43 protein-coding genes (1 of these 43 running past the window's edge) are annotated in these 53318 nt (G+C 58.6%); 26 read left to right on the top strand and 17 right to left on the bottom strand.

Annotation, left to right across the window (positions count from 1 at the left end):
• Window positions 1-89: 89 nt before the first annotated feature.
• Together rpsU and J4D99_RS12170 are read right to left on the bottom strand one after the other, a co-directional pair.
• A complete protein-coding gene (gene rpsU, locus J4D99_RS12175; protein WP_144846743.1) occupies window positions 90-284 on the bottom strand; it encodes a 30S ribosomal protein S21 in 195 nt (64 codons plus the stop codon).
• 188 nt (window positions 285-472) lie between these two features.
• Window positions 473-1621 carry an acyl-CoA dehydrogenase family protein gene (locus J4D99_RS12170; RefSeq protein WP_208131983.1) on the bottom strand — a complete coding sequence of 383 codons (1149 nt, stop codon included), beginning with the start codon at window positions 1619-1621 and terminating at the stop codon, window positions 473-475.
• A 223-nt stretch (window positions 1622-1844) separates the two neighbouring features.
• Between J4D99_RS12170 and J4D99_RS12165 the strand changes: the two genes are divergently transcribed.
• The 6 genes from J4D99_RS12165 to J4D99_RS12140 all read left to right on the top strand — a co-directional run bounded on the left by J4D99_RS12165 (window position 1845) and on the right by J4D99_RS12140 (window position 9662).
• A complete protein-coding gene (locus J4D99_RS12165) occupies window positions 1845-2780 on the top strand; it encodes a polysaccharide biosynthesis/export family protein (RefSeq protein ID WP_208131982.1) in 936 nt (311 codons plus the stop codon).
• Between the two features lie 35 nt (window positions 2781-2815).
• A complete protein-coding gene (locus J4D99_RS12160) occupies window positions 2816-5326 on the top strand; it encodes a polysaccharide biosynthesis tyrosine autokinase (protein WP_208131981.1) in 2511 nt (836 codons plus the stop codon).
• Window positions 5327-5333: 7 nt separating this feature from the next.
• A complete protein-coding gene (locus J4D99_RS12155; RefSeq protein ID WP_236018635.1) occupies window positions 5334-6110 on the top strand; it encodes a tyrosine-protein phosphatase in 777 nt (258 codons plus the stop codon).
• A 54-nt stretch (window positions 6111-6164) separates the two neighbouring features.
• Complete coding sequence (locus tag J4D99_RS12150) at window positions 6165-7190, top strand: NAD-dependent epimerase/dehydratase family protein (RefSeq protein ID WP_208131980.1); 1026 nt, start codon at window positions 6165-6167, stop codon at window positions 7188-7190.
• Window positions 7191-7319: 129 nt separating this feature from the next.
• Window positions 7320-8717: a tetratricopeptide repeat protein gene (locus J4D99_RS12145; protein WP_208131979.1), complete on the top strand. Its 1398-nt coding sequence runs from the start codon at window positions 7320-7322 to the stop codon at window positions 8715-8717.
• Window positions 8718-8831: 114 nt separating this feature from the next.
• Entirely contained in the window at window positions 8832-9662 is an 831-nt protein-coding gene (locus J4D99_RS12140; protein WP_208131978.1) for a phosphosulfolactate synthase, read from the top strand.
• 74 nt (window positions 9663-9736) lie between these two features.
• Here the strand turns inward: J4D99_RS12140 and J4D99_RS12135 are convergent, their stop codons facing one another.
• Window positions 9737-12571: a T9SS type A sorting domain-containing protein gene (locus J4D99_RS12135; protein ID WP_208131977.1), complete on the bottom strand. Its 2835-nt coding sequence runs from the start codon at window positions 12569-12571 to the stop codon at window positions 9737-9739.
• Window positions 12572-12961: 390 nt separating this feature from the next.
• Complete coding sequence (locus J4D99_RS12130; protein WP_208131976.1) at window positions 12962-13885, bottom strand: bestrophin family protein; 924 nt, start codon at window positions 13883-13885, stop codon at window positions 12962-12964.
• Window positions 13886-14001: 116 nt separating this feature from the next.
• Here J4D99_RS12130 and J4D99_RS12125 point away from each other — a divergent pair, with 116 nt between their 5' ends.
• Window positions 14002-14667: a DedA family protein gene (locus J4D99_RS12125; protein WP_208131975.1), complete on the top strand. Its 666-nt coding sequence runs from the start codon at window positions 14002-14004 to the stop codon at window positions 14665-14667.
• 32 nt (window positions 14668-14699) lie between these two features.
• A complete protein-coding gene (locus tag J4D99_RS12120; protein WP_208131974.1) occupies window positions 14700-15446 on the top strand; it encodes a shikimate dehydrogenase family protein in 747 nt (248 codons plus the stop codon).
• 103 nt (window positions 15447-15549) lie between these two features.
• Here the strand turns inward: J4D99_RS12120 and wrbA are convergent, their stop codons facing one another.
• Complete coding sequence (wrbA, locus tag J4D99_RS12115) at window positions 15550-16164, bottom strand: NAD(P)H:quinone oxidoreductase (protein ID WP_208131973.1); 615 nt, start codon at window positions 16162-16164, stop codon at window positions 15550-15552.
• Window positions 16165-16466: 302 nt separating this feature from the next.
• On the opposite strand from wrbA, the gene J4D99_RS12110 reads away from it, so the two are divergent.
• The 4 genes from J4D99_RS12110 (at window position 16467) to uvrB (ending at window position 21443) form a co-directional block, all read left to right on the top strand.
• Complete coding sequence (locus tag J4D99_RS12110; protein WP_208131972.1) at window positions 16467-17096, top strand: RNA polymerase sigma factor; 630 nt, start codon at window positions 16467-16469, stop codon at window positions 17094-17096.
• Between the two features lie 16 nt (window positions 17097-17112).
• The gene (locus tag J4D99_RS12105; RefSeq protein ID WP_208131971.1) at window positions 17113-18741 is read left to right on the top strand and encodes a hypothetical protein; all 1629 of its coding nucleotides are present in this window, start codon (window positions 17113-17115) and stop codon (window positions 18739-18741) included.
• Between the two features lie 208 nt (window positions 18742-18949).
• Window positions 18950-19321, top strand: a complete 372-nt coding sequence (locus tag J4D99_RS12100; protein WP_208131970.1) for a DUF6970 domain-containing protein — start codon at window positions 18950-18952, stop codon at window positions 19319-19321.
• Window positions 19322-19397: 76 nt separating this feature from the next.
• Window positions 19398-21443, top strand: a complete 2046-nt coding sequence (gene uvrB, locus J4D99_RS12095) for an excinuclease ABC subunit UvrB (RefSeq protein WP_208131969.1) — start codon at window positions 19398-19400, stop codon at window positions 21441-21443.
• Window positions 21444-21569: 126 nt separating this feature from the next.
• On the opposite strand, the gene J4D99_RS12090 is transcribed toward uvrB, so the two are convergent.
• The gene (locus tag J4D99_RS12090) at window positions 21570-21800 is read right to left on the bottom strand and encodes a hypothetical protein (RefSeq protein ID WP_208131968.1); all 231 of its coding nucleotides are present in this window, start codon (window positions 21798-21800) and stop codon (window positions 21570-21572) included.
• 157 nt (window positions 21801-21957) lie between these two features.
• The gene (locus J4D99_RS12085) at window positions 21958-22443 is read right to left on the bottom strand and encodes a hypothetical protein (RefSeq protein ID WP_208131967.1); all 486 of its coding nucleotides are present in this window, start codon (window positions 22441-22443) and stop codon (window positions 21958-21960) included.
• Window positions 22444-22673: 230 nt separating this feature from the next.
• Between J4D99_RS12085 and J4D99_RS12080 the strand changes: the two genes are divergently transcribed.
• Window positions 22674-24989 (top strand): patatin-like phospholipase family protein, encoded by a 2316-nt coding sequence (locus J4D99_RS12080; protein WP_208131966.1) that lies wholly within the window; start codon window positions 22674-22676, stop codon window positions 24987-24989.
• Window positions 24990-24992: 3 nt separating this feature from the next.
• On the opposite strand, the gene J4D99_RS12075 is transcribed toward J4D99_RS12080, so the two are convergent.
• Both J4D99_RS12075 and J4D99_RS12070 read right to left on the bottom strand, forming a co-directional pair.
• Window positions 24993-26015 (bottom strand): glycoside hydrolase family 43 protein, encoded by a 1023-nt coding sequence (locus J4D99_RS12075; protein ID WP_208131965.1) that lies wholly within the window; start codon window positions 26013-26015, stop codon window positions 24993-24995.
• Window positions 26012-26737 carry an alpha/beta fold hydrolase gene (locus J4D99_RS12070; protein ID WP_208131964.1) on the bottom strand — a complete coding sequence of 242 codons (726 nt, stop codon included), beginning with the start codon at window positions 26735-26737 and terminating at the stop codon, window positions 26012-26014. The genes J4D99_RS12075 and J4D99_RS12070 overlap by 4 nt, the downstream gene beginning before the upstream one ends.
• Window positions 26738-27001: 264 nt before the next feature.
• On the opposite strand from J4D99_RS12070, the gene J4D99_RS12065 reads away from it, so the two are divergent.
• The 3 genes from J4D99_RS12065 to nth all read left to right on the top strand — a co-directional run bounded on the left by J4D99_RS12065 (window position 27002) and on the right by nth (window position 28607).
• On the top strand, window positions 27002-27637 hold the full coding sequence (locus J4D99_RS12065) for an RNA polymerase sigma factor (protein WP_208131963.1): 636 nt from the start codon (window positions 27002-27004) through the stop codon (window positions 27635-27637).
• Entirely contained in the window at window positions 27615-27800 is a 186-nt protein-coding gene (locus J4D99_RS12060) for a hypothetical protein (RefSeq protein ID WP_208131962.1), read from the top strand. The genes J4D99_RS12065 and J4D99_RS12060 overlap by 23 nt, the downstream gene beginning before the upstream one ends.
• 114 nt (window positions 27801-27914) lie before the next feature.
• Window positions 27915-28607, top strand: coding sequence for an endonuclease III (gene nth / locus J4D99_RS12055; RefSeq protein WP_208131961.1), 693 nt, complete (start codon window positions 27915-27917; stop codon window positions 28605-28607).
• Here the strand turns inward: nth and J4D99_RS12050 are convergent.
• Complete coding sequence (locus tag J4D99_RS12050) at window positions 28538-29755, bottom strand: alpha/beta hydrolase-fold protein (protein WP_208131960.1); 1218 nt, start codon at window positions 29753-29755, stop codon at window positions 28538-28540. The two genes, nth and J4D99_RS12050, sit on opposite strands and share 70 nt — an antisense overlap.
• Before the next feature lie 240 nt (window positions 29756-29995).
• Between J4D99_RS12050 and J4D99_RS12045 the strand changes: the two genes are divergently transcribed.
• The 5 genes from J4D99_RS12045 to J4D99_RS12025 are packed head-to-tail and all read left to right on the top strand — an operon-like array spanning window position 29996 to window position 38419.
• Window positions 29996-30742 (top strand): cupredoxin domain-containing protein, encoded by a 747-nt coding sequence (locus tag J4D99_RS12045; protein WP_208131959.1) that lies wholly within the window; start codon window positions 29996-29998, stop codon window positions 30740-30742.
• 39 nt (window positions 30743-30781) lie between these two features.
• Window positions 30782-33559 (top strand): TonB-dependent receptor, encoded by a 2778-nt coding sequence (locus J4D99_RS12040; protein ID WP_208131958.1) that lies wholly within the window; start codon window positions 30782-30784, stop codon window positions 33557-33559.
• On the top strand, window positions 33559-34758 hold the full coding sequence (locus J4D99_RS12035; RefSeq protein ID WP_208131957.1) for a DUF4249 domain-containing protein: 1200 nt from the start codon (window positions 33559-33561) through the stop codon (window positions 34756-34758). Before J4D99_RS12040 ends, J4D99_RS12035 begins: the two co-directional genes overlap by 1 nt.
• A gap of 4 nt (window positions 34759-34762) precedes the next feature.
• Window positions 34763-35971 carry a DUF4249 domain-containing protein gene (locus J4D99_RS12030; RefSeq protein ID WP_208131956.1) on the top strand — a complete coding sequence of 403 codons (1209 nt, stop codon included), beginning with the start codon at window positions 34763-34765 and terminating at the stop codon, window positions 35969-35971.
• Window positions 35972-35995: 24 nt separating this feature from the next.
• Window positions 35996-38419 carry an MG2 domain-containing protein gene (locus J4D99_RS12025; RefSeq protein ID WP_208131955.1) on the top strand — a complete coding sequence of 808 codons (2424 nt, stop codon included), beginning with the start codon at window positions 35996-35998 and terminating at the stop codon, window positions 38417-38419.
• A gap of 1 nt (window position 38420) precedes the next feature.
• Here the strand turns inward: J4D99_RS12025 and J4D99_RS12020 are convergent, their stop codons facing one another.
• Both J4D99_RS12020 and glgP read right to left on the bottom strand, forming a co-directional pair.
• Window positions 38421-39083 (bottom strand): SOS response-associated peptidase, encoded by a 663-nt coding sequence (locus J4D99_RS12020; protein WP_208131954.1) that lies wholly within the window; start codon window positions 39081-39083, stop codon window positions 38421-38423.
• A gap of 160 nt (window positions 39084-39243) precedes the next feature.
• The gene (gene glgP, locus J4D99_RS12015; protein ID WP_208131953.1) at window positions 39244-40890 is read right to left on the bottom strand and encodes an alpha-glucan family phosphorylase; all 1647 of its coding nucleotides are present in this window, start codon (window positions 40888-40890) and stop codon (window positions 39244-39246) included.
• A 237-nt stretch (window positions 40891-41127) separates the two neighbouring features.
• On the opposite strand from glgP, the gene J4D99_RS12010 reads away from it, so the two are divergent.
• From J4D99_RS12010 to J4D99_RS12000, 3 genes are all read left to right on the top strand, one after another.
• Complete coding sequence (locus J4D99_RS12010) at window positions 41128-43008, top strand: alpha-amylase family glycosyl hydrolase (RefSeq protein ID WP_208131952.1); 1881 nt, start codon at window positions 41128-41130, stop codon at window positions 43006-43008.
• 77 nt (window positions 43009-43085) lie between these two features.
• Window positions 43086-44882 (top strand): alpha-amylase family glycosyl hydrolase, encoded by a 1797-nt coding sequence (locus J4D99_RS12005; protein WP_208131951.1) that lies wholly within the window; start codon window positions 43086-43088, stop codon window positions 44880-44882.
• Window positions 44883-44952: 70 nt separating this feature from the next.
• The gene (locus J4D99_RS12000) at window positions 44953-46371 is read left to right on the top strand and encodes an MFS transporter (RefSeq protein ID WP_236018634.1); all 1419 of its coding nucleotides are present in this window, start codon (window positions 44953-44955) and stop codon (window positions 46369-46371) included.
• Window positions 46372-46424: 53 nt separating this feature from the next.
• Here J4D99_RS12000 and J4D99_RS11995 read toward each other — a convergent pair whose 3' ends face one another.
• The 3 genes from J4D99_RS11995 to ruvX form a co-directional block, all read right to left on the bottom strand.
• Entirely contained in the window at window positions 46425-47435 is a 1011-nt protein-coding gene (locus tag J4D99_RS11995) for a zinc dependent phospholipase C family protein (RefSeq protein WP_236018633.1), read from the bottom strand.
• 102 nt (window positions 47436-47537) lie between these two features.
• Complete coding sequence (def, locus tag J4D99_RS11990) at window positions 47538-48164, bottom strand: peptide deformylase (RefSeq protein WP_208131950.1); 627 nt, start codon at window positions 48162-48164, stop codon at window positions 47538-47540.
• Window positions 48164-48595, bottom strand: coding sequence for a Holliday junction resolvase RuvX (gene ruvX, locus J4D99_RS11985; protein WP_208131949.1), 432 nt, complete (start codon window positions 48593-48595; stop codon window positions 48164-48166). Before ruvX ends, def begins: the two co-directional genes overlap by 1 nt.
• 255 nt (window positions 48596-48850) lie before the next feature.
• Between ruvX and J4D99_RS11980 the strand changes: the two genes are divergently transcribed.
• A complete protein-coding gene (locus tag J4D99_RS11980) occupies window positions 48851-50533 on the top strand; it encodes a S41 family peptidase (RefSeq protein ID WP_208131948.1) in 1683 nt (560 codons plus the stop codon).
• Between the two features lie 59 nt (window positions 50534-50592).
• Here J4D99_RS11980 and J4D99_RS11975 read toward each other — a convergent pair whose 3' ends face one another.
• Both J4D99_RS11975 and J4D99_RS11970 read right to left on the bottom strand, forming a co-directional pair.
• A complete protein-coding gene (locus J4D99_RS11975; RefSeq protein WP_208131947.1) occupies window positions 50593-51318 on the bottom strand; it encodes a hypothetical protein in 726 nt (241 codons plus the stop codon).
• Between the two features lie 79 nt (window positions 51319-51397).
• Window positions 51398-52957, bottom strand: a complete 1560-nt coding sequence (locus J4D99_RS11970; RefSeq protein WP_208131946.1) for a hydroxymethylglutaryl-CoA reductase — start codon at window positions 52955-52957, stop codon at window positions 51398-51400.
• 331 nt (window positions 52958-53288) lie between these two features.
• On the opposite strand from J4D99_RS11970, the gene J4D99_RS11965 reads away from it, so the two are divergent.
• Window positions 53289-53318: the 5' portion of a phytanoyl-CoA dioxygenase family protein gene (locus J4D99_RS11965; RefSeq protein WP_208131945.1), read on the top strand. 786 nt of this gene lie beyond the right edge of the window; only the first 30 of its 816 coding nucleotides appear in the window; its start codon is at window positions 53289-53291; its stop codon lies off the right edge, out of view.

Raw genomic sequence — 53318 nt, 5'->3', positions numbered from 1 at the left:
TAGCCTGCCCATAAGCACTAAGCCCCGCTAGACTACACGTGTAGTCTAGCGGGGCTTAGTGCTTATGGGCAGGCTAGCCGCCGAACGGTCTATTCGTTCTCGGTGCCGTAGGTAGCCAGCTTGTAAACGGCTTTCTGCTTCAGCTTGCGCTTGGTGATGCTCGGCTTCTGGAAGAACGTGCGGCGGCGCAGCTCTTTCAGCACGCCGGTGCGCTCGAATTTCTTTTTGAAGCGCTTCAGCGCACGGTCAACGGTTTCGTTGTCTTTGATTTGAACGATAATCATATCGGGGAGTGAGAATGCTTTCGCGACGGGAAGCCGAGTAAATCGGGCCGCAAAGATAAGAACGGATTACGCGGATTCAAACTACCAACACATATTTTGTGGATGATTAGACCTCAACCCGTTAGCCAATAGCTAACGACCCGGCTGCACCAGCCTCAAAATACGCCTGCTTCTGTGCAAACAGGCACTTATTTCAGCAAGGCGCGCGCGATAACCAGCTTCTGAATTTCGCTCGTGCCCTCGCCAATGGTGCAGAGCTTGGCATCGCGGTAATATTTCTCGGCCGGATAATCCTTGGTATAGCCATAGCCGCCAAAGATTTGCACGCCTTCATTGGCCACGCGCACGCTCACTTCGGAGGCATAGAGCTTCGCTATGGCCGATTCAAGGTTTACGTTCTCGCCGCGGTCCTTCATGGCAGCGGCGCGGTAGGTAAGCAGGCTAGCGGCCTCAATCTCGGTAGCCATATCGGCCAGCTTGAAGGCGATGCCCTGAAAATTGCTGATGGGCTGGTTGAACTGCTGACGCTCCTTGCTGTACTGCAAGGCCGCCTCATAGGCACCCTGCGCAATGCCCAGGCTCAGGGCCGCAATGCTGATGCGGCCGCCGTCGAGCACCTTCAGGCTTTGCACAAAGCCCTCGCCTACCTGACCAATAACATTCTCGACCGGCACGCGGCAATCGGTAAAAATCATTTCAGTGGTTTCGGATGCCCGCATACCCAGCTTGTCCTCCTTGCGGCCGCCAGCAAAGCCCGGCGTACCGCGCTCCACAATGAATGCCGTCATGCCGTGCGAGTCGCCGACTTCACCGGTACGGGCAATTACCACGGCCACGTCGCCGCTTTTGCCGTGGGTGATGAAGTTTTTGGCGCCGTTCAGCACGTAGTACTCGCCGCTAGGGTCGAGTACGGCGGTGGTGCGCATGTTGCCCGCGTCGGAGCCAGTGTTGGGCTCGGTGAGCCCCCAGGCGCCCAGCCACTCGCCCGAGGCCAGGCGGGGCAGGTATTTATGCTTCTGCTCTTCGGAGGCGTGCTGCAGAATATGGCCAGTACAAAGCGAGTTGTGCGCCGCCATGCTCAGGCCAATGCTGCCGTCTATTTTCGCCAGTTCAGCAATGGCCGTCACGTACTCCTGGTAGCCGAAGCCTGAACCACCGTACTGCTGCGGCACGAGCACGCCCATCAGGCCAAGTTCGCCGAGTTGGCGAAACAGGTCGCGCGGAAACTCTTGAGTATTATCCCAGCGCATCATATGAGGCTTGATGTGCTGCTGGCCAAAGTCGCGCACCATTTGCGCTATCATGGCTTGATTTTCGGTTGCTACGGTAGCTTCCATGAAAATAAAATGGGTGGGTAGGGGAAGAGAGAAAGAGCGTCGGGGTATCCCGGACTACAAAAATACGATTTTGAAACCCTTAAACCTGCTAACTAAATATCGGCTTGATAACCGGATTTTTGAAAGCCTAACGTAATAGAGTTACTTTTGAGGCATTTTTTACCTTTCGGGGTTGTTAGCCAGCACCTCTGGGCTGGCGCCCCCGGGTTGAACAATTTATCTTTTGGCCCTTCTCTCCTTGCTTTCGTCCAGCCCATTACGACGCTTTTGGCTACTTGCCTTGCCGCTGCTCGGCCTGCTTTCTTCGTGCGCTACTAGCCGATACTACAATCAGCGCACGATGTTCCAGCTCACGAAAGGCCCTGGTGGTGTAGTGGACACGGCCAAGCTGCGGCGGGCTGTCAATCGTACTGCTCGAAACTACACCATTCACCCCAACGACCTACTCAACGTTCAGGTTTACACTAATAAGGGGGAGAAAATTATTGACCCCAACGGAGATTTAAAATTTGGTGCCGGTGGCATCGGTACGGGTAGCAGCGTAGCTGCGCCAGCTAATGGTGGAGGTGGAGCCAATACCCGGGGCGGTGGAGCTACCTCAATTCCAAGTAGCACCCAATACTTGGTGCAAGCCGACGGCACAGTACGCCTGCCGTTAGTAGACCGGGTGTACCTGCAAGGTCTAAGCTTGATACAAACTGATAGCGTACTAATGATACGCTACAGCGAATTTTATAAACAGCCTTTCGTTAAAACCGCTGTCACCAACAACCGGGTTATTATTCTAGGGGCACCAGGAGGACAGGTCGTCAACCTAGCCAATGACAATATGAACCTGCTGGAAGTATTGGCCCTAGCGGGCGGCCCCGATGGTGGAGCCGTAGGTGGCAGCACGGGCATTGCGCGCAACGGTGGTCGCATCAACAATATTCGCATCATCCGGGGCGATTTGAAAAACCCGCAAGTACAATTTATTAATTTAAGCACGTTAGAAGGGATGCGGCGAGGTAATTTGCAGGTGGAGCCGAATGATATCATATACATTCAACCAGTGCGGCGTCCCTTCCTGGATGCCTTGGTTGATGCCGGGCCAGCCCTAAGCTTGAGCGCTACTTTTTTAAGTGCAGTCAATATTATTTTTATCCTATTTAGACAATAAGCTAACCGGTCAGCTCAGTTAACCTAGCATTGATTATGGCAATAAGTGAAAACGCGGAGTTAGAGGAGCTTATCCGGCGAACGACTACGGGAGCAGATTCTCTCCCACCCACAGGTAGCAACGCAAGTGAAGAAGATTCGGATGGTGGCGGCAGCTTCGACATAGGCACCCTAGTGCTAGTAGCCCGCAAGAGCTTACCATGGGCACTACTACTTTTGCTACTGGGCCTAACCGGCTCATGGGTGTACCTACGCTATACCAAACCGGTATATAAAGCCACGTCGGTGCTTAAGATTGATGAGCGTAGCGATGCCAGCACCATCGGGCTAGGGGCCGCCGCCGGAGGAGCCGCCGTTGAAGCTAGCCGCAGTGCTACGCAACTGGCTGGTGAGGTAGAACTGATTAAATCCGGGCTTACCTACAAGAAACTTAAAGAAGCTATTCCTTTAGACATTAACTACTACACGCAAGGAACTGTGCTGGAGACTGAATTATTCGGCACCTCCCCCTTCCGAGTAAAATATACTATTAGCGACCAGGCGTATTACAACCGGAAATTCAATGTCACCTATACCAGTGCTAACACTTACCAACTCACCGTAGTATTAGGTAGTGAGGCACTGGGGGGAACTTATAAAATAGGCCAGTTGGTCAAGTTACCGGGTATTCAATTGCAACTACTGCCTACAGCTTCCCAAACCGTCGGTCTTTCTGATGCAGAATATCATTTCATCTTACTCGACGACAATACTATTAATGGGTATCTGGATAAAAATCTTACGACAGAAATACTAAATGCGAATGCTAATACAATCCAGATTTCCTTTCAGGACTACAACCGCCTGAAAGCTCAACGACTGGTAAACGCGCTCGACAGTGTGTACCGCGATGCTAAAGTAGCTCGCAAACAAGAATCTACGGAGAAAGCATTGGCTTATCTCGACCAGCAACTCCGAGAAACAGGTGACAGTTTGGCTAAAGCGGAGGACAATCTCAAACGCTTTGTACAACTCAACGGTACTTGGGATGCCAAAGGTGAGCTAAGTACTATTACAGAGAGAATTGCTGATATCACCAAGCAACGCGAAGAGCTCGAGCAAAAGCTAGTGCTGCTCAATGATATAGAGAGGCTGGCAAGGCAGGAGCGCCTGACCCCGAATGATGATTTGACGGTGGCGCAGGCTGTTCCAAGCCTAGCGATTATAAACGACCCTACCCTTTCGCGCCAGCTAGAAGAATTAAATAGCTTGCAACAGGATCTAAGGCGAGTGCGGCGCTCATCGCAAGATGTCACAGAAGCTGTTCAGCAGCGGCTAGCCCAGGTTAATTTTGCCCAAGGTGCGCTGCAACGCCAGATACAGCAGGCCCAAACGCAGCTACGTAGTGCTATTGCCTTACTGAATAATCAACAAGGTCAATTGACGGGTGCACTACAAGCTTTACCTGGCAAGGAAACTGAATTGGAGCGCTTGAAGCGGCCGCTGGAGCTTTATAGCGCCACCTACCAAAACCTTCTGGAAAAGAAGGTAGAGTACAATATTCAGAACGCTGGCACTACGGCCGATTTTCAGATTTTGTCACCTGCCTATGCGCCTGATGCGCCAATATCACCAGTCAGAACCCTAGTTTATGCTATTGGGGCTGCGGGGGGATTACTATTGAGCTTAGGCTTAATTGGTGCGCGGTATCTCATGCACAATACTATCACGAGCGTAAGTGAGTTGGAGCGCAACAGCAAAGCTTCTGTACTTGGCATCATTCCGACTTATGAGAAAGAGCGGTTAAGTGTATCGCGTATGGTGGTTGATAAAAATCCTAAGTCATCCGTTTCAGAAGCTATTCGTTCTATTCGAACGAACTTGGATTTTATCAGCCCGTCGAATAAAAAAAGACTTATTTCAGTCACTTCAACGATTTCGGGTGAAGGCAAAACGTTTGTCACTGTCAACTTAGGTGGCATTATTGCCCTGTCGGGACAGCGCGTAATCATCCTCGACCTAGATATGCGGAAGCCGAAAGTTAACTTAGCCTTCGATGCGGAGAATGTGCGTGGTATTAGCACTATTCTCATCGACCGGCATAAGGTAAGCGAATGCATCCAACACACAAGCATCGATTCGTTGGACTTCATCTCGGCCGGGCCTACTCCTCCCAATCCATCAGAGTTGATTCTGCATCCGCGCTTCGACCAAATGCTGGAGGAGTTATACCACACTTATGATGTTATTCTGATTGATACACCACCAGTGGGCCTAGTAACGGACGGCATCCTCATCATGCGAAAAGCCGATGTTCCGATTTACATTGTACGGGCTAATTACTCGCGTAAAACTTTCCTTAAGAATATGAACCGGCTCATGCGCAACAACCAGTTTACGCGCATGTGCACCATTCTAAATGATGCTAAGGCAGAGGGTTCGTATGGCTACGGGTATGGGTACGGGTATGGTTACGGTTACGGTTATGGCAGCTATGGCATGGGGTATTACGAAGAGCCTGCTAAGAAGCCTACTATAGGAGAGCGTATTAAGGGACTCTTTAGTTAATCAGTTTATGGCAGGCTTTTGGCAGCGGTTAATAGACAATAAGGCAGCCGCAAGTCAGCAGCTAACTATGCCTTTGGCTAACTTAGTAGCCGATATGCATTCGCATCTATTACCAGGCCTAGACGATGGAGCGGAAACTATTGCGCATAGCCTCGACCTCTTGCGTGAGCTTCGTAGCCTGGGCTTTACCAAGCTGGTGATGACGCCTCATATCATGGGCGATTTTTATAAAAACACCCCAGACGGTATACGTAGTGCGCTAGCATCCTTACGCACGGCGGCGGCCGAGGCGGGCCTAGCCGATGTAGCCTTGGAATGCGCCGCAGAGTACTACCTGGATGAATGGCTAAGCCATAAGCTGGCCGATGCCAGCACTGAGCTGCTGACCTTCGGAGGAGAACAGCGCTATTTGCTCATTGAAACCTCTTATCTCAATGAGCCGCTGAACCTTAGCGGCACTATTTTTAATTTAAAGGCGGCGGGTTACCAACCGGTGCTGGCTCATCCTGAGCGCTACGTCTATTTTTATCACCGCTTTGCCGAAATTGAGAAGTTGCGCCAAGAGCAAGGAGTTCTTTTGCAGCTTAACCTCAACTCGCTGGCCGGCTACTACTCGCCGGCTGCGCGCCATGTGGCAGAGAAGATGATTGATGCTGGACTAGTCGATTTTGTGGGTACGGATACCCACCACTTGCGTCACACAACTGCCTTGGCTGATAAGACAGTGAAATCCGCTTACTTTCGCAAGCTAATGGCATTACCGCTCCTCAATAAGACGCTCTGAGCACCCAGATTGACGCGGCAAGCGTAGTCAGAAACTACGCGTTTTTTCGAAGCTATGGTTTTTGTAACGGGCGGTACGGGGCTCATCGGCTCTTTTGTTCTGCAGGCCCTCCGGGCCCGGCAGTTGCCCGTGCGGGCTCTTTACCGGGGCGCTACCCCGCCAGCCGGGACACCGGCTGGCATTGAGTGGGTGCAGGGCGACCTCGCCGACAGCCTACTGCTGGAAAATGCGCTCACCCCAGAGGTCACGCACGTGCTGCACTGTGCGGGGCTAGTATCCTACGCGCCCCAAGATGAAGATGCGTTACTACAGGTAAATGCTGAAGGCACTGCTACCATCGTAGATGCTTGCTTGCTGCATCCAGGAATCCGCCTTGGTTATGTATCGTCAGTGGCAGCGCTAGGGCAACCGCCAGCTGACCCGGCAGGTACGGCCAATACGATGCCGCGCCTGCTCGACGAAACGGCTACCTGGGACCTAGGTGCTAGCCATACGGCCTACGCCACGAGCAAGTACTTGGCCGAGTTGGAGGTGTGGCGGGGTATAGCGGAGGGCCTCGACGCTGTTATTGTCAATCCTTCGATAGTGCTGGGGCCCGGCGACTGGCACCGCAGCAGCACCCGCCTGCTGCGCTACGCTTACGACGAACACCGCTTCTATACGCAGGGGCAGCTCAATTTCGTGGACGTGCGCGATGTGACGGCCCACTTAGTGCGCCTGACCTTAGACTTGCCCGAATTGCTGCCCGCCCGCTATATCCTTAATGGGGGCCTTTACCCGCTGGGGTCTTTTTTGACTGAGATGGCCCTAGCTATGGGCCGGCGGCCACCTACGCTAGCCGTGCCCGACTGGGCCGCCGAGATTATCTGGCGGTTGGAGCATGGCCGCGCTTTAATTACGGGTGCCCGGCCGCTCATCACCCGCGATACGGCGCGGGCCGGCCGACAGCCTGTCTGCTACGATGCCCGCAAAGCCGAGCGCGCTACCGGGTTGCCTTTTCGCCCCCTAGCCGAAACCATCGCATGGCTTGCGGAAGCCACTAAAACGAACCTCGCCGCCCCCCCTACGGTTGTATCTTAGCGAATAACGGATAGCATACTGCGTTCTGGACTGGCTAGGCTACCCCGGCCGCCATGCTTGGCTTCTGGCACTAGATTGGCAGCCTTCCAGGCGCGACACCATTCGTCCTACTTCGTGACTTTTATGCGCATGAACGAACCATTTGATGACCCGCGAGCTGCCCAGGACACTGTGCGCCGCTACGAGCGGATGCTGGCTCACGATGAGGCAGTATTCTTTGATTTAGAAGAGTTTGAAGTAATTATTGACCACTACGTTACCAGCGCAGCTTTCGACAAAGCGCAGCAGGCTTGTGAGGCTGCGCTTAGCCAGTACCCCTTCTCTACTGAGCTGCTTATCGACCGTGCCCAAATAGCTGCCATGCGCGGTGACTATGCCGAGGCCGAACGCCAGATTGCCAATGTGGCCAGCCTCGACCCCGATAATGCCGATGTGGCCGTGACGCGGGGCATTATTGCCACGCAGCGCGGCTCCTTTGAAGAAGCAGTGCGCTATTTTCAGGCAGCACTAGAACATAACCCCGACCGCGAGGATATTCACTTCAACCTGGGGCTAGCCTATCAAAGCTGGCAAAAATATAAGAGCGCGGCGCGCCATTATAAGCACAGCCTGCGCCTGCATCCTGATAATGAAACTACGGTGCAGGAGCTTCTCAATTGCCTGGAAGTCACTAGCCGGCTACCCGAGCACGAAGAGTTCTTTCAGCGCTTTACCGACGATGACCCGTACTCGGCAGTAGCTTGGTACAACCTGGGGCAGTATTACTACCGCTTGGAGAAATACGAACAGGCGGTAGCAGCCTTCGATTATGCCATCGTAATTGAGGCCGATTTTTATGATGCACACCATTGGCTTGCCGACACGTACGTGTGCCAGCAGCAGTATCAGCGTGCCATCACTGAGTTTGAGCTCAGCTATCCGCCTAATGAGCCTACCGATGAGGCATTGTGCAACATCGGCGAGTGCTACGAGAAGCTGCGTGATTGGGAGCAAGCCCGGCTCTATTATCGTAAAGCACTCGAAGTCAATCCCAATATGGATGAGGCCTGGTTTGGGCAAGGTGTGCTGCTACAAGAGCAGGAGCGCCCCTTCGAAGCCTTGCATTTCTTCCGCAAAGCGGTGCAGTTGTATGCCGAAAGCGGCGAATACTGGGCTGCGCTCGGTGCCGCCGAAAACCAGGTGGGCAACGTGGTGAGCGCGCTGGAGGCCTATGAAAAGGCCACCGAAGTGGCTCCCGAAGATGCCACCGGCTGGGTTAGCTGGAGTGCCATATTGTATGAGCAAGGCAATTATGAAGAAGCCGTAGAGCTGCTCCAGCACGCTGTGGAGCTGCACCCGCACGAAGCGCATTTTCACTACATGCTCTGTGCCTATCTGTTAGCTGCTGGCCGCTTACGCGAAGCATATCTTGAACTCGAAACTGCCCTTACGCTTAACTACGACCAACACTCATTGCTATTTGACTATTTTCCCGAGCTGGAAAAGCAGCCTGCCTTGCAGCGGCTTATTGAGCAGTTTCGCAAGTAGACCAGGCCTGCCGCAGCCACTGCAGCTTTCTAAGTTAATTTTGTACCTGTCCGCTCAATGAGCGGACAGGTTTTTTTGTTCTCTTTTGGCGGGCTAGCGCCTGCTTTACCACGCATGAATTATTCGCTTTCTCAGCTCCCCGAACGAACCCAAAAGCCTCGTGAGCAAGGCTTTACCATGATGATGGACAAGGGTTTGAGCCTACGTGAGGTCGAAGACTTTCTCGAAGTAGGGGCACCCTACACCGACATTGTAAAACTGGGGTGGGCAACTTCCTTTGTGGTACCCAATCTGAAGCGTAAGATAGAAATCTACCGCGAAGCCGGAATTCCGGTGTACCTGGGTGGCACACTCTTCGAGGCCTTCATTATCCGCAATCAGTTTGAGGACTATCGCCGCTTGCTGGACACTTTTGGCTTGGAGTATGCGGAAGTATCGGATGGCAGCATCGACCTCAACCACGACCGCAAGTGCGAGTTTATCCGCGAGCTCAGCAAGTCGGTGAAGGTACTTAGTGAGGTTGGCTCGAAGGATGCCGAAAAGATTATTCCACCTTACAAATGGATTTCGCAGATGCAAGCCGAACTGGAAGCAGGTGCCGTAAAGGTTATTGGAGAGGCGCGCGAAGGTGGCAACGTGGGACTGTTTCGCAGCACTGGTGAAGTACGCTCGGGGCTAGTTGAGGAGATTTTGACCAAAATTCCGTCAGAGCGCATTATTTGGGAAGCTCCTCAGAAAGCCCAGCAGGTATGGTTCATTAAGCTGCTGGGAGCCAACGTAAACCTGGGTAATATTGCCCCTAATGAAATTGTAAGTCTCGAAACCATTCGCCTGGGCTTGCGGGGCGATACCTTCTCCCACTTCCTGGATATGGACGCTGTAGACCCCATGTTCCGCCCCGAAGCTAAGACCGGCAAGCCAGGCACATCGATGCCGCGCGGCTAGTCTGCAGTAGTACCTCCCTAGCAAAAAGGGCTGACTCTTGCGAGTCAGCCCTTTTTGCTAGGGAGCAGCTAGGGTTAGCGTTTTTGCAAACGGGTCGTTTTTACTTCCCCCGAAGGCATAGTCACTTTCACCATATAGATGCCAGCGCTTAGCTCGCTGCTGCCAGGTACGGCCACTTCAGTAACTCCAGCTACCGTAGTGATATCGCGACTGACGATGGTGCGGCCAGTGAGGTCCATCACTTGCAGGTGGCCTAGGCCCGCTACCGGCGACTGCACTACGAGTGTAGGTTGGTCGGCCGAAGTAGAGGGGTTCGGATAAACGTTGATGGCGACTGCCCCAGCAGAAGCGGTGGCAAAGCTCACGGCCCGCACCGGCGAGTACGACTCCTTACCATCTAGGTCTACCTGGCGCAGACGGTAGTAGCGCACACCCGACTTATTAGCTTCAATATCCGTGTAGCTGTACGTCTGGTAAGCGGTGCTATTGTTCGAGTAGCTGTTAACGAAGGCTAGCTTGCGGAACGTCCTCGCATCGCTCGATACCTGCACTTCAAAGCCAGCATTGTTGGTTTCGTCGGCAGTTGCCCAGGTCACTAGGGTATTATTACCCTGGCGCTTGGCATCGAAAGCTACCAGCTTAACAGGCAGCGGGTTGTTTTGGTCGCCCAGAGTAAAGGTCGCGAACGTCGTTATCCCGTTTTTCGTCAGCACGTTAGCGACAGTATCGATACTGTTCCGGCCAAGGTTGGTGAAGGTATTACCGCTGTTAACCGAGCGAAACAGAACGAGATTAGACTCATCTATCTTAATGTTGCCGCCCGAGCCCAGGTTCTGCGTTTCTCTGTTCAGATAATGAAAAGTCATATCAGCGTTCAACCCCCCGGTGGTAGCGCCAGGGCTACCAGGGCGTACCCCGAATATCCGACGAATACCGCTGGTGTTTGACACTGGATTATAAGCCTCTGCAGTGTTACGCGTTATTTCCACTGTACCAGGGTTACCTCCGGCCAGAGGGGCACCATTTGGGTCATTATAAGAAGTAGGATGCCACAGAAGAGTCATACCTATGTTACCATAAGTATACAATTCTCCTAAAGTAGTACCTCCCCGGTTAGTGCGCACAAAACCTAATAGGTAGTGTGCATCGGTTTCACCAATCAATTGCGCACCGTCGTTATTATTGGTAGGGTCACGGTCAGCAAGTATAACTTGAGAAGCCGCAGTACGGGTGATGTCTGTTACCAACAGGCCACCTTTGAAAGTAATTGACTGCTTGACAGTGATTAAGCCAACCACATACTTCACTCCGGAGCCACTTACTACAACTTGTGCAAAGTCACCGTTGCTAATGTTTTGGTTAGCGCCCGCAAAATTGAGGGTAGTATACTCCCGCTGAATAAAGCTCAGCTGTGGGTTATTAAAATTGCCGTATACATCAAGCTCACCAGCTTGCAAACGCAGAATCGAACGGTCGCTCTGGGTATTGCCTTCCATTGTCAGGTCACGAGCTAGTGCAGGACCGCTGTTGGTATTATCAACGGGATTTGTGCGAACGCCAGTGTAATTTGGATTGTACTGCGCAGTATAAGAAATACCAGCGTTAATATTAGGGTAAAGTCCTGTATTACCGGTGCCTAGGTTTCGAATAGTTGCATTAGTACCAGCAGTGGGCACCCCGTTAGTCCAGTTGGCAGCATTAAACCAGTCGTCATTTATGCCGCCAACCCACACAGTGGAGGGAATAGGCGTACCGGTTACCGTAAAGGTGGCTGAATAATAAGAGCCGTTGTTGTTATCGACCTGAGTAAAGGTAGTTGTGTTATTTGGGTTTGAAGAGTTCGTACCGCTAGCCTGATAGAAGATATCCAGCGAGTAGCTGCCGGTATTAGGCAACCCTTGAATCAGGTTGATATTAGCGGAGTTGGTTGAGAAGGTCTTAGCGCCATTACTGTTCGAAGTCAGGGGCAAATTAATGAAGCTAAAAGAGCCACCAGCCGTACCAACCTGACGCACACGGTAGTAAAGTGTCACGTTGGTAATCGTGTTTGCACCAGACTCCGTGGTGTTGGCCGCACCACCATTCAACAACAGTATGCCCGTGTTTACATCATAAGATGTGCCCAGGTTAGCGCCCTGGTAGGGGTTAGGGGTAGGTGGTGAGACGTTATATACACTATTAGCACCCCCATTTGGAGCGATATACACATAAGTGCCTACCAGAGTCGGAGCAGGAGGAGCCGTGAGAGTGAACTGTGCCCTGTAATAACCGGCAGGGTCCTGCTGGGTTGTTCCGTCAGATTTATTGATAACAAAATAAATCTCAATATTATACGTACCGCCAGTAGTAAGCCCAGCCAGCAAATTCATATTTGAGGTGGCCGAGAAGTTGTGCGTAGGAGGGCTAGTAATGCCGTTATAGGTACCCCCATCAGTCATAGCTACTGAGTTAAAGGGATAAGTAGTATTTGAGACATTCGTAGCGCTGGTAGGATATACCCGATAGTATAGTTGAGCCCCCGTGACCGTAACTGCACCTCTACCAGTACCGTCCTCTGCAACTAGAGAGGTACCAACCAAGGTAAGGCTGCTAGTCCCATTCAGGTCGTATGTACCAATACTGGGAGCCAGCTTAACAACAGTGCCGTCAGTGGCAACTTGCCCAAGCTGTACATAATTGTTATAAGGGGTATCACCTGCAAAATAAGAACCCCGGTAGTTAGCTACCTGAGCACTAGAGGTACCCGAGGGCTGCTGATTCAAGGAGATGGAGTTATCATCTACAGCTTGAGCTAGTGCTGACTGCGAAAAGCCAAAGATGGCCAGCAAAAACAGCAGGGGCGCAAAAGCCTGCCGAAGACGCGATTGCCCGCCGCGCAACCGCTCTCGATTAAGTGTAATAGTACTCATGTTGTCAAAATGTTAGGGGTAGATGACGAAGGAAATTGTCGCGCTAAGACGATTGTCGCCTTATACGGGGGTTTGAAAAAAGGCGCTATTTTTTTGGAAAAAAATTAAAAATGCATTATTCGACGAACACACTTAGCACTGCAAATGAGCTTATTAAGCTATCTGCGCACTCAACAAAAAGCAGGTTTGAAGGGGTGAACGAAGCAGTGCTGCCACACAGGGCGCCTTGCTTTTTGAGCCCCGGGTTGCTTTCAACTCCAGGGCGCACAACTGACAACCCAACGACAGTTAGCCGGCCGGGGTTACAGGAGGCATCTTACGCGGATAGAGCGTGATGGATAAAGCCTGGCTACGACCAGGAAATCCAGTTAGAGGGGGCTAGCTGTGTTGCTAATGCACCACACTATACGGTGGGGTAGCCAGCGCCTTCTTTTTGTCGGATAATTCAACCCGAAGTACATCGTGCACACTGACACGTATTCGATTAGAGAGCTGCGTTATAGGTAAGTCGTTGGAATCCAACCCAAAAGGGTTTTCTATCTCTTCACCTATCATTTCCAACCCCAGCAAGGCATAGGCACCAAACATAGTAATGGGAATCATAAAGTATCCAGAGGTAGACAAAAGTACGAATGGCATAACCCCGATAAAAGTCAAAATGTATGCTTTTATGAAAAAAGTGTACGAAAACGGGATAGGAGTTGCCTTAATGCGCTCACAGGTACCACTTACCGACATCATTGTCAGGAAGTGCGGCTTGAAGGTGAGTAGGTGGGTATCGCGGATAATCTCGACCTGGCGCAGCTGCTCTACACTTTCCTGCAGCACGGAGATAAGGGCAATCGCCACGTTCTCAGCCGTGCGCAGGCGCTCCATAATGTCGGGGGTCGACTCCATTTGCTCGAACTTCATTTCGCCGCGCAATGAGCCTTTGAGGGCGAAAGGGAAGTTGGAGATAAGCGCCGCGAAGTAGCGTCGGCTAGCGGTGGCGTCGCGGGGTAGCACTGCATTGAACTCGCTGGCTAGGCCCCGGCACTGCGATATCAGCTCCCCCCATACCCGACGCCCTTCGTAATAACGGTCATAGGCAGTATTGGTCCGGAATACGAGCAGGAGGCTAAGCAAAATACCCAGAAAGGAAAAGTACTCACGGCTGATATTCAGCATGTGGTGATGGTACTCGAGCCCCCAGATAGCGATAGCGGCTCCGTAGATGCCGACCAGGCTGACGCGCACCAGCAATTGGCGAATAACGGCAGACGTGTGAAAGTGCCGGAGCGCCTGCCACCAGTCACCTCCTTTGTACACAATCATGGCTAGTAGATTTTTTCTGGGTCTTTATAACGGGAGGGCCGTGCTTCGCGTTGGGGCCGTGCTTGGCAATCTTCATACCAGCCTTGCGTTACTTTGCTGCTTCACTAGTCTTTCCTATGGAGCTACTCAAGCATTTTTTCGACCTCATCCTGCACCTCGACAAGACGCTTGTAAACGTGGTGCACGATTACGGCAACCTCACGTATCTCATTCTGTTTCTGATAATTTTCACTGAAACCGGGGTTATCGTTTTTCCTTTTCTGCCGGGCGATTCGCTGCTGTTTGTGGCCGGTACCCTAGCGGCGCAGCCTAGCCCCGAAACGGGCCATCCGCTACTCAACATTCTTTACTTGATTCCGCTACTGATAGCGGCGGCCTTTATCGGCGATAACGTTAACTACGCTATTGGAGATTATCTGGGGCCGCGGGTTTTCCGCGAAGACTTTCGCTTTTTGAAGCGCAAGTACCTGGAACAAACGCAGGCCTACTATGCCAAGCATGGCGGCAAGACTATCATTATGGCGCGCTTCGTACCGATTGTGCGCACGTTTGCGCCCTTCGTGGCGGGGGTAGGCACGATGACGTATCGCCACTTTGCCTCGTTCAGCATTGTGGGCGCCGTGCTGTGGGTCATTTCGCTTACGCTACTGGGCTATTTACTAGGCTCTAATGAGTGGGTCAAAACCCATTACAACCTGGTAATCTACGGCATTGTGCTGTTTTCAATTATCCCGCCGCTTGTGCAGTTTCTGAAGGGTAAGCTGCAGGGCAATCGGGCCTAGCAGTAAAAACCCGGGCATTTTCGCACTCAACTATGCGTGTTTTTGGGCTACTGGGCCGTTCGCTGGCTCATTCGTTTTCGCAGGCTTATTTCACAAAGAAATTTGAGCAGCTCGGCCTTACCGATTGTCGCTACGAGTTATTTGAGCTAGCCGAGGCGAGCGACCTGCCCGCGCTACTGGCTCGCCAGCCCTACCTGGCGGGGCTGAACGTAACGATTCCGTATAAAGAAAAAATCTGGCCCTACCTCACGCGGGTGGCACCATCGGCGGCCGTGGTAGGCGCAGTCAATGTCATTGAGTTTTTGGCCGATGGCGGGCTAGTGGGGCACAATACAGATTACCTCGGCTTTCGCGAGTCGCTGCGAACGTTTTACCCGCTTGATGCGCCTAATCGTCGGGCACTGGTGCTAGGCACCGGCGGAGCCGCCAAGGCTGTGGCCGTGGCGCTGCAAGAACTAGCTATTCCCTATCAGTTTGTTTCGCGCGGGCCGCAAGGTCCCACGCTCACCTATGAGGAATTGACCCCTAGCGTGCTGGCAAGCCACTCGCTTATTGTGAATACTACGCCGCTAGGCACCTATCCGGCCGTGGGCAATTGCCCACCCCTGCCCTACTCGGCCCTCACGCCTCACCACTATTTATTCGACCTGATTTATAACCCGCGTGAAACGCTGTTTCTACAGCGGGGCCTAGCCGCTGGCTGCCACATCCAGAACGGCTACGAGATGCTGGCACTGCAAGCTGAGGCCGCGTGGGCTATCTGGACGGCCGGCAGCTAGGGGACCCTTAAGCAACAAAGAGGCCCGGGTGTACAAAGCTTACGCTTTCGTACGCCCGGGCCTCTTTGGTCTGGCTTGGCAGCTTCAGCAAGCCGGCTATGCGCTATTTGGCAGCTAGCTTGCTGGCTATCTGAGCGGTGTGCCGCCCCTGAAAGCGGGCGCCCTCCAGCTCATTGGCGCTGGGCTGGCGCTCGCCCTGGCCCCCGGCCACGGTGCTGGCACCGTAGGGCGTGCCCCCGGTTACCTCCCCGTGCCCCATCTGGCCCTGCCAGGCATAGGGCAGGCCCACGATTACAAAGCCGTGGTGCAGCAGCTCGGTATGGAAAGCACGCAGCGTTTCTTCCTGGCCGCCATGCTGAGTAGCGGTGCTCACAAAGGCGCCGCCTACTTTACCTACCAGGGCACCAGTGGCCCACAGGCCACCAGTGCTATCCATAAAGGCCTGCATCTGGCCGCAGAGGTTGCCGTAGCGGGTAGGCGTACCAAAGATGATGGCATCGTAGTCGGCCAGCTCGCCGGGGGTGGCCACGGGCACGTGGGCAAAGGCCTGCTGGGCACCGGTAGCCCCGGTTTTATCCAGAATTTCCTGGGGCAGGGTTTCGGGCACGCGCTTCACTACTACTTCGTTGCCAGCCACTTCGCGGGCACCTTCGGCAATGGCTTCGGCAAGCTTCCATACGTGGCCGTAGGTCGAGTAAAATAGGATGAGGGTTTTCATGGGGTTTTAGGAAAAGAAAAAGTAGTACTGCTATAAAGCTGAAACGGCGTTTTTGGTACGGATGCACCAGCGGCCGGGCGCGTCAAAGTGCTATACAAGCAAGCCAGCCAACAAGTTATCAGGACCATACACCTACTTTATCGATTATTTGCGCAACGGATGCAACGGTTTACGGCTCAAATGCTTCTTCCGTACGATGAGTAGCCGCACTAGTTTGCGGCTGCTCATGGGGGTATCTTTCGTTCGCAGTCAGCAGCGTATATGTTACAACTAGTTTATTCCGGTTCGGACCGGCTTGACTCATGAGCGCTGCTGCTTGGCCCGCGCTGGCCATCGGCTTGGCAAAGCCCGCGGATAGCGCGCTCACGGTGAGCCGCTCGACCCCTAGCGCTGCCCTCAGCGAAGAGGAACTGATAGCGGGCTGCCTGCGCGGTAGCCAAACCGCGCAAAAGCAGCTTTATGAGCGCTATTCGGCCCGCATGATGGCCGTGTGCCTACGCTATGCCCAAACCACCTTTGAGGCCGAAGACGTGCTGCAGGAAGGCTTCGTGACGGTGTTTCGGACGCTGGCGGGCTTTCGGCGCGAGTGTCCCCTCGAATTCTGGATTCGGCGCATCATGGTAAATGCGGCGCTGCGCCAGCACCGCCGCAACGCCCCGCTGGTGGCCGTGAGCGATGGCGACTACCCTGAGACGCTGGCTAGCGAAGAATTTACGTTTAGTAACTACGCCTACGGCGAGCTGCTCGCCGTAGTGCAGGAACTGGCCCCGCGCTACCGGCTGGTGTTCAACCTCTACGCCATCGAAGGCTACACGCACAAGGAAATCGGCGAGATGCTAGACATTTCGGAGGGCACCAGCAAATCGCAGTACTCGCGGGCTCGGGTAGTGCTTCAAACCAAGCTAGCCCGCTTACAACCACCTGCTAAATAAGCTATTCCTCTTACTTATGAATCCCTCCACCCCTCCCAAGGGAAGCCTTGAAGAGTTATTTCGCCATCACTTGCTGGAAAGCGAGGCGGCGGCCGTGCGCCCACGCCCGCAGGTGTGGGAGCAGGTCGATAACAGCCTGCTGCTAGCCCAAAACGAGAAGTACCGCCGCCGGCTGCTAGCTTATCGCTGGGCGATAGCAGCTAGCCTATTGTTGGCCTCGCTGGCCGGGGGCGGCTGGTGGCGCAGCCAGTACCATGCGGCGGGGGCACCCTCGCTGGCGCATGCTACCACGCAGCCCAGGCAGGCTACCGTGCCGGCCGGCGCCACATCTACTGCTTCATTCTCTACTCCTAACGCATCTGCTATCGACCAAACTGCTACGCTTTCGGCTTCAGCCTCTTCTATTGCTACCACCACTGCTGCAACCTCGGCCGGCCGCCGGCCGGGTGCCGCGCCTGCGGCCAGCTACGTGGCGCACGCGCTCCGTACTGTCCGCAGCCGGGCACGCGGCGGGCTAGCGGTAGCCTTAGCTCAACCGCAAACAACTGGTGCTGGCCAGGCGGCAAGCGCGAATGTCCCTGGCATAGCCCTGGCTGCTACGGCCCGCACTGTCATTCCCGTTCGTGCGGGACAGGTGAGCTCAGGGCAGCCGTCGGGCTTGCTGCCTGCGCAGGATGCGCTGGCTTTGGCTGGTACCGCAAGCGCTTCCACCGCTGCTATAAACGAAGAAGCTAATCTTGCCACAGCTACTACGGCTGCAACTAGCGAATCTGCATTGGCTGCTCGCTGGGCCAGCCTGGCGGCGCCCACGGCGGCCGGGCTGCCTGCCAGCCTGCCCGAAGTAGCCGTAGCCCCCGGCCCGCCGCTGGAGTTGGCCCGCCGCTGGCAGTATGGGCTCACGTATGCGGCCAGTGCTTACCAGCCCAACATCGACTGGACCAAGCCAGCACTCCCAACTTATAACACGGCGCTAGGGGCTAACTCGGCCAGCCTTACCCACTCGGCGGCAGTCGAATACCGCGACAACCTACGGCCGGGCCTGGGCCAGCGCCTGAGCCTGTGGGCCACCCACCGCCTCGGCAATGGCCGCTGGAGCCTGCGCACCGGCCTCGAAGTGGCCCAGAACACGGCTACTTCAGCCAGCTCGATGGCCTTCGTGGGCGAGCCGGTGGCCGATGTGAGCTACACGCAGGCCGGCTTCGCCTACTCGCCGGCTAGCGCCAGCAGCGCCCGCCACTTGCAGCGCACTTCTTACCGCTACCGCTCGGTGAGCGTGCCCGCCGAGGTGCGCTATTCCAACCCGCTCAAAACAGGCTTCTCCTTTTACGGCCGGGTCGGGGCCTTCGTATCGGCGCTGCTCAATGTGCGCAGTGAGGTAGATGGCAACCCCGAGGCAGCCCGCACCTACACGCTGCAGTCGGCCAGCACGCCCTACCGGCCCTATTCGGGCGGGCTGCGCGGCGGCATGGGCATGCAGTATCGGCCGGCCGGCCACCAGTGGTCGCTCAATTTTGGACCGGTGGCCGAGCTGGGCATCCTGAGCCTCAATGCTGACCCTAGCCAGGATTTTTGGGGCCAGCAGCGGCCCTACAGCTTCGGCCTCGAAGCCGGCATGGAGCTTGGGCGGGGGTTTAAACTCCAGTAGCCCTTAAGGTCTGCTATCACCACACGCTCACCGTCCTTTTCCACGCTCATGTCGCTTCTTCTAAGATTAGTGCTGGTAGTACTGGCAGGCGCATTGCTGCTGGGTGCCCGGCAAGCTACGCAGCAGCTTACTCATACCGCCAGCATGAGGCTAGCCAAGTAACCACCTGCTAGGGCAGCTTTCTTTTAACTTTTCAGCGCGCTTCCCGATGAGAAAGCTACGGTACCTATTGCTACTAAGCCTGCCGCTGGTGGCTTTTCAATGCGGCAAAAAGGAAGCAGCTACTCCCACCGCTCCCTGCCCGGGCAATCCGGACGCGCTAGCCCGCAAAATTGCCGAGCTGCAAGCCAAACCCAAAGGCAACCCAGCCTACGCTATCTGGGCCTACACCTGGAACGGCCAGCAGGTGTACCTGGCCTCCGACCAAACGTGCTGCGACCAGTATCTCACGCTTTACGACGCGTGCTTTAACCCGCTGTGCGCCCCTAGCGGCGGCATTTCGGGTAAAGGCGACGGGCGCTGCCCCGACTTTTACCAGCAGGCCACCAACCAGCAGTTGGTGTGGCGCGACCCGCGCTAGCCTTTTTTGGCAACTGCAGAAACCTCAGCCGGTGGTTTGGGGTTAAGGAGGTTGGCCCATTTTTGCCCGCCTTTGCATGTCGACTTACCAGCTTACTTCTGAATTTAAACCCACCGGCGACCAGCCAACGGCCATTGCCCAGCTCGTGCAGGGCGTGAATGCGGGCGAGCCGGCCCAGGTGCTGCTAGGGGCCACCGGCACGGGCAAAACCTTCACGATGGCCAACGTGATTGCCGAAACCGGCAAGCCGGCCCTCGTGCTGTGCCACAACAAGACCCTGGCCGCCCAGCTCTACGGCGAGTTTAAGGCGTTCTTTCCCCAGAATGCGGTCGAGTACTACATCAGCTACTACGACTACTATCAGCCCGAGGCGTACATTGCCAGCTCGGACGTCTTCATTGAGAAGGACTTAGCTATCAACGAAGAGATTGAGAAGTTGCGGCTGCATTGCACCTCTACCCTACTCAGTGGGCGGCGCGATGTGGTGGTGGTGGCATCGGTGTCGTGCATCTACGGCATCGGCAACCCCGAGGAGTTTGGCAAAAACGTCATTTTCCTGGCGCCCGGCCTGCGGTACTCGCGCAATAACCTGCTCTACCAGTTTGTGCAGATTCTGTACTCGCGCACCGAAGTAGAGTTTACCAGGGGTTCGTTTCGGGTGAAAGGCGACACGGTGGACGTGTTTCCGGCCTACGCCGATTTTGCCTACCGCATCTATTTCTTCGGCGATGAGATTGAGGCCATTCAGAAGATTGACCCGGCCAGCGGCAAAAAGCTGAGCGACGAGAAGAACATGACGCTGTACCCGGCCAACCTCTTCGTGACGGGCAAGGAAACGCTGAACACCGCCATCAAGGAAATCCAGGATGACATGGTGCAGCAACACAAGTACTTCGAGAAGGAAGGCCGCGATGTGGAAGCCAAGCGCATTCAGGAGCGCACCGAGTTTGACCTGGAGATGATACGGGAGCTAGGGTACTGCTCGGGCATTGAGAACTATTCGCGCTACTTCGACCGGCGCGAGCCAGGCTCGCGGCCGTTCTGCCTGCTCGACTACTTCCCCGACGACTACCTGCTGGTGGTGGATGAGAGCCACGCTACCATCCCGCAAATCCGGGCCATGTGGGGTGGCGACCGCTCGCGCAAGACCGCGCTTATTGAGTACGGCTTCCGCCTGCCGTCGGCGTTTGACAACCGGCCCCTGACCTTCAACGAGTTTGAGAGCATGTACCGGCAGGCCGTGTACGTGAGCGCTACGCCGGCCGACTACGAGCTGACCCAGGCTAACGGGGTAGTGGTCGAGCAGATTATCCGCCCGACCGGCCTGCTCGACCCCGAAATTGACCTGCGCCCCAGCATCAACCAGATTGATGACCTGCTCGACGAAGTAGACAACCGCGTGAAGGCTGGCGACCGCGTGCTGGTGACCACCCTCACCAAGCGCATGGCCGAGGAGCTGAGCAAGTACATGGAGCGCCTGGGCATCAAGGTCGAGTACATCCACTCGGATGTGAAGACCCTCGACCGCGTAGAGATTTTGCGGCGGCTGCGGCTAGGGGAGGTCGATGTGCTTATCGGTGTAAACCTCCTTCGCGAAGGCCTTGATTTGCCGGAGGTTAGCCTGGTTGCCATTTTGGATGCCGATAAGGAAGGCTTCCTGCGCGACCAGCGCTCGCTGATTCAGACCATGGGCCGGGCGGCACGTAACGAACGCGGCAAGGTTATCCTCTACGCCGACCGCGTGACGGGCTCGATGCAGCGTGCGATGGACGAAACCAACCGCCGTCGCGCCACCCAGATGGCGTATAACGAGGAGCACGGAATCACGCCGCGCACGGTGCGCAAGAGCCACGCCCAGATTATGGGCCAAACCGACCTGGCCGACTACCGCGTGGTGGAAACGCAGGCCCCCGCTACGACCTACGCCGAAGGCGGGGCTTCACTAGCCCTCGCTGCCGAGCCGGTAGTGGCTATGATGAACCGCGCCGAACTCGAGAAGCTCATCAAAACTACTGAGAAGCAGATGGAAGCTGCCGCTAAGGAGCTCGACTTTTTGCAGGCTGCCAAGCTGCGCGACGAGCTAGGGGCGCTGCGGCAAATGCTTAAGAGCAAGCGCGACTAATTTTTAGCAGCGGCAGTAAGATTCTGTCTGTCAAAGAGTTGACAACCAATGTATAGCCGGGTTAGCGCTAATAATTTTTACCTACACAATAACCCACTGATTATCAAGCTCGTTAGCAAAGGACATTTAGCCACCTTTTCCTTTCACGAGTATGAAACGCACCAACATCTCTTGGCTGGCAGGCGCGGCGCTTTGCGCATCGCTCAGCTTCTTAGGCGCCTGCGCCACAACGGGCGCCGACGGCACCTCGGGTAGTACTTCGGGCAGCACATCGGGGTCTACCTCAGGCAGCAGCACTACGGGAACCACCTCAGGGTCTACCTCGGGCAGCACGACCACGGGTACCACTTCGGGCACAACTTCCGGAACTACTTCGGGTAGCACAACCGGCTCAACCACCGGCACTACTACCTAGCCGAGGCTCTCTGCAGCAGCTTACCATGCGCGCAGGCAAAAGCGTCCTTACACTCCACAACGGGAATGTAAGGACGCTTTTGCGCGCGGCGACCAGGCTTTAACTTGCTTGTTTACGGGCGCGCTTGGCGGCGGTAGTGTTTGCTACAGTGTGCTCACCGGCTTTAGAGCCAGCCTGTTTTTTGGCATTGGTTGCTTTTTTCTCGGCATCAGTCAGCTTACTCCACGCTTTAGCAGGTAGGTAGCGGGCAGTGCCATTAGCGCGCCGGGCAGGCTTGTCATCGGCAGTTTGCCAGTCCTGCTCCGTCCACTGATGCAGGCTTTTTTGCTTCGAGTTGGGGTGGCGCTGCAGGTAGCCGCCACCTGCTTTTTGGTAGGCTAGCGTGAGCAGCTGCGACTTACGGGCACTCCAGGTGCCAGGCTCGCCGCCTTTGGGGGCAGACCGAATCTCGGCTTTGAGGCGCTCCCGCAGGGCGGGGTCGGTATAGGTATTTTCGTCGGTGCGGCGGCGCGCAGCAGGGCGGGTTTTCGTACGCTTGCGAGCCGTGGTGCTACTGGCAGAGGCGTCGGGGGCAGGGGTCTTCATCAGGGGGCCAAAAAAGTAGAACACTTGACCTACGCCGGAAAACCAGTGAGGTTGCACTCTGTAAGCCAATTTTATTATTTGTTTAACATTCATTATCAATTTGTTGAACAAATGGTTGCTTTCTTCTGCCCTATCCTATTAGTAGCATTGGAGCTGGCAAAACCTGAGCTTGGTAACCGCGGCCGGGCTAGCGGCGTAAGGCGCCATAGTCGTCTCTGAACTCCGCTTCTATGCCAAAAAAACTACTAGGGTTGCTGCTGCTCTTAAGCCTTGCATTATCGGGGAGGGCGCAGCGCGTGGGGGTGGTGCTCAGCGGCGGTGGGGCCAAAGGCCTGGCGCACGTAGGGGTACTTAAACAGCTGGAAGCCAACGACATTCCGATTGACTATATTGTGGGCAATAGCATGGGCGCGGTGGTAGGCGCCATGTACGCAGCCGGCTACTCGCCCCGCGACATCGAGCAGATTGTGCTATCGCCCGAGTTTCAGAACTGGGCTACGGGCAAAGTGCTGCCCGACAAAACCTTCAATTTTCTTACGGCCGAGCCCTCGCCCTCGTCGCTGCGGCTAGGGCTATCTATCGACTCTACATTCAAGGCCAGCATCTCGCCTACCCTGGTCAACGACCTGAACCTCAACTTTGCGCTGGCGCGGCTGCTAGCCCCGTCCGCCGCCGCGGCCAAGTACAACTTCGACAACCTGTTTGTGCCCTACCGATGCCTGGCCACAGAGGTGTTTACGCGCAAGGAAGTAGTGCAAAAGTCGGGGCTGCTTTCGGATGCCGTACGCAACTCGATGACCTATCCGCTGGCCTTCCGGCCCATCCGCAACCTCGATGGGCGCTACCTATTCGACGGCGCCGTGCTCGACAACTTCCCCACCGACGTGATGCGGCAGGATTTCAAGCCCGACATTATTATCGGCGTGAACGTGGGCGATGTGGCCCTGAAAAAGTACCCGTTCAAAAACGACGATGCGCTGCTCACGAGCACCCTCGTTTTTTTGGGCAGCAGCGTGGCCGATACCAACAGCGTGGGCAAAAACGGCATTTACATTCAGCCCGCGCTGGGCAGCCTGGGGGCGGCCGACTTCGACAAGGTGCGGGCGCTCATTGCCAAGGGCGACACGGCCACCCAGCTCAAGATGGCCGAGATAAAGCAGCGCATAAGTCGGCGCGTCGATACGGTGGCTTTGCAGCAGCGCCGGCTGGCCTTCCAGCAGAGCGTGCCCGCGCCGCGCTTCGTGAAGGTGGAAGTACAGGGCCTGCGCCCCGACCAAAACGAGTATGCCCGGCGGTTTTTCCGCAAGAATGGCTCGACGTATAGCATTGATGACCTGGAGGAAGGCTACTACCGCCTGGCGTCGGATGACTACTTCCGCAACATCTATCCCCGCATTCGCTACGATGAGGCCCTGAAGGGCTATGTATTTAGCGTAGATGCGCAGCGCAACAACAACATTGCCACCGAGATAGGCTTTACGCTTAGCTCCCGGCCCATCGAGAGCCTGTACCTGGGGGTGGAGTTTCGCTACTTGCGGCAGCTGCTCTACTCGGCGTCGGCCAACGTGAGCGTGGGGCGGTTTTACAACGGCGCCCAGGGCACCTTTCGGCTGAACGCACCGGGCCGGCTGCCCTTTTACATTGCGCCGCTCGTGACGTACAACCTCTGGGATTACCAGCAAACGAGCGTGCTCCTGAAAGATGACGCCCTGAGCACCCAGGTGCGGCAGAATGACACGAAAATAGGTGCCCAGATTGGGGTATCGCCGCGCTACCGCTCGCGCCTGGTGCTCGATGTGGGCGCGTTTTACAACGTAGACAACTACTCGAATATCGTAGATAAGATTTCGCCTTCGGCCGTGCTCGACCGCACGTCATTTAAAGGGGGCACGGCGGCGCTGCGTTTTGCCCGCAACTCACTCAACCGCAAGCAGTACGCTACAGCGGGCCGGCGGGCCGTGGTTACGGTGCGGGCCGTGACGGGCACCGAGGTGTTCGACCCCGGCTCCACATCGCTGTTTCAGGACCAGGGCGAGCGCTCGCGTCACCACCAGTGGCTGCAGTTTCGGGGCACCTACGAGCGCTACCGCGCCCTCAAGAAAGAGAAGTCGGCCTGGGGCTACTTTGGCGAGCTAAGCCTCAGTGGCCAGGGCACCTTCTTCAACTACCGCTCGTCGCTGACCACGGCGCCTATTTTTGCGCCGCTGCCCGACTCGCGCACCCGGTTTTTGGAGCGCTACCGCTCGCCCAATTTCGCGGCCGTTGGGCTGCGCTACTCGCAGGCCGTGCTGGGCAAGCTGGAGTGGCGCTCCGAGGTATTTACCCACGTAAACTTTGCCGAGCTGGTTGATAACGAGCAGGTGGCCGAGCGCCGGTCGGGCGTGAGCCGGCCCTACCTCACGGCCTCCACCGGGCTCATTTTCACTACTCCGGTGGGGCCGCTAGCCTTGCACGCCCTGTACTACGATACCTCCACCCCTAGCAACCGCTTTGGGGTGTATGCCCACCTGGGCTACATCCTGTTCCGCAGCCGCTCGCTCGAATAGGGGCTAGCCCGCCTGGGTCACGGGTGCCGGGCGAGGCCCGATGGAGGGCGTACCCACGTGCGGCCAGCCCGCCTCATCGTACTGCACTTTATCGAGCAGCAGCACGCGGCGCGAATAGCCTTGCTCGTTGTTTATGGCATCGAAGGTGGGTTGCTCGCGGTCGATGGCGTGGTACAGCAGCCAGTCTTGCCCCGCCGCGTCGGTCACGAGGCAGTTGTGGCCGGGCGCCTGCCAGCGCTGGTTTTCGCTGAGAATAGTGCCGGCTGTGCCAGTAGCTTCAGCCAGGGTTTCGTAGGGGCCGGTGGCAGCGCGGGCACGGGCCACCAGCACGGCGTAGCGCGCATCGGGGCCGCAGCAGTTGTCGCCCGAGTAGAAGAGGTAGTACCAGCCAGCGTGCCAGTGCACCCAGCTGCCTTCAATGAGGTAGCCATACGAGGCGTAGTCGGTGGCCGAGCGGGGCGCCAGCACTACTGCTTCGGTGCTGCCCGGCGCAAAGCTGAGGCCATCGGGGGCCAGCGCCCGCACGCGCAGTGGCCCGAAGCCTGAGCCCCAAAACAGCAGTTGCTGGCCGGTGCCGGGCTCTACAAAGCGCATGGGGTCAATGTTCTCGAAGCCCGGCCCGCCCGCCAGCAACGGCTGCCCACTGTCTACGAAGGGCCCGGTGGGCTGCGTGGCCACGGCCACTCCCAGGCACAGGCCTGCTAGGGGGTCGTTAGGCTGCGCCGAGTAATAGAGCAGGTAGCGGCCATCGGGGTGGCGGCTCACATCGGGCGCCCAAAAGCGCTGGCTGGTAGCGGCCCACGTGGGCTTTTGCGGCAGGGCCTCGCCCAGGTGCTCCCAGTCGACCAAGTCCTTCGAGCGAGCCACCTGAAAATTGAGAATCTTACCCTTATAGCGGGTTTGAGTGGCGTAGGCGTAGTAGTAGCCATCGGGCGCCAGCAGCACGCTAGGGTCCGGAAAGTCATTGTCCAGCACCGGATTCTGGTAGGTGGCTGCGGGGTGCGCGTTCTCAGGTGGCGTGTTCATAGCACAACATCGCTAGCGTACTGATCCTTAAATATTTCCTCTGGTGCCTCCAGCGGCAGCAGGTGCCCCGCGCCCGGCACTACTACCAGCGATGTGCCGGCCGGCAGCAGCGGTAGGGTCTGCGCGCGCTGCGTAGCCAGCGAGATAGCCCGGTCATTCTCGCCCACCAGCAAGCGGCAGGGTACTGCTATTTGCGTCATTTGGGTCGTTATATCCTCGCGCGAGCCGCTTAGCAGCCAAGCCTCCCAGGCGGCGCGGGTGGTGCGCAGGTTGTCGGCCACTACCTGCTGGCGCTCGGCCTCGGGCAGCGGAATGCTGGTGATTTTTGAGAAGGTCTTTTCGGCCTCGGCGGGCTGGCCATAGGCGGCCAGGCTAGCGGCGCGGTCGGCGTCGCTGATAGGCTCGGGGCTGGGCGGCGAGGGCGATAGCAGCAGCACGCCCCGCAGCCCGGCGGGGCGGCGGGCGGCCAGCAGCAACGCTATCTTGCCACCCATGCTGTGCCCCAGCAAGTGGTAGTCTTCCAGCTCATTATGCTCGATATACGCGGCCACCCAGTCGGCGTAGCTAGCTACTGAGTAGTCGAAGCCGGCCGGGGCGGCTTCGTCGCCAAAGCCGGGCAGGTCGGGGGCTAGCAGGTGACTGCCCGGCGGCAGCAGCGGCCGAAGCAGCTCAAATTCGCGGCCGGAGCCTGCCCAGTAGTGCAAGGCGAGGAAGGTAGTCATAGGGGCAAGGTTGGCTGGTGCCACGATGCTTTACGCACCTGCCGGGTGCTGGTTGAAAGCCTGGCCCGCTTAAAAAGCACCGCAGACTTCCAAAACAAAAAATAGTTGCACCGGGCAACCGGCATAGTTGTAAAATTCGGGCGTGTGCTGCTACATTTGGCTCGATTATGGAGGCTTCATTTGCCCCTCACTCCAACCTTTTTTCTCAACGCTGCACACTATCGACCAAAAGCTCTACGTTTCCCCTATACCCCGTAGTTCTTTATGGAACCTCTGCAGCCGAGCGACTCCGCGCTCATCGACCTCTACCTGGCCGGCCGCGAAGCGGCATTTGCCCAGCTGCTCCAGCGCTACCAGGCGCGGGTCTACACCACTATTCAGCTGGTGGTGCGCGACGAAAACCTGGCCGACGACCTGACCCAGGATACGTTTATCAAAGCCATTCACACGCTTAAAAGCGGGCGCTACCAGGACGAGGGCAAATTTGGCTCCTGGCTGTGCCGTATTGCCCACAATTTGGCCATTGATGCGTTTCGGCGCGCAAAAAGAGCGCCCCAAACGAGCCTCGATGACAACATGGGGCTAGCTAATTCGTTACACATCTCAGAAGAGTCGGCCGACGATACGCTGAGCCGTGAGGAAAGCCACGCGCACCTACGCCAACTCATTCAGGAACTACCCGCTGCCCAGAAAGAAGTGCTGCTGATGCGCCACTACGGCGACATGAGCTTTCAGGAGATAGCTGACGCAACCGGCGTAAGCATCAATACCGCGCTGGGCCGCATGCGTTATGCCCTTATTAACCTGCGGAAAAAAATGGCCGCCCATTCGCTCCTTTATGATTCAAACCTTACCCCACCCGACGTTGCTTCGCTACGTGTACAACGAATTGCCAGCTGATGAACAGCATGAGGTAGAGGATGCCCTGCTGCACGACCCCGAGCTAGCCGCCACCTGCGCCGACCTGCTCTTGGCCCAGCGTACCCTCGACCACCTGGTGCACGCCCCGCGGCCCGACACCACGGCCGCCATCTTGCAGTACTCGCGCACGTTTATGCGCTAGGGCCTGCGCTGTCGTCGCTAGTTATAAGAACGTCATACTGCGCTTGGCGCGGCATGGCGTTCTTTTTTGTTTGGTTAATTTTGTTGAAAGCCTAGTTGGGCTGGTTTCTTCCGCATGACTCGCCCCGAACGGTTCCGCCGCTTTCTCGACTACTTCACGACTGCCTTCCCCGAGCCCAAAACCGAGCTGGCTTACCGTAACCCCTATGAGCTAATAGTGGCCGTAGTGCTGAGCGCGCAGTGCACCGACAAGCGCGTGAACCAGGTGATGCCCGCGCTGCTCGAACAGTTTCCGACTGCCGCCGAGCTGGGCGTAGCCACGGCCGACGATATTTTCCCGTTTATCCGCAGCGTATCGTACCCCAACAACAAGGCCAAGCACTTGGCTGGCCTGGGCAAGCTGCTTCTGGAGGAATTTGAAGGGGAAGTGCCTAGCACTATTGAGGAATTGCAACGCCTGCCCGGCGTGGGCCGCAAAACAGCCAACGTAGTCGTGTCGGTGATTTACAATCAGCCCGCGATGGCCGTCGATACGCACGTCTTCCGGGTATCGCACCGGCTGGGGCTGGTGCCCAAAACCGCTACTACCCCCCTAGCCGTGGAGCGGGCCCTGGTGAAGTACACTCCGCAGGAAGTTATTCCGAAGGCCCACCATTGGCTGATTTTGCACGGGCGCTACATCTGCGTGGCCCGCACGCCCAAGTGCAGCATTTGCCCGCTCACCGACTTTTGCGCCTACTACGCCAAGGTGGTGGCGCCGGGGCTAGCGCCAGCGGCGGGCAAGCCTTCGGCAAAAAGCCAGCTATAAGCGGCCGCGAACTCGCGGCGCCAAAACCACTCGGCGTGCTGCCCATCGGCTAGGGCAGCAAAATGCAGATTAGCTGTCGGCACGCCGGCGTTGTGCAGCGCGTCGCGCACGGCGGCCATCAGCGGCACCATAGTTGGGCTTTCCTGGGTGCCGCACATGAAGTACCAGCGCGTGTCGGGATGGGGCGCGTGTTGAGCTATATAAGCCAGCAGCGACTGCCCGGCAAACCAATAAGCCGGCGAGAACACGCCCACCCGCCCAAACACCGCCGGGTAGCGCAGGGCCGCATACGTAGCCAGCAGCCCGCCCATGCTCGAACCCAGAATACCGGTGGCCTCACGCTCGGGCCGGGTGCGGTAGTGGTGGTCGATGTAGGGCTTCAGGGTTTTCACCAAAAACTCGGCGTATTGGTCGCCCTCGCCGCCGCGGCCGGTGCGGCGGTTGCGCCAGGGCGAGTACTCGTCGAGGCGGTGCTTGGTGCCATTATCTACGGCCACCACCAGGCAGCCGCCTAGGTCGTAGCCGCTGGCCGCCAGGGCATCCAGGGTTTCATCGACGCCCCATTCGCCGGCGAAGGAGGTGTATTGGTCAAACACATTCTGGCCGTCTTGCAGGTAGAGCACGGGGTAGTAGCTAGCCCCCTCGGCGTAGCCGGGCGGCAGGTACACCCACACGCGCCGCGTGCGCCGCAGCTGCGGCATGGCAAAGGCGGGGCTGATAATGTGCACATTAGGCGAGGCCGAGTGCTGGCGCGGCGGAATAAAGCCACCCTGGTCTTCCCAATTGAGTACCTGTAGCTGCACCTCGCGCGGGCCTTGGCCGAAGATATAGCGCCGGTTGGGCACGGCCAGGTTGTCGGCATCGGTTTCGATGGTCGTCCAGCTGCCGCGGCACAGCTTGTAGTCGAGGGTGCCGCGGCCAGGCAGCAGCGTGAGGTAGTAGCTGCCATCAGCTGGGTTCAGGCTAAAGGCATAGGCCGGGTCGTCGGTAGTCCAGCCGTTGCAGGTGCCGGTGAGGTAGATGGTAGCTCCAGCCGGGGTGTTGGCCGGCACGCTGGTGAGCCGGAACGTGACTGGCGCACGCGCCGCCCGGCGGCCCAACTGGCGCGCCAAGCGGGAGAAAATCTTCTTCACAACAGCCCTAGACATAGGAAAAACAACTGCTTTGGCTTCTATAGTATTCTGCGCGGCCTTGCTGATTAATGGGCCTTTATTTCGCTATAAGGCCGGCTTTTATGAAAATAACATGAGTTTTAGTGGCCAGTACTACGCAACCTATTCTAGCAATGAATGCTCATTATAGCTGATTATGTTGCTTCTTGCCGCTTCTTACCAAGCTCAGTACGTGCAACATGTGCTTGGCCGGCTACCTCGACCTTCCTATTACTTATGAAGACCTTAGCTTACTTTGGATGCCTTGGCTTAGTGCTTGGGCTGGCAGCCCCTGGCAAAGCAGGGGCCCAGGTACGAGCCGACTCCAGCACCTCGGTAAGGGCCATAGCTGCCGCTCGCCAGGTCTACGCGGGCGCAGTACAGCCCGAGTCAGTGTTATTCAATGGTTCGGAGTACGTAGATTACAGCAAGCCGGGCAGCATCGGGCACCAGTTCTTTCTGGATGCGAATCCGCAGATGGGTACTATCGTGTATCGCCAGGGCTCTTTTCAGGACGTGCTGCTGCGCTACGACCTGCTGCTAGACCAAGTGGTAATGACCTACCCGGGGCAGACCGCCGTTGTCACCCTAGTACCAGACTTTATCAGCAGCTTCACGCTGGGCAGCCATCAGTTTGCCCGAATACGGGCCGACTCGACAACCAGTCGGATAATGCCAACGGGCTTTTATGAGGTGCTGCTGCCGGGCCCGGTAAGCCTGCTGGCCCGCCACACCAAAAGAGTGGAGCAAACCTACGTGCAGCAGAACCTGCGCTTTGAATACCGCCAGGCCGACCAGCTTTTGGTACGCACAGCCAGTGGCGCCGCCGAGGTAAGCAGCCTCAAAGACATGCTAGCCCTCCTGCCCGCTCACAAGGCTGAGGCGCAGCGCTATGCCCGCCAGCATAAGCTGCGCTTTCGGGCGGCGCAGCGCGAGGCCTCGGCCCTCGAGGTGCTACGGTATTACAACACGCTGCCTCAGTAACCGGCTGGCCTACTTTGTTTTTGCTTCTAGACGCCTGCTATGCCCCGTCTCTACCCCTTCCTTTTCCTCTTATTAGGCCTGCTAGTAGCCAACCAAGCCAGCTGGGCCCAACAAACCGAGCCTACTATCAGCGGTGACTTCCGCAACCTGCGCTTTGAGCAGTTTGCGCAGCGCGTGGAGGCCCAAACGCCGTATCGCTTCTTTTTCAGCCCGGCGGCTGTCGATACGGTAACTGTGCAGGTACAGGCCAGCAACCTGGCCCTAATTGCTTTACTAAAGCAGGTATTTGTACATTCCTCGCTCCAGTTCGCCATCGACGAGGCAACGCATCGCGTGTTCATTACGCCCGAGTACCCCCTGCAAACCCAAATAGCGCCCGATTTTTTTGAGCAAGCGCCCACTGGCACTATGCTACCAGCAGCGGCTGCCACTACCGGCCCAAGCCGCGGCAACAGGCTCCCGGCCACGGGCACGTCAGAATTCAGGGTGTATGATATAGGACCGCGCCAAGTGGCCCCGGCTAGCGGGCGCGCCACCATCACGGGCACGGTGCGCACGGCCGGGACGCGGAGCGAGCCGGTAGTCGGGGCGGCTGTGTTTATTGACTCGCCCAACATCGGCACGGCCACCGACCGGCAGGGAAACTACTCGCTCACAGTGCCGGTGGGGCGGCACAACCTCAACATCCGGGGCATTGGCATCAGGAGCACGCGGCGCCAGCTAGTAGTTCACGCCGATGGCCGCTTCGACCTGGAGGTAGCCACCGATGCGGCAGCGCTGCAAGAAGTAGTGGTAGAGGGGCAAAAAGACCGCAATGTGCGCGGCATGCAGATGGGCGTGCAACTGCTGGATATCAAGACCATTAAGCAGGTGCCCACCGTGTTTGGCGAGGCCGACCTGCTGCGTGTGGTGATGGCGCTGCCCGGTGTAAAAACCGTGGGCGAAGGCAGCACCGGCATGAGTGTGCGCGGCGGCGGCACCGACCAGAACCTGGTGCTCTTCAACGGTGCCACTATTTATAACCCCGCCCACCTGTTCGGCTTCTTCTCGGCTTTTAACCCCGATATGGTGAAGTCGGTGGAGCTCTACAAAAGCGCCATTCCGGCGCGCTACGGCGGGCGGCTGGCCTCGGTGCTCGACATAGTAAGCCGCGAAGGCGACCGCAAAAAGTTTGGCGCCTCGGGGGGCATCGGGCTGCTCACCAGCCGCCTCACGCTCGAAGGGCCCCTGCCCGGTGCCAAAGGGTCTTTCTTAATAAGTGGCCGCACCTCGTACTCCGACTGGCTGCTGCAACGGGTGCCTAGCCCAACGCTGCGCAACAGCGCGGCTTCCTTTTACGACCTGAGCGCTTACCTGACGTACGACCTCAACCCCAAAAATTCGGTTTCGGTGACTGGCTACCTCAGCCACGACCGGTTTCGGCTGGCCAGTGATACCATTTATGAGTACCGCAACCAGGCGGTTAGCCTGAACTGGAAGCATACGTTCAGCCCTAAGCTTGCCAGCGCGGTGCTGGCCACTACCAGCCAGTACGATTTCAGCCTGACCACCACCCGTAATCAGTACAGCGCCTCTTCGTTTGCCTATCGGCTGAGCCAGTCGGCTTTGCAGGCCGATTTTTCTTATTTGGCCACTACCAAGCACACGCTTGAATTTGGGGCTAGCACCCTGCTTTACAATACGGCGCCCGGCGACCAGCAGCCGCTGGGCGACAAGTCGCTGCTACTGCCCACTACCATTCAGCACGAGCGGGCGCTGGAAAGCGGCGTGTATCTCACCGACCGCTTTGACCTGAGCCCGCGCTTTTCGGTGCAGGCCGGGCTGCGCTATTCCTTTTACCAGGCGCTAGGCCCCCGCTTAGTGGCCGACTACCTGCCGGGCCTCTCGCGCAGCGAAAACACCAAGACTGGCTCCTCTACCTATGGCAGCGGGCAGGTGCTGGCCCACTACGCCGGCCCCGAGTGGCGCATCTCGACCAAGCTGGAGCTGACGGCTAACTCGTCGGTGAAGGCCAGCTACAACCGTATGCGCCAGTATATTCATCAGCTGTCGAACACGACCGTAGTGTCGCCCACCGATACCTGGAAGTTGAGCGATGGCTACATCCGCCCGCAGGTGGGCGACCAGGTATCGCTAGGGTACTACCACAACTTCAAGCGCAATACCATCGAGTTTTCGGCCGAGGTCTACTACAAGAAGATTCACGATTTTGTCGACTACAAGAGCGGGGCCGTGCTGCTGCTCAATCCGCACCTCGAAACCGACCTCGTAAACGCCGAAGGCCGCGCCTACGGGGTAGAGCTGCTGCTGCGCAAAAACGTAGGCAAAATCAACGGCTGGCTGAGCTACACCTACGCACGCTCGTTGGTGCAGGTGAACACGGCCACCGATGTAGTGAATGGTGGCAACTGGTACCCTAGCAACTACGACAAGCCGCACGACGTGACCCTGGTGGGCAACTACCGCTTCAGCCGCCGCTTCAATATAGGGCTCAACTTCAACTACAGCACCGGGCGGCCTATCACGCTGCCCCTGGCCAAGTACTACATCGACAATGCGTTGCGCGTGTATTACTCCGACCGCAACATGTACCGGGTGCCCGACTACTACCGCATCGACCTGGCCGTCAATTTTGAGGGCAACCACAAGGTGAAGAAGCTAGCGCACAGCTCCTGGACGGTAGCCGTATATAACCTAACGGGCCGACATAACCCGTATTCAGTTTATTTTCAGACCGTTAATGGGCAGCTAAAAGGATATCAGCTGTCCATCTTCGGCACGCCGATTCCGACTGTCACCTATAATTTTCGCTTTTAATGAGCCGTCCTTCTGCATTTCTCTTGCGCTGGGGTGGCCGGCTGCTGCTGCTGGCCTTAGCCGGATGCGTAGAGCCGTATGTGCCGGCCGTGCTGGATGCACCGGCTAGGTACCTGGTAGTAGATGGCTTCATCAACGGGGCCGGGCGCACGCGCATTACCCTCTCGCGCACCCAGAATATCTCTACCGCCTCGGCCCCGCCCGCCGAGAAGGGCGCCAAAATCACTATCGTGGATGAGAAGGGCGGCAGCTATGCCCTGACCGAGCAGCGCCCGGGCTTTTACGTGTCGGACAGCCTCTTGCTGCCCACCGGCCGGCGCTACCAGCTGCGCATCAGCACGGGAGCAGGCGTAGGTGCGGCCACTAGCTACGAGTCTGACCTGGTGCCGTTGAAAGTGACCCCACCTATTGACAAGCTCGAGTGGATGCGTCAGGACGGGCAGCTTCAATTTCGCTTTAGTACGCACGACCCCAGCGGCGGCTCGCGCTTTTACCGCTGGCGCGCCAGCGAAACCTGGGAGTTTACTGCGCTCTATCAGTCGAATTTAGAGTTTCGCGGCGGAATTATTCAAAACCGTATCACGCCGATTTATACGTGCTGGCACACCGAGCAGCCGAGCACCATCACGCAAACGAGCACGGCCTCGCTGAGCCAGGATGCCCTCACCGAGCAGCAGGTGCTCTCCTTTTCGGAACGGGCTGAGCGGGTCAAGATTCGCTACAGCCTCTTGCTAACGCAGTATGCTGAAACGGCTGAGGAGTTTGCCTACAACGAGATTCTGCGCAAAAACACTGAGGCCGTGGGCACCGTCAATGACCCCTTGCCTTCGCAGCTCACCGGCAATGTGCACCGCGTGGGCAGCCCGCAAGAGCCTGTGCTCGGCTTCGTTGGCGCCCACACGCTACAGAGCCGACGCATCTTCATCAGCCGGCAGGATTTGCCGGCCCACCCGCCAGATTTTTTTGAGAATCCTTACGCAGCCTGCCAGGAGCCCGACACGGCCGAGATTGTGAAGCCCTATAATAAAAACGGGATGCTCTACCCAAAATCGTCCGTATTTGCCGACCCCGACAACGTGCCGACCGACTATGCATACGGGCCAAGCTACGGCTATCCCATCATGGGGTACATTGGGGGAGCGCGCGAGTGCATCGACTGCCGGGTGCGAGGCAGCAATACCAAACCTGCTTACTGGTAAGGCTATGCTACGTACATCTGCCAGGTACTGGCGTTGGGCCAACGGGCTATCAGCGGGAACAGGCTTGCTGCTAGGGCTAGCGGGCTGCATCGAGTCGTACATGCCCGATGTGGTGGCCGCGCCTGCTTCTTATCTGGTGGTGGATGGCTTCATCAATGGCAATGGCCGCACCCGCATCCTGCTTTCACGCTCCCTTAGCGTGGGCAGTGCGGAGGCAGCGCCCGTGGTGCGCGGTGCCACGCTCTTCATCGCCGATACTACCGGCCAGCGCTATAGCCTGCGCGAAACCGCCGTGGCCGGCACCTACATTTCCGATAGTCTGCAACTGCCCACCGGCCGGCGCTACCAGCTGCAGCTCACGCTGGGCACAGGGGCCTCGGCGCCGGCCTACGCTTCGCAATTGGTACCGCTTAAGGTTACGCCCGACTTCGACCAGCTGGAGCTGGTGCACCAGGATGGGCAGGTGCGTGTGCTGGCCAGCACCCACGACCCGAGCGGCAGCGCGCGCTTTTACCGCTGGCGCGCCAGCGAAACCTGGGAGTTCAATGCCCCACGCCGGTCGGAGCTGGAAGTGATTGGTGGCCTTGTACGGCCGCGCGTGACGCCCATCTACACCTGCTACCGCTCCGAGCAGCCCTCGGGCATTGTGCAGGCCAGTACGGCTAGTCTCAGGCAGGATTTTTTGAGTCAGCAACGCATACTCGCCTTTTCGGACCGGGCCGAGCGCGTCAAGGTTCGCTACAGCGTGCTCGTAACTCAAATCGCCGAGACGGCGGAGGAATTTGCCTATTATGAATTACTCCGCAAAAACACGGAAGCCGTGGGCACGGTCAACGACCCGCTGCCGACCCAGCTCACCGGCAACGTGCATCGCGTGGGCGACGCCACCGAGCCCGTACTGGGTTTTGTGGGCGCGCACACGGTAGTGCAGCGCCGCTTGTTTGCCACGCCGGCCAGCCTGGGCTTACCGAAAGACTGGGCATTTGACGACCCATACAGCAGCTGCGCGTTTGGCCCAGAGCTGGTGCCTGACCCAAACGACAAAATATCTCTACGCATCTACCGGCCCAATACGCGGGTTTTCAAATCGGGTGATAACGTGCCAACCCAGTACTACATCGTTAGCGGCGACACACTAGGGTATGAAGGCGGGCCGCGCGCGTGCGTAGACTGCCGCACGCGGGGCACCACTGTAAAGCCCAGCTTCTGGTAGCCCAGCCAACCTGTTTTCTAGCCTATGTCACGTTCCTTAGTACTCATGCAGCGGTTTTGCTTGCGGCTATTGCGCCGCCCCGGCCGCCGGCTGCTCGCGCTTGGCTTGCTGGCCAGCGCCCCCGTTCGGGCGCAGGCCCCCGATTCGGCCGCACCTGGCTACAGGCTTCGGCAGCACTATCGCCGCACGCTCACCGAGCAGCTTTTTCTGCACCTCGACCGGCCGGCCTACACCGCCGGCGAAACCATGTGGTTTAAGGCCTATGCCGTAGATGGCGCCGCTCACCGCCCGCTGGCAATGAGCAAGGTAGCTTATGTAGAGGTGCTGGATGCGGCACAACGCCCTGTAGCCCAAGCCAAAATAGCGCTCACTGACGCCATGGGGCATGGCGCGCTCGAACTACCAGCCGACTTGGCTAGCGGCCGCTATACGGTGCGCGCCTACACCAATTGGATGAAAAATGCCGGGCCGGATTTTTACTTCCAGCAACCGGTAGCGATACTCAATACCTGGCAAGCCAGCGCACCAGCTACCCAGCTTTCCTCATCGGCCCCGGCCTACGACCTCCAGTTTTTTCCAGAAGGTGGGCAGCTGGTGCGGGGGCTGCCCGGCCGGGTAGCCTTTAAGCTCACCGACCGGCAGGGACACAGCCTGGCCGCCACGGGCACTGTGACCGATGCGCAGGGCACCACCCTAGCCACTTTTCACACGCTGAAATTCGGGCTAGGCAGCTTTCTGCTTACGCCCGCCACGGCCGGGGCAGCCTACACAGCCACGGTAAAGCTGCCGGGCGGAGCACTCCTTACAAGTAAGCTACCAGCAGTGGCCGAGCAGGGCTATGCGGTACTCCTGACGGATGATAACCCCAACTCGCTCACCCTGGCCGTGCAGACCCAGCCCACGGCAGCCACCGAGCGCCTGCACCTGCTAGCCCATACCGGCCAGCAGCTAACGGCTACTACCGAGGCCCCGCTTGTAGCCGGGCGAGCTACTTTTCAGGTCGATAAGCGTGCGCTGCTCCCGGGCATTACCCATTTCACTATTTTCAGTGGGCAGCGGCCCGTGGCCGAGCGGCTATTTTTTCGCCGGCCAACGCACGCGCTGCAGCTGCAAGGCAGTGCCACGGCCGCAGCTTACGGCCCGCGCAGCCGCGTGCGCCTGCAGCTAGGGGCTAGCCAGCCCGCCGCCGCCTCGCTAGCCGTGTATCGGCTCGATTCGCTGGCGACCGCTATGCCAGCGGCCGACATTAGCAGCTACCTGCTGCTGGCGGCCGACCTGAAAGGCTTTATTGAGGATGCGGGCTACTATTTCCGCGACTCCAGCGCCACGGCCCGGCAGGCGGCCGACAACCTTATGCTAACCCAGGGCTGGCGCCGCTTTAAGTGGGACGAAGTCCTGACGGGCCGCCCGGCCGCTAGCCCCTATCCTCCCGAGCTAAATGGCTACGTGCTACATGGTCGCCTCAGCCAGGCTAGCGGAGCGCCGGCTAGTGGTATCCCGGCCTATTTGTCGCTGCCAGGGCTTTCCTTTCAGTTTGCCAACTCGCTTAGCCGCCCCGATGGCACGGTGCAGTTTGAGCTTCCGGATTTTTATGGCCTCCGCAAGCTGGTACTGCAAACCAACTCGCAGCGCGACAGCACCTACCGCCTTGCGCTACTTAGCCCTTTCACCACGGGGGGTGGCCTGGTACCCCCTGGGCTAGCCCCGCTACCGCGCCAGTGGGCCGCCTCGCTGAGCGAGCGCCACCTGCAAACCCAGGCGCAGCGGGCCTATGCCATGCAGCCGCCCCGCTACGGGGCCGTTCCTTACGATACGCTGGCTTTTTATGGGCGAGCCGAGGAGTGGTACTTGCTCGACCACTACACCCGCTTTCCGCTGCTGGAAGATGTGATGCGCGAATACGTGCCCGGGGTGCTGGTGCGCAAGCGCAAAGACGGCTTCCACTTCCTGGTGGTAGACCGGCCCAAGCATATTACCCTACAAGAAAACCCGCTGACGCTGCTCGACGGCCTGCCCATTTTCAATATCAACCAGATAATGGCCTTCGACCCACTGAAAATCAGAAAGCTGGAAGTAATTGCCAACCGCTATTTTCTGGGCCAGCAAGTTTACGATGGCGTGGTGAGCTACACCACCTATAAAGGCGACCTCGGTGGCTTTCCGCTCAACCCGCATGCGCTCATTGAGGAATATGAAGGCCTGCAAGCCCCGCGCGAGTTCTACACGCCGCGCTACGACACCGAAGCCCAGCAGCACAGCCGCCTGCCCGACCTGCGCAACCTGCTCTACTGGAACCCCGACGTGCAGCTAGCTCCCAGCCAGCCCCAGGCGCTCGACTTTTTCTCTTCTGACCAGGCCGGGCGCTACCTGGTGGTGGTGCAGGGCCTGGCGCCTACGGGCCTGGCCGGCAGCACCACTTTCTCGTTTGAGGTGAAGCCGGCGCTGTGAGCTACACTGCCGCCAGCACGTCGGCATCGTTGTGGGCCGGCGAGTTTACGCGGTTGGTGATGGCGTACTCCCGCATCAGGTGGGCGTCGTAGGGCACCAGCAGTTGCTGGTGCTGGCTAGGCCCCAGGTCGTCGGCGAGCCAGGCACGCTCAGCCTCGGGGCCGGGCAAGATGACGGGCATGCGGTTGTGCAGCTTGGCCATCAGCTCGTTGGGCTCGGTCGTGACGATGGTGAACGTGGGATGCAGCTCGCCGGTGGTTTTGTCTACCCACTCATCCCAGAGCCCCGCGAAGGCAAAGGGCTCCTCGCTTTTCAGCAGAATGCGGTGCGGAATTTTGCCCCGCTCGGTGGCCTGCCACTCGTAAAACGAGTCGGCCAGCACCAGGCAGCGCTTGCGGGACAATAATTGCCGGAAACTGGGCTTTTCGACCAGGGTTTCGGCGCGGGCATTGATGGGCTTGGGGCCACTGGCCGGGTCGCGGCTCCACGAGGGCACCAGGCCCCAGCTCACGAGCTGAATCTGGTCAGGCGCCGAGTTGGTGATGATGGGCAGGGCCTGCGAGGGCGCTGCGTTGAAGTTGGGTGCCGGGCTGGCGGCTTCCTTAGCGTTGAAGCGCTTGGCTAGCCCCGGCGCAGGCGTAATGACGGTATAGCGACCACACATTGTCTGAACCACGGATTGCTCCGGTTTTTCGGATTACACGGCTTTTGCGGACGATTATTCTAATCGCCTGCTTTACTCATTATGAACACTTTTTTACGAAAAAAGCCGCCCAAAAGGCGGCTTTTTGACGTCAACAAAATCTAAAAAATCGTACGATTCCTTACTTGTAGAGCTGCTCGTAATATTCCTTGGCCATGCGGCCGCTCTCAAACTCGGGCTCCACGTCTTTCATGGCGGCTTTCACCACTTTCAGGAACTGCTTGGGCTGGTCGTAGTACAGGGGTACTACCTGGTTTTCGAGCACATCGAGCAAGGTATTAGCCTCGATAGTATCCTTCTGGTCGTCGGGCAGGTTCACGTCGGCGTGCTCGATAAGGAAGCAGTTTTCGCCGTCTTTGGCAAACTCCGGAATCCAGCCGTCGGCGATGCTTACACTCACGCTGGCGTTCATGGCGGCGGTCATGCCGCTGGTGCCGCTCGCCTCGCGGGGGTAGCGCGGGGTGTTCAGCCACAAGTCGGAGCCCTTCTTCATCTCGGCGCTCAGCGCCAGCTCGTAGCCGGTGAGCACGGCGCAGCGCTTGAGGTTTTTGGTGCGGGCAATGATGCTGTTAAAGATGTCGATGGCGCCCTGGTCTTTCGGGTACGGCTTACCGGCCCAGATTATCTGCACGGGGCGGCTGTCGTCGCTCACGAGCTTCACAAAGCGCTCAAAATCACGTAAAATGAGGTCGGCGCGCTTGTAGGCGGCGAAGCGGCGGGCCCACACAATGGTCAGCGCCTCCGGGTCGAGAAGCGTGCCCGTCTGGTCGGCTACTACTTTGAAGAACTCCTTCTTCAGCTCCTTTTTGCGGGCTAGCAGGGCTTCGTCGTTCTTGCTCTTGAGGGCAGCAGCCAGCTGCTTGTCGCGCCAGTAAGTGCCGTTCTGGGCGTTGGTGATGGAGATAATGGGGCAAATGCCCTCGTAATGGCCCCACATTTCGTTGGCCACGGTACCGTGTACCTTGCTTACGGCGTTGGCCTTGCGGGCAAAGCGCAGGGCGGTGAGCGTGTAGTTGAGCGAGTCGCCGTCGAGGCGGGCTACGCGGCGAATCTCATCGAGCGGCACGCCGGCAAAGAAGCTCATATCCTGGAGCAGCTTGATGGGGCGCTCCTCGTTGCCAGCCAGCTCGGGCGTGTGGGTGGTGAACACCAGGCGCTTCTGCACCTCGGCCAGGTCGTGGTTGTGCTTGGCGTAGAGGAAGAAAGCCAGCGGCAGGCCGTGGCCCTCGTTGAGGTGGTACATGTCGGTCTGGCGACCCAGGATGTCGAGCAGCTGCCCGCCACCGGCCCCTAGCACGATGCTCTGGGCCACGCGGGTAGCTGCGTCCGGGTCGTAGAGGTGGTGCGAGATGGTGCGCGACAGGTAGTCGTTCTCCTCAATATCGGTGGTGAGGAAGAACATGGGCGCGGTGCCGAAGGTCTCAGGCGCGAGGTAGAGCGCCTTCACGTGCACCTGCGCATCGTGGATGGTAACCGGGAATACAATGCCCGTGTCTTCCAGGAATGAGTACTGCTTGTGCAGAAACTCGGCCTTCATGGTCTGGTCGGGGTTGCGCACCTGGTCGTAGTAGCCGTAGGTCCACAGCATGCCGATGCCAATGAGGTTTTGCTTGAGCTCGTAGGCCGAGCGCATGTGCGAGCCGGCCAGAAAGCCCAGGCCGCCCGAATAAATTTTCAAGCTCTGGTCGAGTGCAAACTCCATCGAGAAGTAGGCCGCGGCAGTCTTGTATTTGGCGGCCGGAGCCGGTACTTTGAAGGTAAACGCCATGAAAAAAAAGTCAGTAGGTAGTTGTGTCTAAGGAAGTTTGGCAGGGCAAAGGAAGGACCCGCAGGCCAAAGCTAGCGGGGCGGCGGGGTAAGTCGGCGTATTTTGTCAGTGGCTTCGGAGGGCAGGTTCCGCAATGGTTTGCGGGCCAAAACATGCCTTGCGGCCACCTGGCTAGCCCGATTTGTCCATCGGGGGTTTCCGTTATTTTTCCCACCCTTCCCCTTCATTATCTGCTTCATGCGTGTTTTTCGCTCTTTCCTAACGGCTTCGGCAGCGGCCTTGTTACTCTCGGCTAGCCCCACGCTGGCCGCGCCGCCAGCCAAGCCAGGGTCGGCCGCCGCCAAAACGGCCGCTCGCATTGACCCCACCTATTGGTTTGTGGGCATGAAAAACCCCAAGCTGCAGTTGCTGGTGAACGCGCCCGGCATCGCCGCCGACCAGGTGACCCTAGCCACGTATCCCGGCGTAACGCTCGACGGCTTCCAGAAGCTCGAAAGCTCCAACTACTTAATTGTGAACCTTACGGTGAGCCCGCAGGCGCAGCCCGGCAAGCTCCAGCTCAAGTTTGCGGGGGCCAAGCCCTTCACCTACAGCTACGAGCTGCGCCCGCGCAACGCTGACCCGGCGCGCACGCAGGGCCTCACGCAGGCCGACTTTATTTACTTCCTGATGCCCGACCGTTTCTCGAACGGCGACCCCAAAAATGATGTGGTGAAGGGCACCCGCGTAAATCACATTGCCCGTGACTCAATGTATGCCCGCCACGGCGGCGACCTCAAGGGCATCGAGAACCACTTCGACTACATCAAGCAGCTGGGTGCTACCACCATCTGGCCCACGCCGATTATCGAAAACGACATGCCCAAGGCGAGCTACCACGGCTATGCCGTGACGGACTGCTACAAGGTAGACCCGCGCTACGGCACCAACGCCGAGTACGTGCAGTTTGTGAAAGCTGCGCATGGCCAGGGCCTGAAGGTGGTGCAGGACATCGTGCTCAACCACTGGGGCAGCTACCACCACTTGTTCCTGGATAAGCCGGCGGCCGACTGGTTTCACGCCTTCCCCACCTTCACGCGCAGCAACTACAACGCCTTCACCCTCAACGACCCCTACGCTTCGAAGCGCGACCGGATACTGGAAAACGACGGCTGGTTTGACACCACCATGCCCGACGTAAACCAGAGCAACCCGCTGGTTTCGACGTACCTGATTCAGAACTTCCTGTGGTGGGTCGAAGCTACCGGCCTGGATGGCTACCGCATCGACACCTACCCGTATTCGGAGCCTAAGTTCTTGATGGACTGGGGCAAGGCCATTGGTGAGGAATACCCCAAGCTGGCCCTGTTTGGTGAGGCCTGGGAGGGCACCGAGGCCGAGCAGGCGTTCTTCGCCCAGAACATTTTCCCGCCCGTCAACGGCTTTAAGTCGAACCTGCCGGGCGTGCTCGACTTCCAGATTTGCTTTGGCATCAGCGACGTGCTGAAGGGCGATGGCGGCGACCTCAACAAGCTCTACCACGCCCTGCAGGGCGACTGGATGTACGTGGATGCCACGCGCAACGTGCCCTTCCTCGACAACCACGACATGAGCCGCTTCTACTCGGTGATTGGCGAAGACTTCAGCAAGTTCAAGATGGGCATTGCCTGGCTGCTGACCCTGCGCGGCACGCCGCAGCTCTACTACGGTACCGAGGTACTGATGAAGAACTTCTCGAACCCCGACGGCAAGGTGCGTGAGGATTTCCCCGGCGGCTTTGCCGGCGACAAAACCAACTACTTCGTGAACCGCCCCGGCCAGGCCGGCGAGGCTTTCGACTACGTGAGCAAGCTCGCCAACTACCGCAAGGCGCACCCCGTGCTGAGCAGCGGCAAGCTGATGCAATTCATCCCGCAGGATGGCGTGTACACGTATTTCCGCTACAACGACGCTGGCGAGTGCGTGATGGTGATTGCCAACAACACCAAGGAAGCGAAGAAGGTAGATGGCACCCGCTACGCCGAGCGCACCGATGGCTTCACGTCGGGCACAGAGGTGGTGACGGGGGCTAGCATCGCCGACCTCAAAACGCTGACCGTGCCCGCGCATACCGCCTGGGTAGTGGAGCTGAAGAAGTAGAAATACGCTCTTTTTAGCCCCGCTAGGGGGCATAAAAAGCCAGAAAGCCCCGCTATGCGCCTACCTTACCGGCACGTATGAAAAACCTTTTGCTAGCGGCCGGCTTGCTGGCGCTATCCGCTTTTACCTCCCCCGTGGACCAAGACCCCAACACAACTACCGAAATCCCGCAGGATAACAAGCTCGTTATCTACCAGCTGCTGCCGCGTTTGTTTGGTAATAAAGTGGCCTTGAACAAGCCCTACGGCACCGTGCTTGAAAACGGCTGTGGCAAGTTTAACGACATCAACGACCTGGCCCTGACCAAAATCAAGGAAATGGGTGTGTCGCACGTGTGGTACACCGGGGTGCTTGAGCACGCCACCATGACCAGCTACCCGCAGGCCGGCCTGGCCGCCGACGATGCCGACGTGGTGAAGGGCCGCGCCGGCTCGCCCTACGCCGTGAAGGACTACTACGACGTGGCCCCCGACCTAGCCGTGGACAAAAAAGCCCGCATGGCCGAGTTTGAGGCCCTCGTAAAGCGCACCCACGCCCACGGCCTGAAGGTACTTATGGACTTCATCCCCAACCACGTGGCCCGCTCCTACCACTCCGACGCCAAGCCGGACGGTGTAGTAGACCTGGGTGCGCAGGACGACAAGACCAAGGCTTTCGCGCCCAACAATAATTTCTACTATCTGCCCGGCGAGCACTTCGTGGTGCCGGCCGGCTACAACCCATTAGGCCCGCTGAAGGGGCCTAGCGAGGATGGCAAGTACCAGGAGTTTCCGGCCAAGGCTACCGGCAACGACGTGTTTTCGGCCACCCCTAGCGTGGATGACTGGTTTGAAACCATCAAGCTCAACTACGGCGTCGATTATAAAAATGGCCGCCAGATGCACTTCGAGCCCATTCCGGATACCTGGAAGAAGATGCGCGACATTCTCATCTTCTGGACCAAAAAGGACGTGGATGGCTTCCGCTGCGACATGGCCGAGATGGTGCCCGTCGAGTTCTGGGCCTGGGTTATTCCGGAGCTAAAGAAGGTAAAACCCAGCCTCATCTTCATTGGCGAGGCCTACAATCCGAAGGAATACGCCACGTATTTCAACAAGGGCCACTTCGATTTTCTCTATGATAAAGTAGGCCTCTACGACGGCCTGCGCCGCCTCATGCGCCAGGAGGGCAACATGGACGACATCACCCACGTGTGGAAAGTGGAAAGCAACGGCTTCAGCTCACGCATGCTGCGCTTTCTGGAAAACCACGACGAGCAGCGCATTGCCTCTAAGGAATTTGCCGGCGACCCGGGCCGTGCCATTCCGGCCATGACGGTGTCGGCGACCCTGGCCACGGGCCCTATTATGCTCTACATGGGCCAGGAGGTGGGCGAGCCGGCGCTGGGCAGCGAAGGCTTTTCGGGCGAAGACGGCCGCACCACCATCTTCGACTATTGGGGCGTGCCCGAGCACCAGAAGTGGCTGAACCAGGGCAAGATGGACGGCGGCAAGCTCAGCGCCGAGCAAAAGCAGCTGCGCGACTTTTACAAGCGCCTGCTGACCCTAGCCGGCAGCAGCGAGGCCATCCGCAAGGGGCAGTTCTACGAGCTGCAAGACGCCAACAACCTCAGCAAGGAGTACGACCAGCGCAAGCTTTACTGCTTCTTGCGCTACACCAAGGGCCAGCAAGTGCTGGTGGTCGTCAACTTCAGCGACACGAAGACCTACCGCCCTACCCTGCTCATTCCCGATGCCGTGCTGCAGCGCATGGGCCTGCCCACGCAGCGCACCTACACCTACCGCGACCTGCTTACTGGCGGCGAGCCCCAGGCCAGCCTTCGCCTCACGCTGGAGCCCCTGAGCGCCATGGTGCTGGAAATAAAGCCGCAGTAGTCTAGGAGTAAAACACTGGCCTAGCGTAACTTTCAGCTACTTCTTCTCCCACCCTTTTCGATTTGTTGCAATGGCCGGTAGTGCTATCATCGACAACCCCTCGGCGCTGCGCGTGAAGCCCCGCCTCAGTTTCTGGCAAATCTGGAACATGAGCTTCGGCTTCCTGGGCATCCAGTTTGGCTTTGCCCTCCAGAACGGCAACATGAGCCGCATCTTCGAAACGATGGGCGCCAAGGAAGATGAGCTGGCCTTCTTGTGGCTGGCCGCGCCCACCACGGGCCTGCTCATTCAGCCCATTATCGGCTATCTCTCCGACCGCACCTGGAGCCCGCGCTGGGGCCGGCGGCGGCCGTTCTTCCTGGTCGGGGCCATCTGCGCCTCGCTAGCCCTGCTGGTGATGCCGCACGTATCGGCCCTCTGGATGGCGGCGGGCATGCTCTGGATTATGGATGCGAGCATCAACATCTCGATGGAGCCTTTTCGGGCGCTGGTGGGCGACATGCTGCCTAGCAACCAGCGCACCACGGGCTTCGGGGCGCAAACCTTCTTCATCGGTATCGGGGCCGTGGTGGGGTCGCTGCTACCGTACATTTTCACCAATTGGCTGCATTTCAGCAACGTAGCTCCGGCTGGGCATATTTCGCCCTCACTGAAGTACGCCTTTTATACGGGAGGTATCATCTACTTCCTGGCAGTGCTTTGGACGGTTGTTCGCACCCGCGAGTACCCACCCGAAAACTTAGCTGAGTTTGAAGCCGAGAAAGCCCGTACCGCTGGCTTTTGGAATATTATAAAAGAAGCCTTCGCAGGTATCTCAGACATGCCGCGCACTATGCGGCAGCTGGCGGTGGTGCAGTTTTTCAGCTGGCTAGCCCTGTTTTCGCTGTGGATTTATGCCACGCCGGCCATCACCAGCCACATTTACCACACCAGCGACACGACCTCCAAAATCTATAACGAGGGGGCCGACTGGGTAAACGTTTGCTTCTCGGTCTACAATGGGGTATCGGCGCTGGCGGCGCTGGCGCTGCCGGTTATTGCGCGCGCCACGAGCCGCCGCATGACGCACCTGCTGTGCCTCACGGCGGGCGGGCTAGGCCTCATTTCCATCTACTTTATCCAAAACCCGCAGCTGCTGCTGGTGTCGATGATAGGTGTGGGCGTGGCTTGGGCCAGCATCCTGAGCATTCCGTACGCCATGCTAGCCGGCGCGCTGCCGGCCAACAAGATGGGCTACTACATGGGCGTGTTCAACTTCTTCATCGTGCTGCCTCAAATGGTAGCCGGCGTCACGCTGGGCTTCTTCACCAAACACGTGTTTGGGGGCGAGCCGGTGCTCACGCTCGTATTCGGCGGCTGCTCGATGATACTCTCGGGCCTGCTTACCCTGCGCGTGCACGACGCCGACGATATTCGCCTGCCCAACAACATGACGCCGGCCGAAAACCTGGCCTACGATGTGCTGGCCAGCAATAACCCGAACGTGTAGCGAGTCATTCTACAAAAAAGCCCGCCTAATCAGCGGGCTTTTTTATGCCCAAGCTATTCGTCGTGGCCCGGCAATGCCTTGACGGGTATAGCGCTAGCCGCCTTGCTTTCCTGCTCAGCCTCTAGCTGCGCGGCCACCGACGGGTGCTGGTCAAGCCCGGTGAGGTCGGGCTGGCCAGCATCGACCCAGGCCGTATACCAGAACGCCCCGATGAGCCGCGCCGCGTAGCGCAGTTGGCGCTCTACCTGCCCCCCTAGCCGCCGATGATACGCCAGGCTAAACTCCCGCGAGTACACCCGGATAGTCTGGTTGCCGCGCTGCTCGTAGCTGAATTTACGGTCTTCGCTCAGCTCGCCCGACACTAGCTTCTCCATCTGAAATACCGAATCGACAGCCGTGTGCGCCCGAGCCACGGCGGCCCAGGCGGCCTCGGTGGGTTGCTCCAGGTAAGGAGCCTGGCCAGTGAGCAAGTCGTAGTCGGCGGCTTGCAGCTCAGGCAGGCGCGACTCCCACAGCGCGTGGATGCCGCGCTGGCCCGTGAGCTGGCCGTTGTAGTTGCGGGTGGTGTGCAGCGGCACGCAGGCATCGGCCACGTAGTGCCCCAGGTCGGCGGCCAGGTACAGGATGCGGTCGGTATCGCCGGCCTGGAAGGCGGCCGTGAGCTTGCTTTTCATGCTGGCCACCTGCCAAGGCACAATGCCGTGGTGCAGCAGCGAGTCTTCGCCACCCACTAGGGCCACAGCGTCGGCATAGGCGCGGGGCAGGCCGTGGCGCGTGAGGGCACTGTCGCCGTACACATCTACGTCCATAAAGTGGCGCGGCGCCTCGGTGGGCACCACCGTGCGCCGCGAATCGGGCCGGGTAGCGTTGGTAGTCAGGTACTCGATGTTGGCCTTGAAGAAGGGCAACATCTCGGGCGGCAGCGTATACACGGCCAGCCTATTCAGCAGCCGGTGGCCGAAGAAGCCCCATGCCTGGGCCGGCGCAGGCAGGGCTAGCCAGCAAACTACCCCTAGCAGCAGCCACCGCAGCTTAGCCAAGCGCAGACGTAGTAGCTCTCTCATAAAAGAATACTTCTGTTCATCAATCAGCAAGTAACAAAAAAGCCGGCATATCTGACGATATACCGGCTTTCCAGTTTAAGATAATGTGCCTGGTTAGAGGGCCTAGCGGCGGCCGCCCGCGCTAGCGGCAAACTTCATGCGGTAGTCGTGCTTCACATCGCCCTTGCTGATACGAGCCAACCGGCCTTTCAGCAGCTGCTTTTTAAAAGCTGATAGCTTGTCGGTGAACAGGATACCTTCCAGGTGGTCGTACTCGTGCTGGATGATGCGAGCCGCCATGCCGCTGAAGGCCTCCTCGTGCACCTGGCGGTTTTCATCCTCATAGCGCAGCACGATATTGGGGCAGCGCTGCACCAGCTCGCGCACACCCGGAATGCTGAGGCAACCTTCCTCAAAGCCCCAGGGCTCGCCGGTTTCGCTCAGCATTTGGGGGTTGATGAAGGCGCGCTTGATGGGCGTTTCCTGGATTTCGTCGGGCGCGGCCACTTCTACGGGCTCGTCGTCTTCGTCGTCCTCATCGGGGCCTAGCATGGGGCCCGAGTCCATCACGAACAAGCGCACGGCGCGCCCAATCTGAGGGGCGGCCAGGCCCACACCGTGAGCCGAATACATGGTTTCAAACATATCCTGCACCAGCTTTTGCAGGTCGGTGGCGGGCAGGTCGGTGGGCAGGTCTTTGGCGAGCGTCTTGAGTACGGGGTCGCCGATGGCAACAATCGGGAGAATCATTAGCGTAGAGGGGATTCTAGAAAAGACTGGAGTATTAGCGCGGCGCTCACCTTGTCTACCGTGGCTTTGTCCTGGCGAGCCTTGCGGCCCAGGCCGCCGGCCAGCATAGCCTGCTTGGCCAGCCGCGAGGTAAAGCGCTCGTCGATTTCGTGGATGGCCAGCTCGGGCAGCTCGCGGCGCAGACGGCGCAGCAATCCTACCACGGCGCTGGTCGAGTCGGTGGGCTCGTTGAGCAGCGTGCGGGGCATACCCACCACCACGGCCGCCAGCGGCTCGCGCCGGTGATGGTCGAGCACGAACTTCACCAAATCCTGGCTGTGAATGGTATCGAGCGGCGAGGCGATGAGCTGCAGCGGGTCGGTAATGGCTAGCCCCACCCGCTTGTGGCCGTAGTCGATGGCCAGAATGCGGCCGGTGGTGGGAGTAGACATAAGCAAACGCGGTAAACCACAAAGATACGGCCCCGGCGCAGGGCCGCCCAGCTGCTGAGGCGACGGCCAAGGGCTAGCGCAGCTAGCACTATCCCAACACTTTTGGCTTTTGCGGAGAAAAAGTTTAGGCTTAGGCAGAAACCGCCTCCCTAGCTGACCTTGGCGGCGCTGATGTGCCAGGGCCAGCCTAAATTTGATTGAGTAATAGCTCCTTCGGCTAGTACAGCTTGATTTATCCGCGCTGCGGATTCGTTTATGTCCGCCCCACTGCCATCGCCCCGCGCTGTTGAGCCCGCTACGGCGGTGCCCCCCCGCCGGGGCCGGGGCTACCGCTTGGCGTTGTTTCCGTTGCTTACGCTAGGCGTCGGTATCATACTAGGCACCAACTTATTCCGCCCTACCACTGAGAACCCGGAGGCTACGGCTAGGGGCTACCTGCGCTACAAGGAGATTCTAAGCTATATCGACCGCGACTACGTCGACTCGGTCGATGCCGACGGGCTCACCAACTACGCCGTGGCGCAGCTGCTGGGTAAGCTCGACCCGCACTCGGTCTACATCCCCGCCAAGGACCGCGAGCAGGTTGATGCCTTCCTGCAAAGCAGCTTCGACGGGGCGGGGCTCGATTTTAACTTTTTCAGGGATACGGCTACGGTCGTGACCACCCTGGCAGGCGGCCCGGCCGAGGCAGCGGGCCTATTGCCTGGCGACCAGCTGCTGCGCGTGGGTAACCAGCCGGTGGCAGGTACCCACTTGAGCCCCACTCAGCTAGCCCAGCTGCTACGCGGGCCACGCGGCGCCAGCCTGATCCTGGTAGTGGCCCGGCCGGGCCAGCCGCAGTCCCTGGCCGTGCATCTCAACCGGGGCCGGCTAGCCAACAATTCGGTAGAGCCGGGCGTGCTGCTGGAAGATGGGCAAACTGGCTACATCAAAGTCGACCGCTTCGCCACCAATACGTACGAGGAGTTTAAAGCCCAGCTAGCCGACTTGCAGCGCCAGGGCCTGAAGCGGCTGGTGCTCGACCTGCGCGGCAACCCGGGTGGCTACCTTGACCGCGCCACCCGGCTAGCCGACGAGTTTATCGGTGGCTCGCGCAAAATCGTGTACACGGTGGGCAAAGACGAGCAGTATGCTACCCAAACTTACGCCCACGTAGCCGGCGACTGGGAACAGGGCCCGCTGGTGGTGCTGGTAGATGAAAACAGTGCCTCTGCCGCCGAAGTGCTGGCCGGCGCCCTGCAAGACCACGACCGCGCCCTGCTGGTGGGCCGCCGCACTTTTGGCAAGGGCTTGGTGCAGCAGCCTATTGCCTTACAGGAAGGCGGCGAGCTGCGCCTGACGGTGGCGCGCTACTACACGCCCGTAGGCCGCTGCATTCAGAAGCCCTACGGCGCCGACCGCGCCAGCTACAACCGCGAGCTCACTGAGCGCGAGCAGCACGGGGAGCTGGCCTCGGCCGACAGCGTGCATTTTGCCCAGGAGCAGCGCTTCCGTACCGACCACGGCCGGGTGGTGTACGGCGGCGGCGGCATTATGCCCGATGTGTTTGTGGCCCGCGATACGCTGCTTCATTCCGCTTATTACACCGAGCTGCAACGCTCAGGCGCTGTATGGGCCTACTCGCTAGCCTTCTACCGTCAGCACAAAGCCGAGCTAGCCGGCCTGCGCTTTGCGCAGTATCAAGCGGTGTTTCGCGTCACCGATACCGAGCTCGACGGCCTCGTGCGCCTGGCTGCCAAAGCCGGCCTGCGGCCTGACCCGGCGGCCCTGCGCCGGTGCGCGCCGGCGCTACGGGCCAGCCTCAAGGCCAATATCGCGCGTAGCGCCTACGGCCCTGAGGCGAGCCGCGCCGTGCTGCGCGATACAGACTTAGAGCTACAGCAAGCCCTGCACGTGGTGCAAGATAGCACGGCGCAGCTAGCCCTGCTGGGGAAATAAAGGCGGTAAAAGTTATCTGTCATGCCTCGCGAACTCAGCGTGACAGATAACTTTTATACCTACTTCGCCACTGCCACCCGGTTGTAGTAGTCAAACAGCTTGGCTACGTCAGCAGGTTGGTCGAAGCGCAAGTGGCGGGCGCTGGCGAAGGTGCGCACTTCAGCGGCGCGGCTGCCGCAGAGGCGCAGCACGGCCGCTTCGGTCAGCTCCAGCGGGCGAAGCGGCTCGGTGGGGGTGGTGCCGGGGCCCGCTACCAGCACTTGCGCAAGGCCCGCAGGCTCGGGCACTACTGGCAGCCAGGCCAGTAGCAGCGGCCCCGAGTCGATAGAAGTCAACACTTGTACTGCTTCGCGCCGGGTGCCTTGCTTGCCCTCTTGCACCAGCCGGGCACGATAGCGGCGCACCCCAACCACGGCATCCGGCGAATTGGCTAAGGGAGCATCGTCTTCAGTGCCCAGGTCGAAACCGCGCACGGCGGCCAGAGGCCAGTAGTGGGTGCTGTCGGCCTGCATCGAATCTTGCACCTGCACCACGCGCTGGCCCACGTGGTAGCGCAGGCCCAGCACCAGGATGCGCCGGCCATCGAGCGCACGCAGGTAGCCGGTTTCGTAGGTGCCTTTGTTGAGAAACTCGTTTTCGTGCTGGCTAGTGGCCGCGCGGGTGCGCAGGGCGGCCACCGGGGTATTTGCTTCCCGATAGAGCGCACGGCCTGGGTCGGCCGCACGGCTAGCCTGGGCCCAGGCCGGGGCAGAACACGCTGCGAACAGCAGCGTGAAAAATAACATTTTCACTTACTAATGCAGAAGGGAAGGAAGTACGTAGCTCAAAGATACGTAGGCCCCTGGCTGCGCAACTACCTAGCCCCTAGCGGTTGCGGCCGTACTGCTCGTGGCTGCTCACCCAGTCGCTGCTGCTGATGGCGGCACCCAGGCTCAGCTCGCCGGCCAGCACCACGCCGGCTACTATTTCGGCAAACTTGTAGACCGTGCCCTGGCCCACGCAGCCTAGCATGCGCAGGCATTCGTTTTGGGTGGCTAGCCCCGTGCCGCCGCCGTGAGTGGCCACGATGAGCGATGGAATGGTGATGTTGATGTACAAGTCGCCCTCCTTCGTCACCTCCGAATACAACACACCGGCGCTCGACTCGCTCACGTTGGCTACGTCCTGGCCCGTGGCGATGAAGAGCGCCGTAATGCCATTGGCCGAGTGCGCGCCGTTATTATTAGCGCCTGACAGAAAAGCCCCTACGTTGCTCACCTGCCCGTGGTAGGCCAGCTGTTCGGGCGTTACGCGCATGCGCTGCTGCAGCACATCGCGCCGAATCACGGCCTCGGCCACCACCCGTTTGCCGCGGGTGCGCATCACGTTTATCTGGCTGGCTTTCTTGTCGGTGGCGAAATTCGACTCGAGGTAGAAATGCCGGATGGGCGCGCCTTTGTAGTGTTCCAAAATCCAGGAGCAGGCCGCAAACGTGGCCCGGCCCACCATGTTCTGGCCAGCTGCGTCGCCGGTCGAGAAGTTGAAGCGCAGGTAGGCAAACTTGTTACTCAGATAGGTATCAATGTATTGCAGCTTGGCCACCCGCGAGGTGCTTTCGGCCTCGGGCCTGATTTGCTCCAGGCTCTCGGCCACCCAGCGGCCAAAGTCGCGCGCGCCGCGCGCATCGTCGAATACAAACACCGGCGCCCGCTGCATCGCATCGCCAATGACGGTGCACTTCACGCCGCCGCACAGGTTGAGCACCTGCATGCCGCGGTTGTAGCTGGCTACCAGGGTGCCCTCGGTAGTGGCCATCGGGATGAGAAACTCGCCCTGCGCGTGCTCGCCGTTTACGTGCAGCGGGCCCGCTAGCCCTACTGGTACCTGCGCCACTCCCATAAAGTGCTCGCAGTTGCCCTTCAGGGCGTGCGGGTCAAAGGAGTAGTGTTTGAGGTGCGTGTATTCTTGCTGCGTAAACTGCTCGGCAAAGCGCTGGCGAGCTTGAATGGCGGCCTCAGCATAGTCGTCTTCGTCGGAGCGCGGAATGCGTACCCGGCCATCGTGGCTCACAATGGCATCTTCCACCTCCACGCTCAGCTCGCCAAACGCATCGGTACTGAACTGCGCCTGCAGCTGGTGCATGCCTTCGGCCAAGGGGGGCGTATCGAGCACAAAGGTGATGGTGCGGCCCACGGGCAGCTCAATAGCCTGCCCATCGGCCGCCACGCTAGCCCCAGCGCGCACCTCGCCCCCACCCAGGTCGAGCTGAATGTGGGAGGCTGGTACTACCACCTCGCCGAGCTTTACGCGTTGCAAACCGGTGAGCCGCACTGTATCGAGGCGGTTTTTGATGCTGAACGCCACGCCTTTACCCTCGGGCAGGTTGTGGAGGCTACCCCGGTTGTAGAGCAGCTTGAGAAGCATCGGGCTGGGCGTGAAAGCCATAGAGAGCTGGGTGGAGGAGGTTAGATGCAAAGAGCCGGAAACCTTAGCAGGCTCCAAGTAACGCAAGTTTGCGCACAGTGGCTGGCCGGGTCAGCACGACCATGCGCACCCTATAGGGATGACGCGGGTTAAAAGTTGTAAAAAGTCCATCTACAGCCCCTAAAAAGCACCCTCTACTGCAAACTTCCTGCTGCACAAAGCGGTTATTGGCCGCGCGGCGTAGTAATCTGTGAATAATTACTCATTCTCTACGACTGCCGGCTAGCGTATCTTTGCCCTTTCATTTGAACCCCAGGGTGGCCGGGAATTATTTCCGCCAGCTTTTCCCTCTATGGCATCTTTATCTGATTATCCGCGCTTT

It is taken from the genome of Hymenobacter sp. BT559, assembly GCF_017571525.1.
Classification (GTDB): Bacteria; Bacteroidota; Bacteroidia; order Cytophagales; family Hymenobacteraceae; genus Hymenobacter; species Hymenobacter ginsengisoli.
This window is presented reverse-complemented; position numbering and strand designations above follow the sequence as displayed.

Bases quoted from the DNA above. Each gene is read 5' to 3' on its own strand.
- J4D99_RS12105 (WP_208131971.1), top strand. From the start codon at position 17,113: ATGAATCCCTCCACCCCTCCCAAGGGAAGCCTTGAAGAGTTATTTCGC.
- J4D99_RS12025 (WP_208131955.1), top strand. From the start codon at position 35,996: ATGTCACGTTCCTTAGTACTCATGCAGCGGTTTTGCTTGCGGCTATTG.
- J4D99_RS11970 (WP_208131946.1), bottom strand. From the start codon at position 52,957: ATGGCTTTCACGCCCAGCCCGATGCTTCTCAAGCTGCTCTACAACCGG.
- J4D99_RS12130 (WP_208131976.1), bottom strand. From the start codon at position 13,885: ATGATTGTGTACAAAGGAGGTGACTGGTGGCAGGCGCTCCGGCACTTT.
- J4D99_RS12075 (WP_208131965.1), bottom strand. From the start codon at position 26,015: ATGAACACGCCACCTGAGAACGCGCACCCCGCAGCCACCTACCAGAAT.
- def (WP_208131950.1), bottom strand. From the start codon at position 48,164: ATGATTCTCCCGATTGTTGCCATCGGCGACCCCGTACTCAAGACGCTC.
- J4D99_RS12100 (WP_208131970.1), top strand. From the start codon at position 18,950: ATGAGAAAGCTACGGTACCTATTGCTACTAAGCCTGCCGCTGGTGGCT.
- J4D99_RS12085 (WP_208131967.1), bottom strand. From the start codon at position 22,443: ATGAAGACCCCTGCCCCCGACGCCTCTGCCAGTAGCACCACGGCTCGC.
- J4D99_RS12150 (WP_208131980.1), top strand. From the start codon at position 6,165: ATGGTTTTTGTAACGGGCGGTACGGGGCTCATCGGCTCTTTTGTTCTG.
- J4D99_RS12000 (WP_236018634.1), top strand. From the start codon at position 44,953: ATGGCCGGTAGTGCTATCATCGACAACCCCTCGGCGCTGCGCGTGAAG.
- J4D99_RS12145 (WP_208131979.1), top strand. From the start codon at position 7,320: ATGAACGAACCATTTGATGACCCGCGAGCTGCCCAGGACACTGTGCGC.
- J4D99_RS12170 (WP_208131983.1), bottom strand. From the start codon at position 1,621: ATGGAAGCTACCGTAGCAACCGAAAATCAAGCCATGATAGCGCAAATG.
- uvrB (WP_208131969.1), top strand. From the start codon at position 19,398: ATGTCGACTTACCAGCTTACTTCTGAATTTAAACCCACCGGCGACCAG.
- J4D99_RS12065 (WP_208131963.1), top strand. From the start codon at position 27,002: ATGGAACCTCTGCAGCCGAGCGACTCCGCGCTCATCGACCTCTACCTG.
- J4D99_RS12070 (WP_208131964.1), bottom strand. From the start codon at position 26,737: ATGACTACCTTCCTCGCCTTGCACTACTGGGCAGGCTCCGGCCGCGAA.
- J4D99_RS12110 (WP_208131972.1), top strand. From the start codon at position 16,467: ATGAGCGCTGCTGCTTGGCCCGCGCTGGCCATCGGCTTGGCAAAGCCC.
- J4D99_RS12050 (WP_208131960.1), bottom strand. From the start codon at position 29,755: ATGTCTAGGGCTGTTGTGAAGAAGATTTTCTCCCGCTTGGCGCGCCAG.
- J4D99_RS12125 (WP_208131975.1), top strand. From the start codon at position 14,002: ATGGAGCTACTCAAGCATTTTTTCGACCTCATCCTGCACCTCGACAAG.
- J4D99_RS12040 (WP_208131958.1), top strand. From the start codon at position 30,782: ATGCCCCGTCTCTACCCCTTCCTTTTCCTCTTATTAGGCCTGCTAGTA.
- J4D99_RS11980 (WP_208131948.1), top strand. From the start codon at position 48,851: ATGTCCGCCCCACTGCCATCGCCCCGCGCTGTTGAGCCCGCTACGGCG.
- J4D99_RS12140 (WP_208131978.1), top strand. From the start codon at position 8,832: ATGAATTATTCGCTTTCTCAGCTCCCCGAACGAACCCAAAAGCCTCGT.
- J4D99_RS12005 (WP_208131951.1), top strand. From the start codon at position 43,086: ATGAAAAACCTTTTGCTAGCGGCCGGCTTGCTGGCGCTATCCGCTTTT.
- J4D99_RS12020 (WP_208131954.1), bottom strand. From the start codon at position 39,083: ATGTGTGGTCGCTATACCGTCATTACGCCTGCGCCGGGGCTAGCCAAG.
- J4D99_RS11975 (WP_208131947.1), bottom strand. From the start codon at position 51,318: ATGTTATTTTTCACGCTGCTGTTCGCAGCGTGTTCTGCCCCGGCCTGG.
- J4D99_RS12135 (WP_208131977.1), bottom strand. From the start codon at position 12,571: ATGAGTACTATTACACTTAATCGAGAGCGGTTGCGCGGCGGGCAATCG.
- J4D99_RS12010 (WP_208131952.1), top strand. From the start codon at position 41,128: ATGCGTGTTTTTCGCTCTTTCCTAACGGCTTCGGCAGCGGCCTTGTTA.
- J4D99_RS12160 (WP_208131981.1), top strand. From the start codon at position 2,816: ATGGCAATAAGTGAAAACGCGGAGTTAGAGGAGCTTATCCGGCGAACG.
- J4D99_RS12080 (WP_208131966.1), top strand. From the start codon at position 22,674: ATGCCAAAAAAACTACTAGGGTTGCTGCTGCTCTTAAGCCTTGCATTA.
- rpsU (WP_144846743.1), bottom strand. From the start codon at position 284: ATGATTATCGTTCAAATCAAAGACAACGAAACCGTTGACCGTGCGCTG.
- J4D99_RS12120 (WP_208131974.1), top strand. From the start codon at position 14,700: ATGCGTGTTTTTGGGCTACTGGGCCGTTCGCTGGCTCATTCGTTTTCG.
- wrbA (WP_208131973.1), bottom strand. From the start codon at position 16,164: ATGAAAACCCTCATCCTATTTTACTCGACCTACGGCCACGTATGGAAG.
- J4D99_RS12030 (WP_208131956.1), top strand. From the start codon at position 34,763: ATGCTACGTACATCTGCCAGGTACTGGCGTTGGGCCAACGGGCTATCA.
- J4D99_RS11995 (WP_236018633.1), bottom strand. From the start codon at position 47,435: ATGAGAGAGCTACTACGTCTGCGCTTGGCTAAGCTGCGGTGGCTGCTG.
- J4D99_RS12035 (WP_208131957.1), top strand. From the start codon at position 33,559: ATGAGCCGTCCTTCTGCATTTCTCTTGCGCTGGGGTGGCCGGCTGCTG.
- J4D99_RS12045 (WP_208131959.1), top strand. From the start codon at position 29,996: ATGAAGACCTTAGCTTACTTTGGATGCCTTGGCTTAGTGCTTGGGCTG.
- glgP (WP_208131953.1), bottom strand. From the start codon at position 40,890: ATGGCGTTTACCTTCAAAGTACCGGCTCCGGCCGCCAAATACAAGACT.
- J4D99_RS12155 (WP_236018635.1), top strand. From the start codon at position 5,334: ATGGCAGGCTTTTGGCAGCGGTTAATAGACAATAAGGCAGCCGCAAGT.
- nth (WP_208131961.1), top strand. From the start codon at position 27,915: ATGACTCGCCCCGAACGGTTCCGCCGCTTTCTCGACTACTTCACGACT.
- ruvX (WP_208131949.1), bottom strand. From the start codon at position 48,595: ATGTCTACTCCCACCACCGGCCGCATTCTGGCCATCGACTACGGCCAC.